General features: G+C 37.9%; 53 protein-coding genes, 3 rRNA genes and 4 pseudogenes (1 of these 60 cut by a window edge). 44 read left to right on the forward strand and 16 right to left on the reverse strand.

The genetic code is table 11. The annotated features are described in order from the left end of the window. The 22 genes and pseudogenes from AC3ANV_RS11010 to AC3ANV_RS11115 form a co-directional block, all read left to right on the forward strand. Positions 1 to 549, forward strand: a 16S ribosomal RNA gene (locus AC3ANV_RS11010) (it extends 1,001 nt beyond the left edge of the window). Positions 550 to 787: 238 nt separating this feature from the next. Then, positions 788 to 3,726 (forward strand): 23S ribosomal RNA (locus AC3ANV_RS11015). Between the two features lie 75 nt (positions 3,727 to 3,801). Further along, a 5S ribosomal RNA gene (rrf, locus tag AC3ANV_RS11020) occupies positions 3,802 to 3,917 on the forward strand. Together the 16S, 23S and 5S rRNA genes form the textbook arrangement of a ribosomal RNA operon. A gap of 742 nt (positions 3,918 to 4,659) precedes the next feature. Beyond that, entirely contained in the window at positions 4,660 to 5,517 is an 858-nt protein-coding gene (locus tag AC3ANV_RS11025; RefSeq protein ID WP_488313629.1) for a transporter substrate-binding domain-containing protein, read from the forward strand. A gap of 32 nt (positions 5,518 to 5,549) precedes the next feature. Further along, on the forward strand, positions 5,550 to 6,332 hold the full coding sequence (locus AC3ANV_RS11030) for an amino acid ABC transporter permease (RefSeq protein WP_488313630.1): 783 nt from the start codon (positions 5,550 to 5,552) through the stop codon (positions 6,330 to 6,332). After that, on the forward strand, positions 6,329 to 7,039 hold the full coding sequence (locus tag AC3ANV_RS11035) for an amino acid ABC transporter permease (RefSeq protein ID WP_488313631.1): 711 nt from the start codon (positions 6,329 to 6,331) through the stop codon (positions 7,037 to 7,039). The genes AC3ANV_RS11030 and AC3ANV_RS11035 overlap by 4 nt, the downstream gene beginning before the upstream one ends. After that, positions 7,036 to 7,767, forward strand: a complete 732-nt coding sequence (locus AC3ANV_RS11040) for an amino acid ABC transporter ATP-binding protein (RefSeq protein WP_488313632.1) — start codon at positions 7,036 to 7,038, stop codon at positions 7,765 to 7,767. Before AC3ANV_RS11035 ends, AC3ANV_RS11040 begins: the two co-directional genes overlap by 4 nt. Positions 7,768 to 7,852: 85 nt before the next feature. Then, positions 7,853 to 8,332: a DinB family protein gene (locus AC3ANV_RS11045; protein ID WP_488313633.1), complete on the forward strand. Its 480-nt coding sequence runs from the start codon at positions 7,853 to 7,855 to the stop codon at positions 8,330 to 8,332. A gap of 309 nt (positions 8,333 to 8,641) precedes the next feature. Continuing rightward, on the forward strand, positions 8,642 to 9,112 hold the full coding sequence (locus AC3ANV_RS11050; protein WP_488313634.1) for a GNAT family N-acetyltransferase: 471 nt from the start codon (positions 8,642 to 8,644) through the stop codon (positions 9,110 to 9,112). Positions 9,113 to 9,230: 118 nt separating this feature from the next. After that, positions 9,231 to 9,440: a hypothetical protein gene (locus tag AC3ANV_RS11055; protein ID WP_488313635.1), complete on the forward strand. Its 210-nt coding sequence runs from the start codon at positions 9,231 to 9,233 to the stop codon at positions 9,438 to 9,440. Positions 9,441 to 9,530: 90 nt separating this feature from the next. Continuing rightward, a pseudogene (locus tag AC3ANV_RS11060) lies at positions 9,531 to 9,797 on the forward strand (glutaredoxin family protein); the annotation flags it as partial. Between the two features lie 116 nt (positions 9,798 to 9,913). Beyond that, positions 9,914 to 11,068 (forward strand): amidohydrolase, encoded by a 1,155-nt coding sequence (locus tag AC3ANV_RS11065; RefSeq protein ID WP_488313636.1) that lies wholly within the window; start codon positions 9,914 to 9,916, stop codon positions 11,066 to 11,068. Between the two features lie 505 nt (positions 11,069 to 11,573). Then, positions 11,574 to 12,341 (forward strand): ABC transporter ATP-binding protein, encoded by a 768-nt coding sequence (locus tag AC3ANV_RS11070; protein WP_488313637.1) that lies wholly within the window; start codon positions 11,574 to 11,576, stop codon positions 12,339 to 12,341. 15 nt (positions 12,342 to 12,356) lie between these two features. Continuing rightward, positions 12,357 to 13,382, forward strand: a complete 1,026-nt coding sequence (locus tag AC3ANV_RS11075; protein ID WP_488313638.1) for an aliphatic sulfonate ABC transporter substrate-binding protein — start codon at positions 12,357 to 12,359, stop codon at positions 13,380 to 13,382. 11 nt (positions 13,383 to 13,393) lie between these two features. Next, positions 13,394 to 14,263 (forward strand): ABC transporter permease, encoded by an 870-nt coding sequence (locus AC3ANV_RS11080; protein ID WP_488313639.1) that lies wholly within the window; start codon positions 13,394 to 13,396, stop codon positions 14,261 to 14,263. Between the two features lie 182 nt (positions 14,264 to 14,445). Further along, a complete protein-coding gene (gene ssuD / locus AC3ANV_RS11085; RefSeq protein WP_488313640.1) occupies positions 14,446 to 15,585 on the forward strand; it encodes an FMNH2-dependent alkanesulfonate monooxygenase in 1,140 nt (379 codons plus the stop codon). A gap of 204 nt (positions 15,586 to 15,789) precedes the next feature. Next, complete coding sequence (locus AC3ANV_RS11090; RefSeq protein ID WP_488313641.1) at positions 15,790 to 16,611, forward strand: class I SAM-dependent methyltransferase; 822 nt, start codon at positions 15,790 to 15,792, stop codon at positions 16,609 to 16,611. A gap of 587 nt (positions 16,612 to 17,198) precedes the next feature. Beyond that, on the forward strand, positions 17,199 to 17,420 hold the full coding sequence (locus AC3ANV_RS11095; RefSeq protein WP_488313642.1) for a hypothetical protein: 222 nt from the start codon (positions 17,199 to 17,201) through the stop codon (positions 17,418 to 17,420). 144 nt (positions 17,421 to 17,564) lie between these two features. Continuing rightward, positions 17,565 to 18,005, forward strand: coding sequence for a hypothetical protein (locus tag AC3ANV_RS11100; protein WP_488313643.1), 441 nt, complete (start codon positions 17,565 to 17,567; stop codon positions 18,003 to 18,005). 134 nt (positions 18,006 to 18,139) lie between these two features. Further along, entirely contained in the window at positions 18,140 to 18,355 is a 216-nt protein-coding gene (locus tag AC3ANV_RS11105; RefSeq protein WP_488313644.1) for a hypothetical protein, read from the forward strand. Next, the gene (locus AC3ANV_RS11110; RefSeq protein WP_488313645.1) at positions 18,348 to 18,575 is read left to right on the forward strand and encodes a hypothetical protein; all 228 of its coding nucleotides are present in this window, start codon (positions 18,348 to 18,350) and stop codon (positions 18,573 to 18,575) included. Before AC3ANV_RS11105 ends, AC3ANV_RS11110 begins: the two co-directional genes overlap by 8 nt. Further along, positions 18,572 to 18,760 (forward strand): annotated as a pseudogene (locus AC3ANV_RS11115) (4Fe-4S binding protein); the annotation flags it as partial. The gene AC3ANV_RS11110 and the pseudogene AC3ANV_RS11115, both read left to right, overlap by 4 nt. Positions 18,761 to 18,942: 182 nt before the next feature. On the opposite strand, the gene AC3ANV_RS11120 reads toward AC3ANV_RS11115, so the two are convergent. The 6 genes from AC3ANV_RS11120 to AC3ANV_RS11145 all read right to left on the reverse strand — a co-directional run bounded on the left by AC3ANV_RS11120 (position 18,943) and on the right by AC3ANV_RS11145 (position 24,180). Beyond that, the gene (locus tag AC3ANV_RS11120) at positions 18,943 to 20,013 is read right to left on the reverse strand and encodes a sulfate ABC transporter substrate-binding protein (RefSeq protein ID WP_488313646.1); all 1,071 of its coding nucleotides are present in this window, start codon (positions 20,011 to 20,013) and stop codon (positions 18,943 to 18,945) included. A gap of 26 nt (positions 20,014 to 20,039) precedes the next feature. Continuing rightward, the gene (locus AC3ANV_RS11125) at positions 20,040 to 21,128 is read right to left on the reverse strand and encodes an ABC transporter ATP-binding protein (protein WP_488313647.1); all 1,089 of its coding nucleotides are present in this window, start codon (positions 21,126 to 21,128) and stop codon (positions 20,040 to 20,042) included. Beyond that, positions 21,118 to 21,927 carry a sulfate ABC transporter permease subunit gene (locus tag AC3ANV_RS11130; protein WP_488313648.1) on the reverse strand — a complete coding sequence of 270 codons (810 nt, stop codon included), beginning with the start codon at positions 21,925 to 21,927 and terminating at the stop codon, positions 21,118 to 21,120. Before AC3ANV_RS11130 ends, AC3ANV_RS11125 begins: the two co-directional genes overlap by 11 nt. Continuing rightward, positions 21,924 to 22,730: a sulfate ABC transporter permease subunit CysT gene (cysT, locus tag AC3ANV_RS11135; RefSeq protein WP_488313649.1), complete on the reverse strand. Its 807-nt coding sequence runs from the start codon at positions 22,728 to 22,730 to the stop codon at positions 21,924 to 21,926. The genes AC3ANV_RS11130 and cysT overlap by 4 nt, the downstream gene beginning before the upstream one ends. A 416-nt stretch (positions 22,731 to 23,146) precedes the next feature. Further along, the gene (locus tag AC3ANV_RS11140; RefSeq protein WP_488313650.1) at positions 23,147 to 23,305 is read right to left on the reverse strand and encodes a Fur-regulated basic protein FbpA; all 159 of its coding nucleotides are present in this window, start codon (positions 23,303 to 23,305) and stop codon (positions 23,147 to 23,149) included. A gap of 101 nt (positions 23,306 to 23,406) precedes the next feature. Further along, positions 23,407 to 24,180 carry an alpha/beta hydrolase gene (locus AC3ANV_RS11145; RefSeq protein ID WP_488313651.1) on the reverse strand — a complete coding sequence of 258 codons (774 nt, stop codon included), beginning with the start codon at positions 24,178 to 24,180 and terminating at the stop codon, positions 23,407 to 23,409. A gap of 1,019 nt (positions 24,181 to 25,199) precedes the next feature. Here AC3ANV_RS11145 and AC3ANV_RS11150 point away from each other — a divergent pair. After that, complete coding sequence (locus AC3ANV_RS11150; protein WP_488313652.1) at positions 25,200 to 25,583, forward strand: hypothetical protein; 384 nt, start codon at positions 25,200 to 25,202, stop codon at positions 25,581 to 25,583. Between the two features lie 220 nt (positions 25,584 to 25,803). Beyond that, complete coding sequence (locus tag AC3ANV_RS11155) at positions 25,804 to 26,718, forward strand: LysR substrate-binding domain-containing protein (RefSeq protein WP_488313653.1); 915 nt, start codon at positions 25,804 to 25,806, stop codon at positions 26,716 to 26,718. 53 nt (positions 26,719 to 26,771) lie between these two features. Here the strand turns inward: AC3ANV_RS11155 and AC3ANV_RS11160 are convergent, their stop codons facing one another. Further along, positions 26,772 to 27,947 carry an amidohydrolase gene (locus AC3ANV_RS11160; protein WP_488313654.1) on the reverse strand — a complete coding sequence of 392 codons (1,176 nt, stop codon included), beginning with the start codon at positions 27,945 to 27,947 and terminating at the stop codon, positions 26,772 to 26,774. 223 nt (positions 27,948 to 28,170) lie between these two features. Here AC3ANV_RS11160 and AC3ANV_RS11165 point away from each other — a divergent pair, with 223 nt between their 5' ends. The 4 genes from AC3ANV_RS11165 to AC3ANV_RS11180 all read left to right on the forward strand — a co-directional run bounded on the left by AC3ANV_RS11165 (position 28,171) and on the right by AC3ANV_RS11180 (position 31,957). After that, positions 28,171 to 28,725, forward strand: a complete 555-nt coding sequence (locus AC3ANV_RS11165; protein WP_488313655.1) for a GNAT family N-acetyltransferase — start codon at positions 28,171 to 28,173, stop codon at positions 28,723 to 28,725. Between the two features lie 236 nt (positions 28,726 to 28,961). After that, a complete protein-coding gene (gene ssuE, locus AC3ANV_RS11170; RefSeq protein ID WP_488313656.1) occupies positions 28,962 to 29,519 on the forward strand; it encodes an NADPH-dependent FMN reductase in 558 nt (185 codons plus the stop codon). Positions 29,520 to 29,575: 56 nt separating this feature from the next. Continuing rightward, positions 29,576 to 30,601 carry an LLM class flavin-dependent oxidoreductase gene (locus AC3ANV_RS11175; RefSeq protein WP_488313657.1) on the forward strand — a complete coding sequence of 342 codons (1,026 nt, stop codon included), beginning with the start codon at positions 29,576 to 29,578 and terminating at the stop codon, positions 30,599 to 30,601. 54 nt (positions 30,602 to 30,655) lie between these two features. Further along, on the forward strand, positions 30,656 to 31,957 hold the full coding sequence (locus AC3ANV_RS11180) for an LLM class flavin-dependent oxidoreductase (protein WP_488314189.1): 1,302 nt from the start codon (positions 30,656 to 30,658) through the stop codon (positions 31,955 to 31,957). 150 nt (positions 31,958 to 32,107) lie between these two features. On the opposite strand, the pseudogene AC3ANV_RS11185 reads toward AC3ANV_RS11180, so the two are convergent. Further along, positions 32,108 to 32,424, reverse strand: a pseudogene (locus AC3ANV_RS11185) (MocR-like pyridoxine biosynthesis transcription factor PdxR); the annotation flags it as partial. Between the two features lie 1,220 nt (positions 32,425 to 33,644). Between AC3ANV_RS11185 and AC3ANV_RS11190 the strand changes: the two are divergent. The 4 genes from AC3ANV_RS11190 (at position 33,645) to AC3ANV_RS11205 (ending at position 36,837) form a co-directional block, all read left to right on the forward strand. After that, positions 33,645 to 33,839 carry a DUF2187 family protein gene (locus tag AC3ANV_RS11190; protein ID WP_488313658.1) on the forward strand — a complete coding sequence of 65 codons (195 nt, stop codon included), beginning with the start codon at positions 33,645 to 33,647 and terminating at the stop codon, positions 33,837 to 33,839. Positions 33,840 to 34,199: 360 nt separating this feature from the next. Beyond that, positions 34,200 to 35,588, forward strand: coding sequence for a protoporphyrinogen oxidase (locus tag AC3ANV_RS11195; protein WP_488313659.1), 1,389 nt, complete (start codon positions 34,200 to 34,202; stop codon positions 35,586 to 35,588). A 239-nt stretch (positions 35,589 to 35,827) separates the two neighbouring features. Then, on the forward strand, positions 35,828 to 36,289 hold the full coding sequence (locus AC3ANV_RS11200; RefSeq protein WP_488313660.1) for a YsnF/AvaK domain-containing protein: 462 nt from the start codon (positions 35,828 to 35,830) through the stop codon (positions 36,287 to 36,289). 113 nt (positions 36,290 to 36,402) lie between these two features. Continuing rightward, entirely contained in the window at positions 36,403 to 36,837 is a 435-nt protein-coding gene (locus AC3ANV_RS11205; protein WP_488313661.1) for a YsnF/AvaK domain-containing protein, read from the forward strand. Between the two features lie 153 nt (positions 36,838 to 36,990). Here the strand turns inward: AC3ANV_RS11205 and AC3ANV_RS11210 are convergent, their stop codons facing one another. Continuing rightward, positions 36,991 to 37,299: a hypothetical protein gene (locus tag AC3ANV_RS11210; RefSeq protein WP_488313662.1), complete on the reverse strand. Its 309-nt coding sequence runs from the start codon at positions 37,297 to 37,299 to the stop codon at positions 36,991 to 36,993. A gap of 311 nt (positions 37,300 to 37,610) precedes the next feature. Here AC3ANV_RS11210 and AC3ANV_RS11215 point away from each other — a divergent pair, with 311 nt between their 5' ends. Further along, positions 37,611 to 38,570, forward strand: a complete 960-nt coding sequence (locus AC3ANV_RS11215) for a DUF1835 domain-containing protein (protein ID WP_488313663.1) — start codon at positions 37,611 to 37,613, stop codon at positions 38,568 to 38,570. Between the two features lie 210 nt (positions 38,571 to 38,780). On the opposite strand, the gene AC3ANV_RS11220 is transcribed toward AC3ANV_RS11215, so the two are convergent. After that, a complete protein-coding gene (locus AC3ANV_RS11220) occupies positions 38,781 to 39,140 on the reverse strand; it encodes a winged helix-turn-helix transcriptional regulator (RefSeq protein WP_488313664.1) in 360 nt (119 codons plus the stop codon). A gap of 136 nt (positions 39,141 to 39,276) precedes the next feature. Here AC3ANV_RS11220 and AC3ANV_RS11225 point away from each other — a divergent pair, with 136 nt between their 5' ends. Further along, the gene (locus AC3ANV_RS11225) at positions 39,277 to 39,909 is read left to right on the forward strand and encodes a nitroreductase family protein (protein WP_488313665.1); all 633 of its coding nucleotides are present in this window, start codon (positions 39,277 to 39,279) and stop codon (positions 39,907 to 39,909) included. A 252-nt stretch (positions 39,910 to 40,161) separates the two neighbouring features. Here AC3ANV_RS11225 and AC3ANV_RS11230 read toward each other — a convergent pair whose 3' ends face one another. Beyond that, the gene (locus AC3ANV_RS11230; RefSeq protein ID WP_488313666.1) at positions 40,162 to 40,362 is read right to left on the reverse strand and encodes a cold-shock protein; all 201 of its coding nucleotides are present in this window, start codon (positions 40,360 to 40,362) and stop codon (positions 40,162 to 40,164) included. A gap of 290 nt (positions 40,363 to 40,652) precedes the next feature. Between AC3ANV_RS11230 and AC3ANV_RS11235 the strand changes: the two genes are divergently transcribed. Continuing rightward, positions 40,653 to 40,835 (forward strand): DUF3934 family protein, encoded by a 183-nt coding sequence (locus tag AC3ANV_RS11235; protein WP_488313667.1) that lies wholly within the window; start codon positions 40,653 to 40,655, stop codon positions 40,833 to 40,835. 355 nt (positions 40,836 to 41,190) lie between these two features. On the opposite strand, the gene AC3ANV_RS11240 is transcribed toward AC3ANV_RS11235, so the two are convergent. After that, complete coding sequence (locus AC3ANV_RS11240; protein ID WP_488313668.1) at positions 41,191 to 41,328, reverse strand: hypothetical protein; 138 nt, start codon at positions 41,326 to 41,328, stop codon at positions 41,191 to 41,193. A 157-nt stretch (positions 41,329 to 41,485) separates the two neighbouring features. Here AC3ANV_RS11240 and AC3ANV_RS11245 point away from each other — a divergent pair, with 157 nt between their 5' ends. Continuing rightward, positions 41,486 to 42,094 carry an NAD(P)-dependent oxidoreductase gene (locus AC3ANV_RS11245; protein ID WP_488313669.1) on the forward strand — a complete coding sequence of 203 codons (609 nt, stop codon included), beginning with the start codon at positions 41,486 to 41,488 and terminating at the stop codon, positions 42,092 to 42,094. Positions 42,095 to 42,599: 505 nt separating this feature from the next. Here AC3ANV_RS11245 and AC3ANV_RS11250 read toward each other — a convergent pair. Beyond that, positions 42,600 to 43,427, reverse strand: coding sequence for an HAD family hydrolase (locus tag AC3ANV_RS11250; RefSeq protein WP_488313670.1), 828 nt, complete (start codon positions 43,425 to 43,427; stop codon positions 42,600 to 42,602). 575 nt (positions 43,428 to 44,002) lie between these two features. On the opposite strand from AC3ANV_RS11250, the gene AC3ANV_RS11255 reads away from it, so the two are divergent. Continuing rightward, positions 44,003 to 45,184, forward strand: coding sequence for a NupC/NupG family nucleoside CNT transporter (locus AC3ANV_RS11255; RefSeq protein WP_488313671.1), 1,182 nt, complete (start codon positions 44,003 to 44,005; stop codon positions 45,182 to 45,184). Positions 45,185 to 45,299: 115 nt separating this feature from the next. Here AC3ANV_RS11255 and AC3ANV_RS11260 read toward each other — a convergent pair whose 3' ends face one another. Next, positions 45,300 to 46,745 carry a DEAD/DEAH box helicase gene (locus AC3ANV_RS11260; RefSeq protein ID WP_488313672.1) on the reverse strand — a complete coding sequence of 482 codons (1,446 nt, stop codon included), beginning with the start codon at positions 46,743 to 46,745 and terminating at the stop codon, positions 45,300 to 45,302. Between the two features lie 350 nt (positions 46,746 to 47,095). Between AC3ANV_RS11260 and desA the strand changes: the two genes are divergently transcribed. The 4 genes and pseudogenes from desA (at position 47,096) to AC3ANV_RS11280 (ending at position 51,600) form a co-directional block, all read left to right on the forward strand. After that, on the forward strand, positions 47,096 to 48,127 hold the full coding sequence (desA, locus tag AC3ANV_RS11265) for a Delta(5) desaturase DesA (RefSeq protein ID WP_488313673.1): 1,032 nt from the start codon (positions 47,096 to 47,098) through the stop codon (positions 48,125 to 48,127). A 90-nt stretch (positions 48,128 to 48,217) separates the two neighbouring features. Continuing rightward, a pseudogene (locus tag AC3ANV_RS11270) lies at positions 48,218 to 48,756 on the forward strand (response regulator). 378 nt (positions 48,757 to 49,134) lie between these two features. Further along, positions 49,135 to 50,328, forward strand: coding sequence for a glucose-1-phosphate adenylyltransferase (locus AC3ANV_RS11275; protein WP_488313674.1), 1,194 nt, complete (start codon positions 49,135 to 49,137; stop codon positions 50,326 to 50,328). Between the two features lie 354 nt (positions 50,329 to 50,682). After that, positions 50,683 to 51,600 carry a DUF1002 domain-containing protein gene (locus AC3ANV_RS11280; protein ID WP_488313675.1) on the forward strand — a complete coding sequence of 306 codons (918 nt, stop codon included), beginning with the start codon at positions 50,683 to 50,685 and terminating at the stop codon, positions 51,598 to 51,600. A gap of 226 nt (positions 51,601 to 51,826) precedes the next feature. On the opposite strand, the gene AC3ANV_RS11285 is transcribed toward AC3ANV_RS11280, so the two are convergent. Then, entirely contained in the window at positions 51,827 to 52,663 is an 837-nt protein-coding gene (locus tag AC3ANV_RS11285) for an RMD1 family protein (RefSeq protein ID WP_488313676.1), read from the reverse strand. Positions 52,664 to 53,028: 365 nt separating this feature from the next. On the opposite strand from AC3ANV_RS11285, the gene AC3ANV_RS11290 reads away from it, so the two are divergent. Continuing rightward, on the forward strand, positions 53,029 to 54,258 hold the full coding sequence (locus AC3ANV_RS11290) for a sensor histidine kinase (protein ID WP_488313677.1): 1,230 nt from the start codon (positions 53,029 to 53,031) through the stop codon (positions 54,256 to 54,258). A gap of 166 nt (positions 54,259 to 54,424) precedes the next feature. On the opposite strand, the gene AC3ANV_RS11295 is transcribed toward AC3ANV_RS11290, so the two are convergent. Continuing rightward, positions 54,425 to 55,612 carry an MFS transporter gene (locus AC3ANV_RS11295; RefSeq protein WP_488313678.1) on the reverse strand — a complete coding sequence of 396 codons (1,188 nt, stop codon included), beginning with the start codon at positions 55,610 to 55,612 and terminating at the stop codon, positions 54,425 to 54,427. Between the two features lie 311 nt (positions 55,613 to 55,923). Between AC3ANV_RS11295 and AC3ANV_RS11300 the strand changes: the two genes are divergently transcribed. Further along, positions 55,924 to 56,214, forward strand: a complete 291-nt coding sequence (locus tag AC3ANV_RS11300) for a hypothetical protein (protein ID WP_488313679.1) — start codon at positions 55,924 to 55,926, stop codon at positions 56,212 to 56,214. 301 nt (positions 56,215 to 56,515) lie between these two features. Beyond that, positions 56,516 to 57,556 carry a DUF3231 family protein gene (locus AC3ANV_RS11305; protein WP_488313680.1) on the forward strand — a complete coding sequence of 347 codons (1,041 nt, stop codon included), beginning with the start codon at positions 56,516 to 56,518 and terminating at the stop codon, positions 57,554 to 57,556. The last annotated feature ends 115 nt before the right edge of the window (positions 57,557 to 57,671 follow it).

The raw sequence follows: 57,671 nt of genomic DNA on the forward strand, positions 1-57,671 counted from the left end.
CATCCTCTGACACCCCTAGAGATAGGGCTTTCCCCTTCGGGGGACAGAGTGACAGGTGGTGCATGGTTGTCGTCAGCTCGTGTCGTGAGATGTTGGGTTAAGTCCCGCAACGAGCGCAACCCTTGATCTTAGTTGCCAGCATTCAGTTGGGCACTCTAAGGTGACTGCCGGTGACAAACCGGAGGAAGGTGGGGATGACGTCAAATCATCATGCCCCTTATGACCTGGGCTACACACGTGCTACAATGGATGGTACAAAGGGCTGCAAAACCGCAAGGTCGAGCCAATCCCATAAAACCATTCTCAGTTCGGATTGTAGGCTGCAACTCGCCTACATGAAGCCGGAATCGCTAGTAATCGCGGATCAGCATGCCGCGGTGAATACGTTCCCGGGCCTTGTACACACCGCCCGTCACACCACGAGAGTTTGTAACACCCGAAGTCGGTGGGGTAACCGTAAGGAGCCAGCCGCCTAAGGTGGGACAGATGATTGGGGTGAAGTCGTAACAAGGTAGCCGTATCGGAAGGTGCGGCTGGATCACCTCCTTTCTAAGGATATATGCCGGACATATGAGCCGGACAAAACAGTTTGTTTGAAACACGTTCTTTGTTTGTTTAGTTTTGAGAGAACAATTCTCTCGAAGCTTTTTTTATTCGTTCTTTGAAAACTGGATAATCGTAAAGAAGAAGTCAAAGTAAGAACCGAGTAATAGGGAAAAATGCAGTTCAATTTTTCCTTGCCATTTTAGTTTTCTCTCTTAATTAAATAAGAGAAATAAACCTTTTAGGTTAAGTTAGAAAGGGCGCACGGTGAATGCCTTGGCACTAGGAGCCGATGAAGGACGGGACTAACACCGATATGCTTCGGGGAGCTGTAAGTAAGCTTTGATCCGGAGATTTCCGAATGGGGAAACCCGCTGTTCGTAATGGAACAGTATCTTTACCTGAATACATAGGGTATGGAAGGCATACCCGGGGAACTGAAACATCTAAGTACCCGGAGGAAGAGAAAGCAAACGCGATTCCCTGAGTAGCGGCGAGCGAAACGGGACATAGCCCAAACCAAGAGGCTTGCCTCTTGGGGTTGTAGGACACTCAACATGGAGTTACAAAGGAACGGGGTAGATGAAGCGATCTGGAAAGATCCGTCATAGAAGGTAAAAACCCTGTAGTTGAAACTTCGTTCCCTCCTGAGTGGATCCTGAGTACGGCCGGACACGTGAAATCCGGTCGGAAGCAGGGAGGACCATCTCCCAAGGCTAAATACTCCCTAGTGACCGATAGTGAACCAGTACCGTGAGGGAAAGGTGAAAAGCACCCCGGAAGGGGAGTGAAATAGTTCCTGAAACCGTGTGCCTACAAGTAGTCAGAGCCCGTTTATGGGTGATGGCGTGCCTTTTGTAGAATGAACCGGCGAGTTACGATTACATGCAAGGTTAAGTTGAAGAGACGGAGCCGCAGCGAAAGCGAGTCTGAATAGGGCGAATGAGTATGTGGTTGTAGACCCGAAACCAGGTGATCTACCCATGTCCAGGGTGAAGTCCAGGTAACACTGGATGGAGGCCCGAACCCACGCACGTTGAAAAGTGCGGGGATGAGGTGTGGGTAGCGGAGAAATTCCAATCGAACTTGGAGATAGCTGGTTCTCTCCGAAATAGCTTTAGGGCTAGCCTCACGTAGTAAGAGTCTTGGAGGTAGAGCACTGTTTGGACTAGGGGCCCTCATCGGGTTACCGAATTCAGACAAACTCCGAATGCCAAAGACTTATCCGTGGGAGTCAGACTGCGAGTGATAAGATCCGTAGTCAAAAGGGAAACAGCCCAGACCACCAGCTAAGGTCCCAAAGTATACGTTAAGTGGAAAAGGATGTGGAGTTGCTTAGACAACCAGGATGTTGGCTTAGAAGCAGCCACCATTTAAAGAGTGCGTAATAGCTCACTGGTCGAGTGACTCTGCGCCGAAAATGTACCGGGGCTAAACGTATCACCGAAGCTGTGGATTGACATCTTCGATGTCAGTGGTAGGAGAGCGTTCTAAGGGCGTTGAAGTCAGACCGTAAGGACTGGTGGAGCGCTTAGAAGTGAGAATGCCGGTATGAGTAGCGAAAGATGAGTGAGAATCTCATCCACCGAATGCCTAAGGTTTCCTGAGGAAGGCTCGTCCGCTCAGGGTTAGTCGGGACCTAAGCCGAGGCCGAAAGGCGTAGGCGATGGACAACAGGTTGATATTCCTGTACCACCTCTTTATCGTTTGAGCAACGGGGGGACGCAGGAGGATAGGGTAAGCGCGCTGTTGGATATGCGCGTCTAAGCAGTTAGGCTGCAAGCGAGGCAAATCCCGCTTGCGTTAGGCTCGAGCTGTGACAGCGAGGGAAATTTAGTACCGAAGTTCCTGATTCCACACTGCCAAGAAAAGCCTCTAGCGAGATAAAAGGTGCCCGTACCGCAAACCGACACAGGTAGGCGAGGAGAGAATCCTAAGGTGAGCGAGAGAACTCTCGTTAAGGAACTCGGCAAAATGACCCCGTAACTTCGGGAGAAGGGGTGCTCTTTGGGGTGAATAGCCTCGAAGAGCCGCAGTGAATAGGCCCAGGCGACTGTTTAGCAAAAACACAGGTCTCTGCGAAGCCGCAAGGCGAAGTATAGGGGCTGACGCCTGCCCGGTGCTGGAAGGTTAAGAGGAGGGGTTAGCCTTAAAAGCGAAGCTCTGAATCGAAGCCCCAGTAAACGGCGGCCGTAACTATAACGGTCCTAAGGTAGCGAAATTCCTTGTCGGGTAAGTTCCGACCCGCACGAAAGGCGTAACGATCTGGGCACTGTCTCAACGAGAGACTCGGTGAAATTATAGTACCTGTGAAGATGCAGGTTACCCGCGACAGGACGGAAAGACCCCGTGGAGCTTTACTGTAGCCTGATATTGAATTTTGGTACAGCTTGTACAGGATAGGTAGGAGCCGTAGAAGCCGGAGCGCTAGCTTCGGTGGAGGCGTCGGTGGGATACTACCCTGGCTGTATTGAAATTCTAACCTGCACCCCTGATCGGGGTGGGAGACAGTGTCAGGTGGGCAGTTTGACTGGGGCGGTCGCCTCCTAAAGAGTAACGGAGGCGCCCAAAGGTTCCCTCAGAATGGTTGGAAATCATTCGTAGAGTGTAAAGGCACAAGGGAGCTTGACTGCGAGACCTACAAGTCGAGCAGGGACGAAAGTCGGGCTTAGTGATCCGGTGGTTCCGCATGGAAGGGCCATCGCTCAACGGATAAAAGCTACCCCGGGGATAACAGGCTTATCTCCCCCAAGAGTCCACATCGACGGGGAGGTTTGGCACCTCGATGTCGGCTCATCGCATCCTGGGGCTGTAGTCGGTCCCAAGGGTTGGGCTGTTCGCCCATTAAAGCGGTACGCGAGCTGGGTTCAGAACGTCGTGAGACAGTTCGGTCCCTATCCGTCGTGGGCGCAGGAAATTTGAGAGGAGCTGTCCTTAGTACGAGAGGACCGGGATGGACGCACCGCTGGTGTACCAGTTGTCTTGCCAAAGGCATCGCTGGGTAGCTATGTGCGGACGGGATAAGTGCTGAAAGCATCTAAGCATGAAGCCCCCCTCAAGATGAGATTTCCCATAGCGTCAAGCTAGTAAGAACCCTGAAAGATGATCAGGTTGATAGGTCAGAGGTGGAAGCGCGGTGACGTGTGGAGCTGACTGATACTAATCGTTCGAGGACTTAACCAGTTTTAAAGCGAACTCGTTTTTACAAACTTCTTCTGCATTATCCAGTTTTGAGGGAATGAAACCTCAAATAAATAGTCTGGCAGCAATGGCGAGAAGGTCACACCCGTTCCCATACCGAACACGGAAGTTAAGCTTCTCAGCGCCGATGGTAGTTGGGACTTTGTCCCTGTGAGAGTAGGACGTTGCCAGGCGAAAGTGAAGGACAACCTATATATAGGTTGTCCTTTTTTGTATTTTGTCCGTTAGGACAAAATTAACTTCGGTTTGATTCAAGAAGGAGGTGGCATATAAAAAGGGGAAAGTTTCAGATAAATGCTTAAATGCGGCTCATAAAAAAAACTCGGTTTACATCAATATCAATAAGGTGGATAAGAATAAGATATGTATAATTGATTAGTCTCTAAACGGGATCTTTCAAAAGAGCTTCAAAACCATGAAATTTTAGTTAAATGTTTTCGCTATACTCTTTAAATTGATTCATTAAGCGTATCATTTTTTTATTAAAACCAAGTTGACAAATAAGATTAGTGTGGATATAATCAAAAACATAATAATCAATCAATTCAAAATATTGAATGTGCCGATTGGTCTACCAAAGGCTCCCGTTAAAAAACGGGAGCTTTTTTTATTCAATCCTATTAAACTATTTTATAGTATAACGTTACTTTAAAACCAAGGTTTTTAATAGGAATAATAAGTTTTAAAATAATCTATCGATGAAAGGGAGTATTAACGATGAGCAAAGTGAATTGTATAATTCGATCAATTGGTCAGTGGATATTTACTTATTCTAATTTTTAAGGAGGGTGAGCGATTACCACATTAGACTAAAATAAAAATCGGTTTAATAAGTCTGGTGTATATAACGTCTTTCAACAAATAAATAGAATCTGGGTATGCCAAAAAACAAAAGATTAGGGAGGAATTTTTAAAATGAAAAAAAAGTATGGTGTTAGCCTTCTTATTATTTTAGCTTTATTTATCTTTAGCGGTTGCGGTTTATCTACAACCGATAAAGCAAGCTCCAAATCGTCAGATACAAAAAAGACAAGTAATCCTAAGAATGATCAGCAGATTATTGTTGGAACAAGTCCATCTTTCCCTCAAGTTACCTTTTTAGATCAAAATGGTAAACTGACTGGTTTTGATATTGAATTGGTCAAAGCAATTGACGAGCGTCTTCCAGATTATAAATTTAAGTTCCAAACAATGGATTTTGCTAATTTACTTCTTAGTTTAAATACAGAAAAAATTGACTTTGTTTCCAATGAAATGGAGAAAAATAAAGACCGTGCACAAAAATATCTATTTAATAAAGTTCCCTATGCCTTTTGGAAGACCTACATTATTGTCGGAAAATCAAATAATCAACCTATTCATTCACTGGATGATCTAAAAGGAAAAAAAGTGTTAACTACAGCAACAACAGCTGAAGCGAATTTGCTAGAAAATTATAACAAAAACCATCATGATGCCATTCAAATCGTTTATACCAATGGGGCATCCAATGATACTGTAAGCCAAATCACTTCAGGACGTGTAGATGCTACACTAGGTGCTGATTTTTCACTTTCTCTAATAGACCCACAAGGTAAACTGAAAATTGCGGGGGAACCGCTCGCAAGTAATGGTGTCTATTTCGTCTTTCGTAAAAATGATAAAAAAGAACAGATCCTTGCAGATCAAATCGATCAAGCCTTAAATCAAATAAAGGCAGACGGTACTCTATCTAAACTAAGTGTGAAATGGTTAGGACAGGATTACACGAATACATTAGAAACAAAGAAGTAATCTAAAAATAGGCGAAAGGTGAGATCTGGAAATTGGGTAAAAAATTCGATATGACTTATGTTTTAATGCACATTCCCAAATTGATGACGTGTTTAAATATTACCCTGTCGATCGTTGTATTTTCAATGCTAATTGGATTCATTTTTGGCTTACTTACTGCTCTTCCCAGGCTATATAAAATACCGGTTTTGAAGAGAATTTCTGAGCTCTACATTTCATTTTTTCGAGGAACACCAATCTTAATTCAGCTGTTTTTAATTTATTATGGATTACCTGAACTCTTTTTAATGATTCATATTAATATCTCAAAAGCTCCTGTTTTAACGTTTGTTATCCTAACATATGCACTTAATAGTGGAGCATTTCTCTCAGAAGCGATCCGTACGGCAGTTCTTACAGTGGAAAGGGGGCAGGTGGAGGCAGCTTATTCCATTGGAATGACTGGTTATCAAGCTTTTAGAAGGATTGTAATGCCTCAATCATTAGCCATTGCTATACCTGTGTTTGCAAATCTGGTTATTGCCAATTTGAAGGACACATCTTTGGCCTTTTCTCTTGGTGTAATGGATTTAACGGGTAAAGCACAATCACTTGCACAATTAACTCAACACTTTATTGAAACCTATATTGCTCTCGCCTTAATTTATCTTGCTATTAGTCTATTATTGGAAAAATTATTTGCAATAGTGGAAAGGCGTCTTTTGAGACATGAAGTTCAGTTTGAAATTGGTAAGAGGGTGTTTGGAAGAAAAAGGGTGTCAGTGGATGTATTCCCAACGGGCATTAAACTGCTCAAAGGAGGTTCACGATTATGAAATTGGACCCCGATTTTATCATAACAGCTTTTACTAAACTTCTTTCCGCCCTGCCTGTAACCTTACAAATAACGGCTGTTTCCGTTATAGCGGGTTTTTTTATCGGTACAATCGTAGCTTTAGTCCGTTACTTTGAAATTCCATTTTTGCGGACTATCGCGCGTGTTTATGTAGTAATTATTCGTGGAACACCGATGCTCACTCATTTATTAGTAATCTATTTTGGAATTTCGTCTTTGGTAGATGAGTTTGCTTCTTACTTTGGTTGGAAATTTAGTTCATCGCTTATACCCATGATAGGTTTTGCCTATCTATCCTTTTCGATCACCGTAGGAGCCTATCTTTCTGAAGTCATTCGCTCCGGACTATTAGCGGTGAACAAAGGACAATTAGAAGCAGCCTATTCCATTGGAATGACTACCTCCCAAGCATTGCGGCGAATTGTTTTTCCGCAAGCATTGGCTGCGAGTTTTCCTAACTTTTCTAACCTATTAATAGGGATGCTGCATGGATCTACCTTAGTTTTTGCCTTATCAGTAGTTGATATCAATGCAAAAGCACAAATAGTGGCATCAAGTAATTGGAAGTTTTTCGAATCTTATATCGCAGCTGCGGTAATCTATTGGGGGTTAACGATTTTAATTGAACGACTGACTGGACTAATTGAAGTTCGAATTAATCGATTTAACAGAGGAGGTATCGCATGATCCAGTTGAGCAATATCTCAAAGTCATTTGGAGAGCAAGAGGTCTTGAAAAGTATAAGCTTAACAGTAAATAAAGGGGAAGTGGTTGTAATCTTAGGGCCTAGCGGTTCTGGAAAGACAACGTTGCTTCGCTGTCTAAATTATTTAGAAAAGCCAATGAACGGAAGCGTTCGTATAGGAGATTTTACAATGGACTATACACAACCCAGTAAAAAGAACATTTTCCAGCTTCGAAAAAAAACAGCTATGGTGTTTCAACATTACAATTTGTTTAAACATAAGAACGTGCTGGACAATGTGATGGAAGGACTGGTTATTGTTCAAAAACTGCCCAAATCAGAGGCACGGAAAAAAAGTGTGGAGGTTTTAAAAAAAGTTGGCTTGGGGGAAAAGATGGAGTTCTTTCCGAGCCAATTGTCAGGAGGACAACAGCAAAGGGTTGGTATCGCAAGGGCGCTTGCATTAAATCCAGAAGTGATCCTGTTTGACGAACCGACTTCTGCTCTTGACCCTGAACTCGTAGGTGAAGTGCTCGACGTGATTCGTAATATAGCGAAGGAAGGGGTCACGATGATTGTTGTAACTCATGAAATGGGCTTTGCGAGGGATGTTTCGAATCATGTGGTGTTTATGGATAACGGTCTCATTGTGGAGGAGGGTAGTCCTCAAACAATATTCGGGTCTCCAAAAGAAGAACGGACTAGGCAATTTTTAAAGCGAATTATGTAGACCTTCATTAATTTATTAGGAAATATAACAGATGGTAGCAAGAAGAAGACCTATTTTAACAAATTATTAATCGGAGGTTTTACAAATGAGTTCTAATGATGTCAATCTTCAAGAATATTCCAATACGACTGACAATTTGAAAACGGCGATTTGGGGGCTTAATGAAAATAATTTAACTTGGAAGGTAACGGCTGGACAATGGAGCGTTAAGGAGGTTCTATCCCATTTGCTTGATCATAATTTAATCACTTCTTTTCGAATAAGAGAAATCTTGTCTGAATCCAATACTACCCTCCCAGGATTTAATCAGGATAAATGGGTTGAAGGGACTAGAGCCAACGAGGGTTCAACAAGTGATATCCTTGATAGTTTCCAGTCTCTACTTAATTTAAACCTACATTTATTTAGAAGATTATCTAATGAGGATTGGCACAAAAAGGGTGTAAATATCAAAGGAGAGACTGTTTATCTATATGAAATTGTAAATTCCTTCATTAAACATGTTCATCACCATATTAGACAGATTGAACGCATAAAAAGTTCATATTATAGGTTGATTAATTGATTATTGGGAGGGAAACGGTTAGCTCCCACTACACATTATATAGTATTTCATAAGGTGAGTAACAGGAGTCGCTAACTGAGCCATTATCTTCCTCAAACGTTTTGGAGTGGGGAAATTCTGTCATAGGGGGATTGTCCACCTTAGGTAAATATGCAATGCAACCCAGACCTTATCAAATAGCAATTCAATTTTGGCACTGTATTGTTTCTAGCAATTTTCTACTTAATTAAAAAATGGTGTACGGTGTGGAAGGAGAACCCGCTAATTTTATAAATTATTAAATAACACTATATAAGGGAGAGATTCAAAATGGCTATTTTTACCGAAATAATAGCTACAACAGAAGACATACATAGTATTGATTCGCAACAGCTAATAACTCAACTAAGCAACGAACTTGCCGAGCTTTACCAAGTATCCGATGGAAGTGCTGACTTCAAACCTGAAGACGTAGAAGTTCCGAGAGCTGCTTTTGTGGTTGCTCGAATTGATGGTCATCCAGTTGGGTGTGGAGCAATTCGCCCGTTTTCAGAAAACACTGTAGAGGTAAAAAGAATGTATACTGCCCCTGATTATCGTCGAAAAGGTGTAGCTCAAGCCATTTTGGCAGAGATAGAACGATTGGCCCTTCAATTTGGCTACAGGAAGATAAGACTACAAACAGGGCCAAAACAACCCGAAGCAATTGCCCTATACGAACGGGTAGGTTACTATCGTATTCCAAGATTTAGTGGCGATTGGGAAGATATCAGCGCCTTTCAAAAGGATATTCAGATTTAAAATAGATTAAATTACAACTTAACTTTTCTCGAAATCCAACTTATATAAAAGCAGTGGATAACGTGTCTTTTACAATTGAAAAAGGTGAGACGTTTGGTTTAGTTGGAGAATCAGGTAGTTGAAAATCCACTTTGGGCGAGTTCTTTTGCAGTTAGAAAAACTAACGAGTGGAAAAGTATTTTTTCAGGGGCTTGATCTGTCAAAACTCTCTGCAAAAGAATTACGGGCAAAACGGAAACATATGCAAGTGATTTATCAAGACCCATATGGTTCTGTTAATCCACGTTGGAAGGTTGGCGACATTATCAGAGGGCCTCTTCCACATTAGTCGGAGCCACTATTTTTTTAAAAAGATTTTGTAGAGAGCCTTTTTAGTTAAAAGTAAATTGAAAGGGAGGACAAAAAGATGGGATAAGAATTATCAGTTGTAGTTTGGTCAAAAGAAGGTTGCCACTATTGTGGAGAGGTTAAACAATATTTACAAGAACAAGGAATTAAATATGAGACAATTGATGTTACTAATCATGATGAGCGTCGAGATATTTTAGAAGTTAAGTATGATGTCCGAAATGTACCTGTAGTTGAAATTGTCCAGGGTGAGGTATATGAGGGGGTAACAAAAGTAGGTATTGAACATCTTGAAAAAGTACTTGAGAAATTTAATAAAAGTAAAATTCCAGGATAATTCCGACTAAATTCTTGTTTTTAATAGGTTAAAACTTGGTGGATATAGTATTGATATATTGAATAATGGTATTTTAGTAAAATGCTATCGTTTAGATTTATAGGAAGGAGAATGCTATGAATCAGACAGAATTAGAGGCTCATTTGGTTTCTATTCGTCGTCATTTACATCAATATCCAGAATTATCAAAACAAGAATTCGAAACGACCAAGTCCATTCAAAAATGGTTGCGGGAACTAGACATTACGATTCGGAAAACAAATTTAGAAACAGGTGTCTTTGCTGACATAAAAGGAGGAAATAATGGTCCAATAGTTGCTATACGTGCAAATATTGATGCACTTCCAATCGAGGAAAAAACTGGACTTCCCTATGCTTCAAAAATAAAGGGGGTAATGCATGCTTGCGGTCATGATTTTCATACAGCGGCTCTTATTGGAGCAGCCTACCTTTTGAAAAAAAAACAGTCAGAACTGAATGGAACCGTGCGCCTGCTCTTTCAACCAGCAGAGGAATCAGGTGGAGGGGCAAAACAGGTAATAGTGGATGGGCAATTGGATGGAGTGAAGGCGATTATTGGGCTTCATAATAAACCAGAGCTACCTGTCGGGACAATTGGCTTAAAAGAAGGACCGTTAATGGCCGCAGTGGATCGTTTTCATATCGTTCTTTATGGTAAAGGGAGCCATGCAGCGATTCCTGAAAATGGAAAGGACCCGATTGTTACTGCCGGTCATCTTATCACTGCTCTTCAGACAGTTGTAAGTCGGAATGTGTCTCCGCTTCAAAGCGCTGTATTGAGTGTGACGAAAATAATAGGTGGCAGTACGTGGAACGTTATACCAGGTGATGTCATACTTGAAGGTACCATTCGAACCTTTGACACTGCTATTCGTGAAGACGTAAAAGCAAAATTCTATACAATTGTCGAAGCAATTGCCACAGCTTTTTCGCAGAAAGTTGAAATTGACTGGTTTTCAGGTCCACCACCACTTGTTAATCATAAGACTATAACAGAGATTGCTAGAAATTCTGCTAAGCAACAATCCTTGCAGGTTATTGAACCAGAACTATCAATGGCTGGTGAAGATTTCTCCTATTATCTTAACAATGTCCCAGGGACATTTGCTTTTTTTGGTACGAACGGGAACGAGGAGTGGCACCATCCTGCATTTACCCTTGATGAATCAGCTATAATAAAAGCTGCTTATTTTTTAAGTGACACTTCGAGAGAATTATTAGATCGACATTTTGCTATTCCTACATCATGAATGAAGTGTGAGTATTCCTTCAGGAGAATCTAATAGAAGATTAAAGATCTTCTTAATTCCAACTTGACAGATAGGGTTAATTAGTTTAATCTATTATTAAGATATGAATTTTCAAAAAATAAGCCGACTGGATTTCCAGTGGCTCTTGATTTCAAGGACAATGAATCGAGAACTTTGATGTTTATCTATTGGAATATTGCTAAAGAAAAAAAGAATGAGTATTATAACTTTTGTTATAATTAGAAATATTTACAGGGTCTATCAGACAACTGAAGGCTCCGACTCATAGATACTATGAGTCGGAGCTTTTTTTATTACATATGATTCAAAATATTTTTAGTTGTTTAATAGTTTGAAGCTTTTTTTGTCTATTAAACCAAGTTAACAGATAGGAAAAGTAGTATAAGGGGGTGGCATTTAAAATGTGTAACAACATACAAATGCTTTTTAATCGTTAAAGAAGTCAAATGATTGTTTATTCTATTTTATAAGGAGGAGAAGTATAGTGAGTGTTTCGGTGACGTCATTGAATAAAGCATTCATTAAGCTACACAAAAAAACACAAGTATTAAATGATATTAATTTCCAAATGAAACAAGGCGAATTCGTAACTGTTATCGGACCGAGCGGATGTGGTAAAAGTACACTGTTGAAGCTTATTGCCGGACTTGATAACGAATATGAAGGAACTATCAAAATCAATAACCAAGAAATTGCAGGACCAAGCATAAAACAAGGATTTATTTTTCAGGAACACCGTCTTTTTCCTTGGCTGACTGTGGAGAAAAACATTGCAGCTGATTTATCTCTTAAAGACTCTAAGATACGCAGCAGGGTTGATGAACTCATTGAAATTGTAAGATTGAAGGGGTTTGAAAAAGCATATCCAAAGGAGCTGTCAGGAGGGATGTCACAACGGGTGGCGATTGCCAGAGCGTTATTGCGGGATCCGGAGGTGCTGCTGCTTGATGAACCGTTCGGTGCACTTGATGCATTTACACGAACACATTTACAGGATGTGCTGTTAGAGATTTGGCAGCAAAAGAAAACGACTATGATTCTAGTTACGCATGACTTAGATGAATCTATTTATCTTGCTGATCGTGTCGTGATCATGAGTGCAAGACCAGGTCAAATCAGCAACATCATTCCGATCGATTTACCGCACCCTCGGAAAAGGGCGAGTCGGACATTCCAGGAATTTAGACAAAAGGTACTAAGTGAATTTGAAAAAGTAGAAGAACTTCAGTTGATTGAAGGCTCAGGAATTTAGAGGGGGATGGAAAAGATGATTAAGAAGTTGAAGGTTTCGGTTTTAATACTTACAGCAATTATGATAGTTATTTTATCAGGATGCTCATCAAAAACGACAAAAGCGAATGAAAAGAAAGGAAAGAAAGAAAATCTAACTGTCAACATAGGAATTCAACAAAGCCTGGGACCGTTATTAATCGCAAAGGAAAAAGGATGGTTTGAAGAAGAATTCGCAAAGGTTGGCGTAAAAGTAAACTGGACGGTATTTCAAAGCGGTCCGCCCCATTTTGAAGCAATGGCAGCCAATCGATTAGATTTTGGCGCAGTGGGTAATTCACCTGTAATTGCAGGGCAGGCAGCAAATATTCAGTTTAAAGAAATTGCAAATGTAAGCGATGGTCTTAAAGGAAATGCGATTCTTGTACGTAAAGACAGTCCGATTCAAACTTTAAAAGATTTAAAAGGGAAAAAAATTGCAGTGGCAAAAGGAAGCAGTGGGTTCAATGTATTGTACCGTGCTTTAGATAAGGCTGGATTGAAACCGGATGATGTCAAAATTATTCAATTACAACCGGATGAAGCACAGCCGGCGTTTGAAACAGGAGCAGTAGATGCTTGGTCTATCTGGGAGCCTTTCGTTTCACTTCAAACTCTAAAGAAAAATGCAAGAGTATTGGCGGATGGTAAATCATTGAATGTTTACTCACCGGGTTTTGTTATTGCACGTACAGAATTTACAAAAGAGCATCCTGATCTTGTTGTACGCTTTTTAAAAGTATTCGAAAAAGCGCGTCTTTTTGAAAAAGAAAACCGTAATGATGCAATCGGTTTGTATGCTAATGCGAAAAAAATTGATAGAGATGTAGTAAGTAGAGTACTCGAGAATAATCAATCTCTTAATCTGCCAATATCAGAAGACATTATTAAAGCACAGCAGGATACCGCAGATTTCCAATATTCCCTTAAAGCAATTACAAAGAAAATCGATACATCAAAGGTTGTCGATAATTCTTACATTAAGCAGGCATTAAAGGAACTGAAGAAAGAACAAATTAAGTGAGGTGATTTGGGATGAGCAAAGCAAAAGTAGCATTTCCATCCGATAATTCGGTTAGAGAATTTAGGAAACATCCAGTTGCTAAACAGTTGAAGGGCACTAAATTGCAAGGTCCTGGATTAATAATGGTACGCGGTATAGTGTTGCCTATCCTCATTATAGTTGTGTGGCAATTGGTAGGATCACTTTTACAGGTTTCTAATACGATATTGCCGACACCCTTAGATATTCTTCATTCATTTCAGGAATTAATACAATCGGGTGAATTATTTGGGCATTTAAAAATCAGTGTTACACGTGCTCTAATTGGATTTATATTAGGTGCAGGTTTAGGTCTTCTGTTTGGCATTTTGACCGGCCTTTCTAATAAAACAGAGCAATTTGTTGATCCTTCTTTGCAAATGTTACGAACAGTGCCCCATTTAGCATTATCACCCTTGTTTATACTTTGGTTTGGTTTAGGGGAATTATCAAAGGAATTATTAATTGCACTTGGAGCATTTTTTCCTTTATATGTAAATGCGTTATTAGGCATTCGCGGAGTTGATAAAAAATTATTTGATGTAGCGCGTATTTTGGAATTTAGTAGATGGAATCAAGTAACAAAATTGATTTTTCCGGCTGCTCTTCCAAATATTTTACTTGGGGTTCGTCTATCATTAGGCGCCGCTTGGCTAGGCTTGGTTGTTTCAGAATTGATGGGTGCAAGCGAAGGAATCGGCTATTTGATTATGGATGCAAGGCAATTTTCCCGCACTGATGTTGTTTTTGTCGGCATTATTATCTTTGCTCTTGGCGGTAAATTAGCCGATTCGATTGTTCGTATATTAGAATCTAGATTATTAAAATGGCGTGATAGTTATCAGGGAGAAAATGCTGCTTAATCATTAAAACCTATACGGGACAAGAGATTACTTTTGTAGATTCTGAAATTGAACAAAGGTTGAAACCTGCTATAGGCCAACTACTAGTACTATATAACAAAAAGAATTACAAGAAATTCGATAAACGTTAAATGACTAATGTATAGATAAAAAATAACTTTTAACAAACAGGGAGCGAAAAAATGGAAATTTTATGGTTTATTCCAACTCATGGAGACAGCCGTTATTTAGGAACAACTAATGGAGGACGCTTAGCTGATTTTTCTTACTTTCGTCAAGTCGCTCAAGCGGCTGATCGTCTTGGATATACAGGGGTATTAATTCCAACAGGAAGATCGTGCGAGGATCCATGGACGTTAGCTTCATCGCTGGCGGCAGTTACTGAACGATTGAAATTTTTGATTGCTGTTCGGCCTGGAATTATGTCTCCTTCTGTCGCAGCAAGAATGACTTCAACCGTGGATCGCATTTCAAATGGACGTCTTCTTATTAATGTCGTCACAGGTGGTGATCCAGTTGAATTAGCTGGTGATGGAATATTCCTTGCGCATGATGAACGTTATGAAGTAACAGATGAATTTTTAACCGTTTGGCGTAAACTTTTAGAAGGAAAAGAGGTTCATTATGATGGGAAACATGTGAAAATAGAAGGTGGGAAACTGATCTTTCCACCTGTTCAGCATCCCCATCCTCCTATTTATTTTGGCGGCTCATCGCCAGCTGGGCAAGCTGTTGCTGCAAAACATACAGATGTTTATTTAACATGGGGAGAGCCGCCTGCACAAGTGGAACAAAAAATAAAAGAAGTTCGCCTCTTAGCAGAGCAAGAAGGAAGAACAGTACGATTTGGCATTCGCTTACACGTAATTGTAAGAGAAACAGAAGAAGAAGCATGGGAAGCTGCTGATCGTTTAATTAAATATGTAGATAATGATACGATTGAGGCAGCACAACGTACCTTAGCCCGTCAAGATTCTGTAGGGCAGCAAAGAATGATGAAGCTTCATAAAGGAGGAAGAGAGACGTTAGAAATAAGCCCTAATCTTTGGGCAGGGGTTGGTCTCGTTCGCGGTGGAGCCGGAACAGCACTTGTTGGTAATCCAACGCAAGTGGCAGAGAGGATGAAAGAATATTTAGCGTTAGGTATCGATACATTTGTGCTATCCGGATATCCTCATTTAGAAGAAGCGTATCAATTCGCAGAGTTAGTATTTCCGCTTTTACCGCTGAAAAATAGAGACACGATCAACATCAGACAACAAAACAATCAGCCAATTGGAGAAATCATTGCGAATCAGTTTGTTCCGGAAAAAGTAAAATAAAATTTATTTTAGCAAAAAGGGAGGGATACATAGACCCCTTCCTTTTGTTTTGAATTAAAATATGAATTAACCGAAACTTTTGGTTAATCATCATTTTAATGGTTTGGCTAATGGTTGATCTTTTTCTTTACTTGTACATAAAGGTTATAGAGATTTCTGAAAATGTAATCATCAAGCAAGGACCTAGTGAATGGAGGTTATAAAATGATACCGGCAGGCAATATAAAAAGCAACATTGAGAGATTTTCAGGATTTGAAAATATTTATGACAAGTATCGCCCCGAAGCTCCGCAAAAAGTGGTTGAGGTGCTTACAAGTTATCTTAAAAGGAGACCCTCTCTCGTTGTGGATCTGGGCTGTGGTACAGGCTTATCCACTTTTATTTGGAAAAATCATGCCGATCAAATTATCGGTGTAGAGCCGAATAATGACATGATCAAAAAGGCTAGAGAAAAATTGAGTCATTTGAGCGACGCAAGCCATTTATCTTTTGTTTCGGGTTTTTCGAATCAATTAGAAATGGAATCTGGTACTGTAGACGTAATCACATGCTCTCAATCGTTCCATTGGATGGAACCTGTAAGTACTTTGGAGGAAGCATCTCGAGTTCTTAGGGAGGGCGGAATTTTTGCTGCCTATGATTGTGATTTGCCGCCGACCAGCAGTTGGATTATTGAAGATGAATATATCAGACTTATAAATAAAGCAGACACTCTTATCGCCAGGATCACGGAACAAGAAAACTTCGTAAGAAGATGGGATAAAGAGAAACATTTGCAAAATATCGCACACAGCCAAGCTTTCCGGTTTATGAAAGAGGTTGTGTTTCACAATTTGGAAACGTGTGACGCGAATCGTTATGTCGGTCTGGCGCTAAGTCTGGGTGGGCTGCAAACGGTTTTTAAACTAAGGTCATCTGACTTGAATGCAGATATCGAAACATTCAGAATGAAAGTAGAAGATCACTTCCAGGGGGAGACACTAGATATTATGTTCAGCTATAGGATGAGACTAGGAGTAAAGTAACTATTTACAATAAATAAACATTGATACAAGACGGCCTGGTTAGCTTGAAAACAATCATATCGAAATAAAGTCCCGGCATTAGAAATAAGGTAATTAATATGAAAGTCAGTTATGTGTCTAACCTGAACTGCCCGAAGTGTCATTCTGTCTATTGATATTGTTCATAATGTTTTTCGTAAAAACCCCCCGGATAGTTGATAATTAGTGAAAAAACAAGAAAATCTAATAGGTTCTTCCTCACTGGGGGAGTTTGTTGTTAATTAATCCGGATAAACAATTTTCACCTCTTTTTAAAGAGATTATTACCGAATATATTTCATTTTATAGACCTACTTTTCCCTCAAAAATTAAATCTTTTAATGGTTTTCTGCTGCTTGGATTCTCACGCGCTTGCAAATCCGCTTAGGGATTCTTTTTTGCCACGATAGCCAATGCTTATTACTGTATGAAGATCAAAATCATCCGGGACATTCAGCAAGCTACGGGCTTTATCCTTATCGAAACCCCCTATAGAGTGTATGGTATGTGAATTCTGATTTTAAAGAACGAGAGACGGCAAGAAAAGCCGAGAAGCGTTAGGCGGCTATTTGGAAGATCATAGTTGGATGAATCGTGTGTTGAATCGCACTTTCCAGAACGTGAATCAAATCGCTGCATGGGGCTATCCATTTCTGGTTGACGAAACAGGTGTTTCCCATCGAGGCACCCTACAAGGACCGGAATACATGAAGCTAATAAGAAAACAGATTCAAAAAGCCAAAGTCCGTATACTTGATCATAGCCCTGCTTTGGAATTGCTAGCTTATTAATATGGGGTAGCAGGTGCCACTGGAATTAACAATTAAACAAATGAAACATGGCGGGTTGATGCTGCAGCAGTTGTTATTGCGACAGGAGGGTGTGCTTTCCTTAGTAAAGCTCTCGGTACAAATGTGTTAACAGGAGACGGGTATTTGCTCGCTGCTGAAGCAGGAGCAAATTTTTCGGGAATGGAATTTTCTACGGCTTATTCGATTGCTCCTGCTTTTTCTCCCATAACGAAATCGGCTTTCTATACCTGGGCAACCTTTTATTATGAAGACGGTACGGTGATTGAAGAGGCTGGTTCGCAAAGAGGACGTTCCATTATTGCTCGAACGGTGCTGACGCAACCTGTGTATGCACGGCTTGATAAAGCGGATGAGAACATGAAAAAGCTATGCGTAACGCACAGCCTAATTTCTTTCTCTCGTTCGACCGACTGGGTATCGATCCATTTAAGCAAAAATTTCGGGTCACATTACGGTTCGAGGGAACGGTTCGGGGAACAGGGGGCATCCACATTGTGTATGAAACTTGTGCGACTCAAGTTCCAGGCCTTTATGCTGCGGGCGATGCGGCAACACGTGAGCTGATCAGCGGAGGATTTACTGGCGGGGGCAGTCACAACGCGGCTTGGGCTATGTCTTCCGGCTATTGGTCGGGAGAAGCTGCTGCAAAGTTTGCAATCAAGCAGGGTATCCACGCATCTGACAGAAATGCACAAGGCTTGTCGGTAGCTTCAGGTGTTCCCAAGGAGCCGTCTACACATTCAGGTGCACTGGATTCTCTAGAAATTGTGAAAGCAGTGCAAAACGAAGTGTTCCCGTATGACCGCAACTGGTTCCGAACCGGTGTTGGTATGAAAGAGTCTATTGATCGTTTGGACAGCATTTGGGCTGAGCTGAAGCGGGGGGATTCAAGCAAGAGATGGCAATATGGTTAGATTTCGTGAAGTTGCTCTTATGTCGGCAACTGCCAGATGGATGTATACAAGCGGACTGGAACGGAAAGAGACTCGAGGCATGCATCGCCGTGAAGATTTTCCAGCAATTGACCAAAGGCAGCGGTATCGTATCCTAAGTGGGGGATTAGATCACACATGGGCGAAACCGCTCGTGGATCAAAATTCCAAATCGTCCATAATGGAGGGAACCGTTACATGATTAAACTGTTAAGCAAAGAACGCTGTGTAAGTTGTAATCTATGTGTATCTGTTTGTCCTACCAATGTATTTGAAACTGTAGTGGGGGATGTTCCTACTATTGCTCGACAAACTGATTGTCAAAGTTGCTTTATGTGCGAATTGTATTGTCCGGTGGATGCTATATATGTAATACCACTAGCTGAACAATATCGGGTGGGGTAAAGGAAGAACGTCTACTACTTCATCTGACCAATCTTATATTGTTATGAAACGCATGCAGGATTCTCTTTAATGAATTCATAATTCAAAAAGGAACGATGCTGCTGAAGCTGCATCGTTCCTTTTTAAATATTATCTTTAACCTTGAGATGAATAGAAAGTTATCATTAGTTCCCTGCTACTACCTGATCCCATAAACCACCGTCACTATAAAGGTCATTTCCAACTTTGTTCCAGCCTCCTAAATAATTAGTGTCGAACAATCCTTCCGGTTGTTTAAATTTGTTGGCATAGTCTTTAGCTACGGCCGGATCGACTGAGCGGAAGCCGCTTTCAGCAAAAACCTTTTGTGCTTCCGGTGTCCATAGAAAGTTCAAAAATGCTTCTGCAACTTTTCGTGTACCGTGCTTATCTACATATTTGTCTACGATAGCAGCAGGATTTTCAATTGAAGTTGTGTATTTGGGAATAATCTCCTCATATTTCTTACCCGATTTGATACGGTCAAGCAGCTCATTTTCATAGGTAATAATGACGTCGCCAGTGCCTTTATCGAAGGTTGACATCGATTCCTCGCCACTTTTGTCCAATGATTTTACGTTTTTGTATATTTTACTGAGTAATTCCTTAGCTTGAGCTGGATCTTGTTTCGCCGTTTTTTCTTCCGATACTTTCAATCCTGCTCCATAAATAGCATTTACATCCCAGCGTGCCCCTCCAGAGGTTTTCGGATTGGGAAATAAGACTTGAACACCTGATTTGGTTAGATCAGACCAGTCTTTAATGCCCTTTGGATTACCATTACGTACTCCGAATACCGCTATTGATTTAGTAATTATGCCTCCATGTGGAACGCTTTTCCAGTCATGAGTAATCAATCCGGCCTTTACAATTTTGTTGATATCTCCTTCGAGAGATAAAGCGGCAATATCAGCCTCAAAGCCATTGGCAATGTTGAGTGCCTGCGCCCCTGAACCTTGATAGGACTCCTTGAATACCACTGTTTGCCCAGTCTTTTTCTTCCATTCTTTTTGGAACAAAGGGAATATTGCTTCAAATTCATCCTTGATTGTAGAATAACCGCCAATAGTAAGTGTAACAGTACCATTGTTTTTAGTAGCCGATTTTCCTGCATTTTCTGAATTACTTGGTTTACTAGAAGCAGAGCAACCAGAAAGTACTACTGATACAAGTAAAATAAGTATTGCGGAAAATGAAAAAATCTGGTTTTTTTTCATACTTTTTCTCCCCTTTAAATTAAATGTTATATAAAAACAGGCATTGGATCGATTTTAGATTGATTTTCCAACACTCGAGTTTCTGAAGGTGTGAACACGGATAGCTTATGGATTAATAGATTAACCTTGTCGCCCGGCTGTAAGGCTTTCTGATTAATTGCTTGATAGGCAAATAATTTGGTATTACTTGCAATCTCAATTTCCAGAAACCAGGAATCACCGCGAAAGTGCACCTGTTTGACCGTTCCTTCCTGCCCGGCACTTGCAAGATAGGATGTTTTTTCAGGACGAACCTCAATCCATTCGGGACGGATCAAAACTTGAACATCTGAAGTCGAATGTTTACTATTCTGATAGTCCGATAGTTCAGGAAAACCGGTGAGCGAAATTGGTACATCAAGTTTGTTTGATTCGCCGATAAAGGATGCAACGAATGCAGAAGCTGGATTGTTGTAGATCTCCCATGGTGTTCCCTGCTGCTCAATTGTTCCCTTTTGAACAATAATAATTTGATCAGCAACCTCTATTGCTTCATCTTGATCATGTGTCACAAAAATCGTTGTAATGCCAAATTCATTAATAAGGTTACGCAGCCACAGACGCAGTTCCTTACGAATTTTTGCGTCTATTGCGGCAAACGGTTCATCCAATAAAAGTAGTTGCGGTTCGGGTGCGAGTGCTCGGGCAAAGGCTACCCTCTGACGCTGTCCCCCTGAGAGTTGGTGCGGATATTTGTTTTCTTTACCTTCAAGCTCCATTAGTTTTAGAAGATAAAAAACCCTTTCCTTAATTGCAGTACGTTTCTGTTTTTTGACTTTCAAGCCATAAGCGATATTGTCAAAGACTGTCATGTGCTTAAACAAGGCATAGTTCTGAAAGACGAATCCAATGCCGCGTTCTTGTACAGATAACGAATTGGCCAGCTTGTCATTAAAATAAATTTCCCCGGAAGTTGGCTGCTCAAGGCCGGCCAGCATTCGCAAAATAGAAGTCTTCCCACCGCCGCTAGGACCCAGAAGTCCGACGAGATGTCCTCTTTCGATTTTAAAACTGGTTTTATTAATGGCTTGAAACGTCCCGAAATGTTTTTCCAACTCTTTGACTTCAATGTGCATGAAATTTATCTTCCTTTCTTTTTTTCATCCATTCCAAAATCAGCAGGACCGTTACGGAAAAGAGTCCGAGCAGCAGCGCGACACTGTTGGCGGCAACGATATTGTTGTCCACTGAATCTTGATAGACCAACGTGGTTGCGGTTTGCGTCTGATTGATGATATTACCAGATACGACTAATACAGCCCCAAATTCTCCGACTGATCTTGCAATTGTTAGAACCAGTCCGTAATATACCGCCCAGCGAATAGAAGGCCAGGTCACCTGAAAAAAGGTACGGAGTGGACCGGCACCCATGGTCGCTGAAGCTTCTTCGGAAGTGATACCAAGCTCTTCTATGACGGGAACAATCTCACGGATCATTAGTGGGAAGGTGACAAAAACTGTTGCCATCACCATTCCAGGAAGTGCAAAGACGATTTTTACTCCGGCATGTTCAAAAAACATCCCTAGTAGTGTATTTGGCCCAAAGAGCAGGATGATCATTAAGCCACCGATTACAGGAGAAACAGCAAATGGTAAATCGACAACGACATTGATCAAAGGACGAAGCCATTTTGAAATCCAGGTACCGCGTACGATTTCCAGTGAAAGCAGAATGCCAATTACAGTGTTCAGAAATACGACTATGATTACAACAATTAGACTTACTGTCAAAGCATGAATGGCTTCCGGTCGCTTTAAAGCTTCGAAAAATGGACCGGCTCCTTTTTGAAAAGCGCTAATGACAATACTGGAAAATGGCAAGATAAGAATTAAGACAAATATTAGTACAGTGATAGCAATGAAGAGCTTTCTCATATTTGTGTGCCCCTCCTTTTTTGAAAGACATTAACCAGTAATAAAACAATTAAAGAAATGGTTATCAGTACAATAGAAACAGCAGCCGCACCTTGGGTGTTATAGTTTTCAATCTCACCGTATATGTATACAGAAGCGACCTGTGTTTTTCCCGGAAGGTTCCCGGATATGAGCGAGATGGCTCCGAATTCTGATAGTGCCCTGGAAAAGGCCAACATGCTGCCAGCTATGATGCCAGGAACAACAGAAGGAAGAAGTACCTTGAAGAAAGTAAACACTTTACCTGCACCCAACGTATAACTGGCTTGTTCTTCAAACGGATCGAACTGCTCGATCATCGGCTGTACTGTACGAATGACAAAAGGAAACGTAATAAATACCATTCCGATAACAATTGCAACCTGATTGTAAAGTAGATTGATCCCTATTGATCCTAGCCATTTTCCAATTGGGCTTTGTGGGCCTAGGAGAGTCAGCAACATTAAACCCGAAACGGCAGTCGGCAGAGAAAAGGGAAGATCCACCATACTGCTAAACAGTCTGTTCCCCAAAAAACGGTAACGAACTAAAACGAAAGCAATAAAGGTGCCGATAACAGCCTGAATCAAGGTAGTTAAAATACTAAGTTTGAAGGTTAAAAGAATTGCTTTCCAGGCAATGACACCGGAAATTTCTTTCCAAAAGGGCTCCCAGCCCAGAGAAAAACCTTTCACATAAACTGCTGATAACGGCAAAACGACAAGGATGAGAAGATAACTAATAAGGATGGACCGCTTCGCCGCTCGATAACTAATTATTTTCATATTAACACTCCAATTTATAGTATTCATACCAGATTAGTATGAATTAAATTATATTGATAATAGCAACATCGCTATGAAGTTGTCAATAAAAAAAAAATATTCTAATAATTTTTGTGATTGGTATGTTGGCCAATAACCAGTCTGCTAAGGAAGCCTACAAAGTGGTAGTGTAGGGGTAGTTACAGAAGGAAAAGAATGGTGAGTACTCTTCTTTAACCATCAGTGTTGGCATAAAGGGGAATCCATAATTGTCAACACTATAGAAGTAGTCATTTAAAACGGAGAAAAATTTTAATTTGGTATTTCGAGGAAAGTCAAATTATCTGACCTGGTCAGTCCTACTTATAAAAGGTAACGACCTTCCGTATGTCGGATAGGTCTTATAAATTACATAATCTATCGAACTCGTAAATTCTTTATTTTATTTTTCTTAAGGACCTGTATTCCGCTTCAAGTTCATTTAAAGTAAGCTCAAAAAGATGTTTGTCATCTTTTTTATATGCACCCAAGGTAATCAATTTATTCATCAAGTAATGTTTTTTCATCTCAACTGCATCCCGAAGTAAATTCTTCATTCCAAATCACCTCCGATAATCCAATATTTTATTTTTTAATTATAGATATACTTTTAAATATATTATTCTTATAGATTAACTATGAATTAAATGCGACAAACTTATGATATCTCCATATTCCTTTGTTTACTAGCATATTTCTCAATAAAAAAGCAGCATTGTTCAGCAATGAATTCTTTTTCATTATCCATGGAAGCTACGTGATAGGAGTTATACAGTGGAATGATTTCTTTGAAGTCAGATTGAATACGAGCCATAATATGATCTGTATTTTCTGGGGGAACGACATGGTCATCCACTGATTGAAATGCCAACACCGGACTTGTGACATTTGATAGCTTTCCGGTTGTTTCATCCATTAATGACAGCAGCTGCTTGATGGCTTTGATAGGTGTTTTTTCATATACAATTTCATGTACGCCGGCTGCCTTAATATCCGGTGATCCTTCATCTATAAATCGAGGCTCCTGTTTCGTTTTAAACTCCTCCATTACAGGAATAGTCGTCATCGCAGCATTTATCAGTACTACACCTTGGATGTCGGGGTATTTACTAACAAGATCTATTGTTAAGGTTCCGCCCATGGATTGACCGATAATAAAGATATCACGGCACTGTTTTTGTAAAAAGAGATATCCTTCTTCAAGACTTTGAATCCAATCTTGGTAGTTGCATCTTTCCAAATCTTCATAATGTGTGCCATGACCTTTTAATCTTGGACCGTAGACTGTATAACCATGAGATGCAATATACTCTCCTAAAAAACGAATGCTTTGGGGAGTTCCAACAAATCCGTGGGAAATCAGAATTCCAATATGATTTCCTTTAAAAAAAAATGGTTCTGCTCCTGGTAAAATTGGATATTTTTCTAGCATATAAAATCTCCTTTCCTTTTTGAGTTTCCCTTTTTTGAAAAAATAAAGCACCTTTCTCAATAGAGTTAGGTGCTTTTGGTAGACCAATCAGCTATGCATTTGATAAATTAACATAATCCTATACCAATTATTCCGATGAGTCAAGTGGGATTACAAAATAATTCTTCGAAATATTTCAATAAATCCATTGACAACTGTTTCATGGGAATTTATAGTTTAACTCAAAATCCAGTAAATAAGTAGGTAAAGTTTGATATATTTTTCCCTATCTTTTTACACTAAAACAATATTCAGTTGTGATTATTAAGTTTTATATATAAAAGATAGACGGTGAATTTTGTGAAAACATGCCAACTGGATCTCGGAGGCCTTAAACTTTTAAGATTTCACCATGAACTTGGACTTAATTAATAATAAAAAAATTTTTTCTTACTTGACTGATTGGAAATGTAGGGATAAAATAAATCTGGATAAAATATTTAAATTTTCAATTAATTAAAATAAATTTAAATGTCTAAGAAGAGTATTAAACAATAATAAGTTTTATAAATTCTATTAAAAATTCCTCAAACTACATAAAAAAACGCTGGTCGGACTACCGAAGGCTCCTTTCTCTTATTTCATGAGATTAGGGGCCTTTTTTTACACTTTATTCCGACTAAATGAATAGGTTTAATGAGTTTGGTTGTTGTTTTTTATGGAAGGAGCTAATTACAAGTTGATTTAATCCCTCAGAAATTAAAACCAATACTACAATGGGTTATGTTAGTACCTTGTCAGATAACTGAAAGGAGTTGAATTATCATGTGTTGTGAAAGCGAAAGAATGAGCTGACACACATTGTATTGATTACACAAATCTTTGATAAGTAATGGCAGCTATCAAGTCAATTTGGGATCCTATCTTCACAGGAGTTACCGAATCCTTTAAATGTCTTCAAATCAGCTGTGGAATTAGCTCGATCCGGTCAACTTTTTGAATATATTAGTGAAAGTACTAAAGTAAGGAGTGCATTTTATATGTCAGAGATCAATTTAAGCTCACTCAATATTTATAGAAAGCAGTTAGGAAAGGACCCTTTGAAAAAGAACGGAAATCTAAACCTGCCTGATTTACAGTTTTTTAATTGGTGCAATCAACAATACAGATTAAACAGGGGGATATATAATACAATCGATCAATGGTTTTATGATAATGGGATCACGGAAGTTCTTTCTCGTCGAATTTATATATTATCATTTTTAAGATTCGTTATGGAAACAAAATCAGAGTCTCAACAGCATAAATTTATTCGATTTGGCAGTGGGGGACTTACAAAACAGCTTACTGATTTTCTAACCATAATAGATAAAGAAAGTAAAAAGCCGAGCCTATATTTGTTTACAAATCAGAAAAAGTTGTAGTTGGATTAACCGAAGCGGAGCAACGTGAACAATTGTATAGATTCGCTACGGATGTTGTACCGATACTAAGACATGAGATTCCCGGCACAGTATGGACAGTAGGAATGTGGTTATTACAACCTAATAGTGAGAATTTAAAAGCTGATTGGTTAACCAAAAGCTTCTGAATGCTTTGGCATTTAGAAGTTTTTTTGCATTCTAAGAAAGGGAGGGCATTTAAATGGAAGTAAGGTTGATTAAAACATATACTACCATAATTAAATTAGGAAACTTTCAAAAAGCAGCCAGAGCATTAAATTACTCGCAGCCAACGATTACCTTACATATAAAGAATTTAGAAAAAGAACTCGGCGTAAAGTTACTTGAGAGAGGGAAAACCATTGAGATGACTGAAGCTGGCCGCCTTTTTTATGAAAGGGCTAATGCTTTATTAAGGGAATATGATCACCTTGATAAAACCATTCAGGATTTGGAAAAGGGGGATGCAGGATTAGTGCGTTTAGGTATATCTGAACCTAATGCAAGTCTGGAGTTTCCGAATATTTTATCGGAGTTTTCAAATCTTTATCCAAATATAGAAATTACGATTAAAGTAGCAGAGGACAATATTCTCAGTGATATGCTTCACCGCGATGAACTTGATTTTGCTATTTGTGCTGAACCTGAAATTTCATTTGAAAATTACTTTAAGCCTTTATACATTGATGAATTGATTCTTTTAGTTGATGAAAACCATAAATTGGCATCAAAAATATCCGTCAAAATAAGTGAGTTAGAAAAAGAAACATTCATAGTTACTTCAAAAAATAGCCCTATGAGAATGAAAATGGAACAGGTAATTGTAGAATCCATAGGTACAAACTACAAAAAAATGGAAGTGAGCAGTAGTATGTCTCATAAATATTATGTAAAAGCAGGACTAGGGATCTCCTTTTTTACAAAAACAGCACTCGCTACTCCTTTTCCAGGAACAAAGATCGTAAAAATAAAAGATTTAGATGCTTCCATTGGCATTGGATTATTGAGTAAAAAAGTGAACTCTTGCTTTGGGAAAGCGACCAATCACCTACTTACAATGATTAGTGACTATTATGAAAAGAAAAATTTAAAGCATCAGCTCAAACAATTTATATAAAGGCGCTTGAAATTATTCAAACGCCTTTTTTAATAGAAAAGGGATGATTCACTTTAGCTTTGTTTATCATTAGCCAGAAATAATAGAGCCTGTTCTGCCAATTTAGCAAAATATTTAGCACTTGGTATAATGGCAGCTTCATCTAAAATGAATTTCGGATGATGCAATCCATGTGTACCCGATACCCCAATGTTTACAAAGGCACCTTTTATTTTTTGCTGGTAATAGGCAAAATCCTCACCTCCGGAAGAAGGTTCCACTTCCACTACTTTGTATCCATTTTTATCGGCGACTTCTTTAGCAAATTCTGTCCAATCGGCATCATTATTCACGGAAGGGGGACCTGGGTGCCATTCAAAAACTGCTTCGGCTCCAAAGCTATAAGCAATTCCCTTTATAAGTTTCTCCATTTTTAACGGAATAACATTTCTGACTTCTTCATTTAATGTACGTACAGTTCCTTCTATATAAGTTGTTTCGGGTATCACGTTCCAGGTATTTCCGGAGTGAATTTGCGTTACGCTGATCACAACATTTTCACTGGACTTAATTTCTCTACTAACAATTGTTTGCAGTCTAGAAATAATATTTACTGCCACAATGATGGGATCAATTCCTTCGTGTGGTTTGGCCGCGTGTGCACCTTTTCCTACTATTTTTATTTCAAATCGATCAACCCCTGCAGTTAGAACACCGGATTTTGTTCCCATTGTCCCAACCTTTGAATGCGGGTCATTATGCAATCCAAAAATAGCCTGAACATTCTTTAAGCCGTCTGTAGCTAGGACAGATTTTGCACCATGGCCTGTTTCCTCTGCAGGCTGAAATAAAATTCTAACGGTTCCTTTTAAACTTTTTTCCTGCTTTTTTAATAAATAGGCTGCCCCTAAAATAACGGTTGTGTGAAAATCATGACCGCATGCATGCATAACCCCGGGAATTTTTGATTGAAAAGGAAGGCCGGTTTCTTCTTGAATAGGGAGAGCGTCTATATCAGCTCTGATGGCAACAACAGGGCCGTCTAACTTGCCGGAAATCTCCGCTATAACTCCTGTTTTAAGAGGTAGATCCAAAACTTTTATTCCTGCTTCTTCTAACCAGGATCTGATTTTCCTTGACGTGTTTACTTCTGCATTGGATAATTCCGGTTCCTCATGAAGATTTCTGCGAATGTTAATTAAGTGTTCCTCAAGGGTATCGTGTATTTTTGATAGTATTTCTAATGTCATTTGATCACTCCTAATCTAAAGTCTATTTTCCTATAAGATTACTCTGAATTAACTGAATAAACAACAGCTAGTAACTTTAAAATTAATAAACTTATCTATCAGAATTCCTAATTTTACACAAAAAACCGGCAGATGTTATGCTATTTATATTCCGATTAAACGAACTGGCGTACTTGGATTAATTTATCTACCTATTAGTTAATTTTTTATGGGAGGTTAATAGATGCTTAAACAAATTGTGGTTCGGGAAGCACTGAAAGAGGATAAAGAGAGTGTTCAGCAATTGTTGTTTGCCAGTTACAAACAATATGAATCTGATTTTACTAATCCACAAATTTGGTCGGATTACCTGGAAAATATTAGAACATCTGTTTATAACGAACAGGTGGATAAGATACTTATTGCAGAAAGTGATGGTGAGATTCTCGGGTCCCTTCAGCTTTTTCAATCATCGGAAAAAGCCTACAATAGACTGGACCTTCAAATCCATTCACCCATTGTTCGGTTATTAGGGGTACATCCGAAAGCCAGGGGGCGTGGTGTTGCACAAGCCTTATTAAGGGCTAGCGCGGATTACGTAAAATCACAGGGTGCAACAACCTTATATTTTCATTCGAGCGACAGGATGTATCAAGCAATCAAGCTGTATAAATGGTTGGGCTTTAAACGGGATCTTTCAAAAGAGTTTTATAACCATGATATTTTGGTTAAATGCTTTCGATTAGATCTCCAAGCTAGTTCATTAAATAAAGAAAAATTTTTTTCAAAACCAAGTTGACAAATGGGATTAATGTGAATATAATCAAAAACAAATAGTCAATTAAATTAGAATATTAAAAACGCCGATTGGTCTTCCAAAGGCTCCTGTTAAAAAAACGGGAGCCTTTTTTATTTATTATTTTAGCTATAGTCCTATTAAATTATTTTTTTAGTAAAACGTTATTTTAAAACCGAGTTTTTTAATAGGAATAATGAGTTATAGAAAAAATACATTCAAGAAAGGGAGAATAACTGATGAGTAAAGTAACAATTATTTCAGGAAGTCCTGCTGAACAAACGAGATTAAATGGGGTATTTGATTTTGTTGTAAGCTATTTTGAGGGTGTTAATATAACGCCTGATTTAATCAATATCCGCAATCTTCCGGCACAAGATTTAATCCAATCGAAATTTGATGGCGAAGAAATTGTTGAGGCCAATAAGAAGGTTGAGGATTCAACTATTATTGTGATTTTGACTCCTGTTTATAAAGCATCCTTTACTGGAGTTTTAAAAACTTACTTGGATCTGCTTCCGCAAAATAGTCTTGAAAATAAAACGATTTTGCCCATTGCAATCGGAGGAACATTTGGCCATCTTTTAATGATTGATTATGCACTTAAGCCGGTGCTGGCAGCTCTTGGAGCAACCCACATATTAAAAGGATCTTTTATTTTAGATAGCCAAGTAAAAAAACTTGGTGGTAATCGTTATGATTTAGATTTAGAAGCTAAAAATCGATTAGAAACATCATTGAATTTCTTAAAGACATCTTTATCTTCTGAAAAGAATGTTACCCGCTCCATTGTGTAATGAAATAAACAGCTGCCGGTCTATATATAACTTATTTTTTCAAGGAGGGGAATCAGGTGGGATTACGACTAAGCATTTTGGATCAAAGCGTCATCGCTGAAAAGGAAACAGCAATTGATGCGTTTAACCATACGATTGAATTAGTCCAGAAGGCAGAAGCGTTGGGGTACCACCGCTTCTGGGTATCTGAGCATCATAATTCTGATAAACTGGCTGGATCAGCCCCAGAAGTCTTAATATCCCATCTTCTGGCAAAAACCAATCGAATTCGAATTGGTTCAGGAGGGGTTATGCTGCAGCATTACAGTCCATATAAAGTTGCCGAAATCTTTAATGTGTTAACTTCTTTAGCTCCAGGGAGAGTGGATCTTGGATTAGGGAAAGCTCCCGGTGGACTTCCGTTATCAACAAAAGCCCTTCAGGAGGGATTATCAGAAAAAACGAAAGAGATGTGGGAAAAACTAGTTGATTTAAAAAAGTTTGTGTTCAATAAGATTGAACCATATGACCCTTTTTATGGACTGAAAGCGGAGCCTGTTCCTTCCAATCCTCCGGACCTTTTTTTATTGGGTGCAAGTGCATCAAGTGCTAAACTCGCTGGAGAATTAGGATACTCCTTTGTATTTGCCCAATTCATTAATAGTAATGAGGCTATCCTCGAAGAAGCATTTGAGGTATTCAGCCGTCTGCAGGAAAGGAAAAAAAAATCAGAACCGATCTCTTTTATTCTTGCTCTTTCGGTGATTGTGGCTGACACAGATGAGGAAGCAAAGCAGCTGGTAACCAATTCGGAAATTTTTAAAGTCCATCTTGAAAGCGGTAAGACAGTTACAGTTGGGAGTATCGAGCAAGCAGAGATTTTTGCCCAACAGGCAGATGAAAACTATCGAATTGAAATACAAGAAGCCAGCATTATTCATGGTTCAAAGGAAACGGTGAGAGAAAAACTGCTTCATATTCAAGATATCTACGATTTGGATGAAGTTATTATTTTAACTCCCATTCAAAATTTTGAAGATAGACTTAAATCCTATGTACTCTTAAGTGAAGCATTTTCAGAAATTTCTGTTCCATCAAAATAGCTGTATAAAGGAGCGAGGAAATTGACAAAAAATAAAAAACTTAAACTCGGGGTTATGCTTCATGGCGCCGGGGGAAATATGGCGTCTTGGAGATCTAAAAATGCACCTGCTGACGCGAGTGTGAATTTCTCCTTCTATAAGCAATTAGCACAAAAAGCAGAAGCGGCAAAACTTGATTTGGTTTTTGTGGCCGATGGTTTATATATTAACGAAAAATCCATTCCACATTTTTTAAACCGCTTTGAACCGCTTACTATCTTATCTGCTCTTGCTTCGGTAACTTCTCATATCGGTTTAGTAGGGACTCTTTCTACATCTTATAGTGAACCTTTTACAGTGGCAAGGCAATTTGCATCACTTGATAGGGTAAGTGATGGCCGGGCTGGGTGGAATGTTGTAACCTCACCTCTTGAAGGGTCAGCCAAAAATTACAGTAAGAAGGAACATCCTTCTCATTCATTGCGTTATAAAATTGCAGATGAATTTTTGGAGGTAGCCAATGGTCTCTGGGATTCATGGGAGGATGATGCTTTTATCAGGGATAAAAAGACAGGTGTATTTTTTAACCGTGATAAAATGCACCGCTTGAATCATAAAGGAGAATTCTTTTCGGTTGAGGGTCCTTTGAATATCAGTCGTTCAAAACAGGGGCAGCCCGTAATTTTTCAAGCAGGGTCCTCTGAACCGGGAAAAGATTTGGCGGCAAAGTGGGCAGATGCTGTGTTTACGGGACATGACAATATTGAACAAGCGAAAGAATACTATCAGGATGTAAAAAAACGGGCAGTATCCTTTGGTCGGTCTCCAGATGAAATCCTTATCTTTCCCGGTATTAGCCCTATCATCGGTCGCACCAATGAAGAGGCAGAGAAAAAATATTTGGAAATCGCGAGTTTAGTTACTGTAGAAGATTCCTTAAATTATTTAGGTCGTTTTTTTGACCATTTTGATTTTTCGCAGTTTCCTCTTGATGATCAATTCCCGGAGATCGGAGAAATTGGTAAAAATAGCTTTAGGAGTACAACCGACAAAATCAAGAAAATGGCCAAGGAGGAACATTTAACTCTTCGTCAAGTAGCTATTCGAGTAACTACACCTAAGACCACTTTTTTCGGAACACCGGAAAAAGTTGCCGACCTCATACAGCAATGGTTTGAAGAAGGGGCTGCAGATGGGTTTATGCTTGGCAATGCTGTTTTACCTGATGGTCTCGATGATTTTATCAACTATGTGTTGCCGCTATTACAAGAACGCGAACTTTTTCGTACGAAGTATGAGCATGACACATTAAGAGGTAACCTTGGAATTACCGTTCCAGAGAATCGTTATAGTAAAGAATTTCATTTTAATAAGTAGGGAAAAAGATTCTCTGAATTCAAGTCAGTAGTTAACAAAGAAAGGATGATAAAGATGGCACAAAATAAAAGGATGATTATATAGAGAAAATGGGCCAAACTGCAGCCTATACTCTTACAAATAGAAATGCCCCGCAATTGTTAGACACAACTAACGACTACGGGGTGTTTTTTGTGACCAAGCCTCTTTTAAAAGCTTCACACCAAACTGGATTTCATCACAAGTAAGATTACTAAACCAAGTTTAAGAATTGGTTCATCAGAATGATTTTTAATGAAGTAAATTAAGGTAGGATACACTATAACACCAAAAAAGGAAGCACGCTCGATTAGCCATTCCTCTGAACGATTTAGATGTATCTTAACTAATAAGGACAGACCTGACTGCTCCCCAATAATGGATATATTTTGTTGGAAGTATTTTTTAAATTCTGAAACTATGCAGTGCATTTTTCGCTTATACAAAATGGTCATCCAAAAATAGCTGGTTGGCCATATAACACGAATAGGGAGTTTAGTAAAAAAGATTTAAAATGAAAATTGATTCCCATTCCTTTGTATAAATGAGATAGGTTCTTGGAAACAACTTTTTTGACTTTCCTCGAAGGTCCCGTAACACTAATTGAATTTTTTTGTAGTTATCATCAGGTCCTACAATTTTGTTCCTGATAACACCGAACCCCAAAATGGCCGACTGCCTCAATGCTGAAGTAAAGAGAAAGTATACTCTTTTTTATTTGCAGTCATTCTATCAAAACAAAGTCGAAGTAATTTAATTGTGGAAAAATATCATGTTATATTATCTTACATAAAAGTATTTAGGATGTAGAAAGGGTGGTATTCTAGTTGTAGATATTAATTAAGGAGTGTTTGCTTTGAATAAGTCAAAAAATATCAATATGTTTTCCTTTTTTATAGTAGTTTTAAAAGTCGCATTCTCTAAAAAATCCCCAGTTTTATATTAATAGTCATTATGTTTGCTTGAAATAATTACACGAAGTTTATTTATCAGAACGGGATCATTATTTTAATCAAAAGCAGTTTGCTGATTTCTTATCGGAACATGGCTGAATTATGGTAAACGTAAATTAAATGTGAATTACAGTCATCAAAAAATACTAAAAGCAGAATTTTGACTTGCTGGTACCCCCTATTGGAGCAAGGATACAGTCGAAGAGTTTAGCTAGCAGGAGGAAGAACGATTGAAAAAGGATTAAGGTAGGGTAATAAAAGGATAACTCTGGAATTATAGCTTGGGAGAGGTTTCCAAGCTATTTTTTAATCTTGTGAATAAACCAGTTATTTAATTTGCGGTTTCCTGTTTTTGTATCGAAAAAACTGAATATACAGGCAAAAAGAAAAAGATGATATTTTCACATTCCTAAAATTTCGCAATTTAAAATAAACCCTATATCAATATCCATAATTTTGGTAATATATTTATAGAAGCTAGTTTCAAAAGGAATAGCTAAATACCTCAAAAATGATTTAGCAGTATTTAGCGATATGGATCTAGGTAAGCGGGTACAAATTATTAAAAAGAGCTATTTCTTCTTAAGAGGATTCAAGTCTTTGAAAAAACATGGTGAGATAAGATGCATCTACATATATTTGAAAGGCCTTTCAAGGGCGAAGGCATTATAAAATAAACCATAACAAACCGCTTAGTGTAAATTGGAGGGAATAAAATGATATTTATGGCAAAAAGGATCGCAGAATTAGGGGATCATATCCTTTTTAAGAATGGAGTAAAAGGGATCGTTGAGAAGGTTAATGAAAATTCAGTCATTGTGAATATAACCGAAAATAAAACGGAAGTGGAGTTTGAAGGAAATAGAACTGTTGTAGCACATAAAAATTACAAGGTTATCCATGATGCATGAAGTGAAAGAAAAGTCAAATAGACACGATTTTATACGACTTTTTTGGACAAGCAATCTAGCAAAAAAATGAAAATGTAAGCGTTTTCCCTTTTGATAAACTTAACATCATTCGTTTAATAATGTGGAAACCAAGGATGAAATAGAATTAAAAGAAAAACTTCATATAAGTAAGAAATGCTGGGTAGTTTAAATCACTAGTCGGGTTTCTTATGGGGAATTCGATTAATACTTCTATAAAACGACATTTACGACACCGGTCATCCTCCAATATTAAAAATGGACTTTTCATTTTTAAACTACCACTAGAGGTATGGTACACTGTTAAGGACTATTAAAGTATATAGACAGAGGTGTCCTAAAGTGAAAACAGTCCTAGTGATCGGCGGAGGTATTACCGGATTATCTGCCATGTATGAATTGCAAAAATGGAAAAAAATGAATCAAGCCGGAGTTAGGCTTATTCTTATAGAAGCATCAAATATGCTTGGTGGAAAAATTCGGACTGTAAAAGACAGCGGGTTTGTGTTAGAAACAGGAGCTGATTCCATTGTAGCCCGTAAGGCGAATAATATGTCGTTCATTAAAGATCTCGGTTTGGAGAGTGAAGTTGTTTACAATGCTACGGGCCGTTCTTTTATTTATACTGATAGGGAATTAAAGCCAATCCCTTTTGATTCCGTTTTTGGAATACCCGCAAGTGTAGAATCATTAGCTAAAAGCACACTTATCTCTCCCGAAGGAAAAGTGGAGGCACTGAAAGATTTTTATACAAAAAATGAAACATTCACAAAAAACAATTCAATTGGCGAATTCCTTGAGTGCTTTCTTGGAAAAGAATTAGTTGATAAACAAATTGCTCCAGTTCTTTCCGGTGTCTATGCGGGTAACCTTAGCGATTTAACGATTGCTTCGACACTTCCGTATTTACTTGATTATAAAGAAGAATACGGCAGCATTATAAAAGGTTTTGAAGCAAATAAGAAAAAATTCCAAAGCAGTGGGGAAAAGAAGTTTCTTTCGTTTAAAAATGGCCTGAGCTCGTTGATTGATACGTTTGAGCGTAAGCTTGATGAGGTTGAAATTTTAAAGAATACAAAAGCCGACAAGATCGAAAAAAGTAACAATCGTTATCATGTATTGTTAGACGATAATGAAATCATTGAAGCGGATAATGTCGTGCTCAGTATTCCCCATACCGCTGCTGAAAAATTATTTAATGATGAAAAAATGGTTAAAGAATTTACGGTTTTTAAAAATAGTTCACTTATTAGTGTGTATGTAGGTTTTGATGTACCGGACAGTATCCTTCCCGTAGACGGAACCGGTTTTATTGCGGTAAACACCAATGAATTGTCGTGTAACGCTTGTACATGGACAAGCAGGAAATGGGAACATACCTCAAAAAGTGGAAACTTGCTTGTAAGGCTGTTTTATAAAAGCAGCCATCCGTCATTTATTGATTTAAAGGTAATGAATGAAGAACAACTGCTTCAGGTTGCCCTTCAGGATATTGATAAAAGCCTTGGGATTACCGCTGAGCCTGTTGTAAGCGAAGTAACAAACTGGACAGAACAGATGCCGAATTATTTGATTACCCATCCAAAAAGTGTGAAAGATATCGAAAAAAATCTCTCAGAAACTTATCCGGGAGTCATCCTTGCGGGGTGCTCGTATTATGGGGTTGGTATTCCGGACTGTATTGAAAACGGGATTAATACTGCACGGAAGATCATTCAATTTCTTAAATAGAAGGAAAAAGTTCCAAAGGCTGTTCCGATAATCCCAACTCTGTATTATTTCATATGTATATCATCCTCTATTTTATTGATAAAATTAATTTACTGCTTAAGAGATGATTACGAATTTTATGATTTTATTTAGATTCAACAATTTAAAAAAAAACAGTCACATTGCCAAATAATAGATGGGATAGTATACACTCCAATAGCACATTCTGAATATGAATTAAAAATTCAGGGAGGGATACGATGAGCGAATTATTTGGTTTTTTCGAGGATGAGAAGGAAGATAGAAATGAGAAAGTGGAAGCCGTTGACGATAAAAAGCTGCTTCTCCGACAAGAAGAGTTGGATATTGACAAAGATCGTTTTGAAACCGGCGAGGTAATCCTGTCCAAGGAAATTGTAGAAGAAACAAAGGCTGTTGATGTACCGGTTATGCATGAGGAAGTTGTAATTGAGAGAAGGGCTATCAACCATGAAATGAGTGATTCCCCAATTGGTGAAGAAGAAACCATTCACATTCCTGTCAGCGAGGAAAGAGTAGAAGTTGGAAAACACACAGTTGTAACAGGGGAGGTTTCCGCTTATAAGCGTGAAGTGGAAGAAACACGTCATGTGGAAGAAACTCTTAGAAGAGAAGAAGCGCGTGTGGACACTACTGGTGACCCTAATATCGTGAATGATGAGGAAATTTCCCGTTACGAGTAAAAATATAAAGAAAAAACACCTCGTAAATCACGATTTGAGAGGTGTTTTTTCAAACGTGATTGAAAAATGGTTATAGATGCCTTAATTCAATTACCGAGTATGGAGGATGCAATATGGCAGTGAATATGGGCAAAGAATCAGACCGTTTTTTTTCTGAACGGAATCAAGAGGGGAAGTTTAAACTTCGTAAAGAACAATTGGATATTTTAAAAAAATGGGTAAAAACAGGAGAAGTAACCGTTCGGAAAGAGATAATCACAGAGGAAAAAACAATTGTCGTGCCGGTAACCCGAGAAATCCTTGTAATTGAAAATAATGCTACTGATATAAAAAATCCGGATTTTATAAGTGGACAAACAGAGACTATCCGAATACCAATTAGTGAAGAACGTATTGAAGTGATTAAACATCCAACTGTTTTAGAAGATATCGAAATTTACAAACGGAAATTCCAAAAGATTGAGCATATTGAAAAGACCTTGAAAAGTGAAAAAGTGCATGTGGAAATCGTGGGGAAGGCTAAAGTTTGTGACAAAGAAGGTCCGTAAGAGCACTTCTAACTAAGTAACGGTTGAGATCGCAATGCCAAATAGAATTATTTCATAGGAAAGATCTTTTTAACAAGGAATTACCAATGAAAATACAAAAAAAGTCCCAAGCGAAAAACTACTCTTGGGACGTAAGAAGCAATTTTTTTAAAATTAACGCTTTAACCGGTTAAGGACACGTTCTTCGAAGTTTGCTTGATCTATATCCAATCCCAATATTTCATTTCTAAATGGCTTGAACCGTCCATTTTTCACTTCTAACGTAAAATATCCCCTTTGACTTAAAAGGTTAATATCTCCAATAATATTTTTCCCGCGTACAGGGTCGAACAAATTAACTAAATTAGGATTGCTTGGATGGGCTCTGAACCTGCAGCCTTGTTCCACACAAACTCTAACAATGTTTCTTACCTTTGGATGAGCAATACTCTCAATTTTCTTGTTTAAATCGTCATTGGCCATAATTATTAACCTCCTTTCCAGTTTAAACGATATGCGGCTATGGAGGATAATATGCATTTTTTTCAAAGCAAACTATTAGTCTATGTTAACTACACAAAAATATGAATCGATTAGGAATTAAATACAATTTATTAACTAATTTTCAGAAGTATGTTGGAATGGATGATTTCTTTTTTTATTTCTTCATTATTAAAAACATTATTTTTATCGTTGGAGCATTATGCTAAACTGGACGGAAATGACTCATAAAAGTAAAACCAATTGATAAAAAAGATTACTATAGAACTAAAACTAAAAAAGAAGGTGTTACTATGATTCACATTGTAAATGGGAATGTAGTGGGGAGTAAGATAGGAAATCTCACGGGAGACGTTCTCGTATGGAGAGACATGTACGATTTTGGTCCACTTGCGGCAAACATATCACAGGAAGAATTGATATGTTTGCGTGCTCAATTTTTCGATGAAAAGGTAGGCATACCTGCTTCGTTATTTATCAATAATTGTGTAGAACAAAATCGGTACCTTGACGAGATACATAGAGACACAGAGATTGTCCTCTGGTTTGAACATGATCGATATGATCAAACAATGCTGATGTATTTGTTAAATGAGCTTTCAAACAAAGAGTTTAACAACATTTCAATGGTGACAATTAATGAGTATCCTGGGATTGAAACCTTTTATGGGCTTGGTCAATTGTCTTCACAACAATTAGAAGATCTTTTTTACCAAAAGAAACAATCTATTTCAGAAATACATATAAATGAAGCCATCTTGGCATGGACGGCCTATACATCAAAGGATCCTACTGACATTGAAAAATGGATCTCCACATCTGAAGAGAACCTGCCTTTCCTTAAAAAAACCTTAAAATCTCACTTGACCTACTTTCCTTCTATAAAAACTGGTTTAAATGCGGTGGAAACGAGTACCTTGGCCTATCTGAATGAAAATACATGCCCGTTTACGGAATTATTTCATTTTATCAGTAAGCAAAGAATCATTGATGGGTTGAGTGATCTCCACTTTGCTGCCATTCTAAACGAATTAACGAATGGGTCATATCCTCTTTTAGAAAACGATAGACCGTTACCAAATTATAAAAATCCCGCACCATTATCACAACTCAAGTTAACGTCCATTGGTTTAGAGGTTCTTAAAGAACAAAGAACATATTTTGAATTAGGGGTGCGTGATTGGTGGCTAGGTGGGGCTTATTTAAAAAATAATGAATGGTATCGGGATGATAAAGGGCTTATTCACCGTTAATTTTGTGGAAATCAACCCCCAAAATATAAATCCGATCCAAGCTATTGAGGGGAAAAACGGATATTATCGTAGGGATTTAGAATTTTATACCGGGAATAAATAAAATCCTCATAATCCATAAGAACTGGAGGTGCAACCGCTGCACCTCTTTTGTATGAAACTAACCAATTACGCTTCTAAATTGAAAGGTATTCTTCAGGATGTAATTACTTAAATCGATTTTTCTCGGTTTTTAACCCATTTCATTAGTACACGGATAACCTCTTCAAGTTCTTTGCCTACATGTGTTAATTCATATTCAACTTTTTTAGGTGAAGTGGCAATAACTTTTTTGACAATTAACCCTTCATTTTCTAAATCCCGCAATCTCTCCGTTAACAGGCGATCAGAAATTCCAGGAATAGAAGAAACAATTTCATGGTATCGTTTTGGACCCTGTAGCAGGGTATAGATTACAGCTCCCATCCAACGTTTACCGATAAATTCAACAGCACTATGAAAGTTAATGCATATACGCTGCATTTCTTTTTCAGACGGAGGCAGGCAATTCTGTTTAATTGGTTCACTCATAATAAACTACCTCTTTTTTACTTTTCTAACTTTATAATATCACATTTGTTATGCTTGACGAAAGGTACTTACTAATAGTAAGATACTTTCATGCTTACTATTAGTAAGTTGGAAAACACCTTAGGAGGAATATGTTATGCAGAATGTTTTAACGAAAGGTTTATCTGAAGTGATTAAAGAACGTCGCTCAGTAAGAAAATATGATCCTACTTTTAAAATTTCACAACAAGAAATAAAAGATATGCTAACAGAAGCAATACAAGCACCATCTTCCAGTAATCTACAGCCATGGCGCTTTATGGTTATTCAAGACCAAGAGACAAAAAAAGAACTTAGAGCGATTGCTAACAATCAAGAGCAGGTAGAAACAGCATCTGCAGTTATCGCAGTATTGGGTGACAAAGAAATGTATAAAAGCGCAGAAAAAGTTTACAAAAGTGCATTTGAAGCAGGGTTTATGGATGAAGCGAATATGAACAGGATGATCGAAGGCACCAACAATATGTACCCGAAAGTTTCAGATGAAGTACGATCAAATATCGCTTCATATGATGCAGGACTTGCTTCCATGCAATTGATGCTGATTGCAAAAGATAGGGGCTATGATACCGTACCGATGGGCGGCTTTAACAAAGAACAATTTATTCAAAAATTCGGTATCACTGATCGATATTTCCCAATTGTCTTGATTGCAGTTGGAAAGGCAGCAATTCCTGCTCACAAAACAACACGTCTGCCATTAGATGATGTTCTGATTGATTATATATAATGGTGACAGGCACCATAAAAAGACATTTTTTGCATTCTGTCCGCATCGAGTGTACACTTAATTCTTAATTTTTTGTGTCCTCCCTATATGGACAAGGAAATTAGGAAATCAGCAAATTATATGGTACACTGTGTTTACCATTTGATTTACCGTTTTCATATTCCCTCCTCATTCGTGAGTGGGGTTTTTGTTTTTTTTGTAAAGAAAAAAACAGACTCTATGATAAGAGTCTGTAAATATTTGTTCTTATAATTAAGCTTTACGAACGTTAGCTGCTTGTGCACCACGTTGACCTTGCTCAACGTCAAAAGTCACTGCTTGACCTTCATCTAATGTTTTGAAACCATCGCCTTGGATCGCTGAGAAATGAACGAAAACATCTTCTCCGCCTTCACGTTCGATGAATCCGAAACCTTTTTCGCTGTTAAACCATTTTACTTTACCGTTTTCCATTTTTATTGCCTCCTAGCGTGTAAACACACAATGTATTACTATCCTTGCTCACAGTGATCATCAAGACGAAAAGTTGGAACTTTTATCCTTTACACCGAACAAAAATAATTCCTCTTAAGAATAGCATTTATTTGAAAGTGTTTTCAAGTGTTGATATGATAAGTTAACGTTTCAGCCTCTCACATATTACTATATAGGTATATTTTATCGTGCTTGGTTAATAACGAATTAAAATGGATACTACTACAAACCACAGAAGCGTAGTGTCTAATAAAATGGAGTGATTAATTATGAATAAAGCTAAGAGTAAAGGCGGAACAGGTAGAGGAACAGGCAAGAAGGGCTGGAATCGTTGGCAAGCTAGTGCCAACAAAGCCAAGAGTGCCAAACCTTATATAAGCAAAAGTGCAAAAAAAGCGGAGGGGTCAAAGGATACCAGTAATAATAAAGGTGAAACAACCAAACCAAACTAATCTGATTTTTTAAAAACAAGATTTACCCGTTAGAAAATGAGCAGGGACATTTCTTCAGAAATCCTGATGTTGGCAGTACATGATGCAAAGAAAATAGTGACCAATGTTCATTTAAGGGCAGATGATCCTTTAATATTCCAGACAAATTAACAGGTGAATTTAATTATATTAAATTAGATGATTTAACTGGGTCTGAAGTGGCTAGATTAGTGGGTGAATGCCAGTTTCGGGTTACACTATTGTAAGCCATTTTCATAATACATTGAGGACCCAAATAGTGTATTTATGACAAAGGAATTATGAGTTCATATTAATAACAGAAAAAATACGCTCTACAAAAGAACGTAAAAAAATTTCACTTTCCAACTAATAAATTAATTCCTAATATAATAATGGAAAAAATGAAAAACACAAAATTTAGAGCTAATCCATTACGTTCTATTTCTATTTTTATTTCTATGTTTGGGTCATAATCTTGTTCTTGATCTTCCATTCACGGACCTCCAATTTATAAAATGAAATATTATATTATATGTATTAGAAATACTTCCGTTTGGGACAACCTCTACAGTTAGGAATAAATTAATCAAAATTTTGACTCAAGCACGTTTTTTTTTGGATATAAAGTAATTTAAAGGAGGCAAGTAACTTTGAATAATGAAATTGGTTTTATCGGTCTAGGAAACATGGGTCAACCGATGGTAATAAATTTGTTGAAAGCGGGTTATAACGTGAAGGTGTACAATCGTACGCCCGATAAAGCAATGGATGTTGTGGCCGCTGGTGCAGTGCAGGTGAATCGTCCGTCAGATGTGGTATCTCCAGGCGGCATTGTTATTACAATGGTTGCAAATGATCAGGCGCTAGAAGATACAGTATTGGGCCAATCTGGATTTGGGAACAAACTGGGGTTAGGAGGCATTCATCTTTCGATGAGTACTGTCTCACCGGAGACCTCACGTAAACTTGCAGCTTATCATCAACAGCAAGGTAGTTACTATGTGGCATCGCCTGTATTTGGTCGTCCGGATGCTGCGGCAGCACAAAAACTGAATATTCTTTCATCAGGTCCGAGCCACGCTAAGGAGCGAGTAAAGCCGGTGCAGGAGGCAATCGGTCAGCGGATCTTTGATCTCGGTGAGGAGCCCGGTAATGCCAATGTCATTAAGCTAGGCGGTAATTTTATGATTATGGCGGCGATGGAAGCCATGGCGAGGCTTTTAATTTGGCAGAGAAAAATGACATCGATCGGAATTTAGCTGCAGAAGTATATGCGTCCACACTATTTAACTGTGCTGTATATCAGGGGTATGGCCCAATGATTGCCGAGAAGAGAAGAAGTTTGAACCTGCGGGTTTTCAGCTAAAGCTAGGCCTTAAAGACTGCAATCTCGTCTTAGACGAGGCTAACGCTACAAAAACACCTATGCCATTGGCTAGCTTACTACATAATCGTTTGCTTGCCTCTATCGCAAAAGATCGCGGAAACCAAGATTGGGCTGCTTTAACAAGAATCGCATTGGAAGAAGTGGGATTAGAATAGAATTATACTGGAAGTTCAATGTCTCCAACAAGTTTTACTTTTTTCATAAATTTTAGAAAAATAAACCGTAATAATATTATGTTAACTAAAAATTAAACTATTAGAAAATACCACAATAAACAAGGGGTCTTTTTCCGTTTAATGGAAAAAGACCTCTTGTTTATCCTGGCAGTATAGCAGAACATTGATGATAGAAAAAAGAAACAAAGTCAACATTTACGTCTATTTAACCGATATTTCTTCTTCGATGTTTAGTAATTGTAATAGCTGACGAACAGCATAGGCAAAACCATCTTCATCATTTGACTTTGTTATTAAATCAGCTTTTTGCTGAATATGGAGAGGGGCATTTCCCATCGCAACTGAAGTGGTGGCTACCTCAAATTGGGCGAGATCGTTGCCGCCATCACCAAAAGCAATAATGTCCTCAAAAGATAGATTCATCATTTGCTGGTAACGTAATAAAGCCTTTCCTTTATGTGCTTCATTTGAAGTAATTTCTACATTATTAGGAAAGGAAGAAGCCATTGTAATAGGAAATTTTTCAGCTAATGCCTCTTTTACCTCTTCTACTTTTTCAAGCTGATCCTGGTGTACCAAAGCTATAAGTTTATAGATTTTAAGATTGTTTTTTTCAAGAATTTCATCATAATCGTATTCTTGAAAAAGGATATCAAGCTCTTCTTTACTTTTCACATGTAATGGCGGCAAAGTGGATGGAAAGCCGCCATAATTTGTATATACGAGAATTCCTACACCTAATCCCTTTAAAATCGTGAATATTTCTTTATAAATTGAAACAGATAAAGTAGCCTCATACAGCAGCTCCCGTGATTTTGAGTATAAAACAGAACCATTAATACAAAAAATGGGAACCTCCAAATTTTGCACCGCTTTTAATTTAATTACATCTGCATAAGCCCGGCCGGTATTTAAAATAATACAGTGTCCTAATTCATGCAATTCATTTAATACTTTCACGCTTTCTTCAGTTATTTCATGCTCTGAGTTTAATAACGTGCCGTCTAAATCTATTGATATACATTTCATGGCTGATCTTAATTCCTTTCCATTTTTTCTTAAAGACTACTATATCAGATTTATAGGCTATAATGTTCATGGACTTATTATAAAAATATAGCCATTGCAAACGCGCAATGGTTTTTTTCTTTAAAAATTACGTAACAGCTGTAATTCTTGTTTACGTTTTTTCGATAAAAGGATTACAAAATTTCGTAATTTCTAAAAATTAGATAAAATTCCGCCAATATTGAAGTTGATAATGAGGGCTTCGACAAAAAAACCAAAAATAACTTAACGTTTGTTCAAAAATATTTTTACAATTGTTCAACATGTGTGCTATAGTAACTTAATAAACAAAACAATATTAAAACATAAAAATGTAAGCGGTCACCTTGTAAATACTTTCATGCATAATGAGGAGGAATCCATATAGAATAACCTGTCCTGATATCATCCGGTAGTGTTTGCTGCCAAATAGTGGGTAAGTTAATTGCTGAAAAATACAAACAATAAAAAAAGCGATAAAACTTTTATTGATCAACTTTAAAATCGATTCTGAGCTTCTAACTTCCGGGAATTATTACATCATTGTGGAGGACAACATGAAATACATCATTGCTATCATTGGATTACTAGTTGTTTTTGGACTTGCTTACGTGGCAAGTAATAATCGAAAAAATATTAAAATTAAACCTATTATTCTTATGGTCATTGTTCAAATATTATTAGCAAGTTTATTATTAAATACAAAATTCGGTTTAGTTTTAATCAAAGGGTTTGCTGACATTTTTAGTAAGCTATTAGAATACGCAGGCAGCGGAGTATCATTTGTGTTCGGAGGTCTTGCGAATAAAGGTGAAATGTCATTCTTTTTAAACGTCTTACTTCCAATCGTGTTCATTTCAGTATTAATTGGTATTTTCCAGCATTTTAAAATACTTCCTTTCATTATGAAAGCGATTGGTTTGTTGTTAAGTAAGGTAAATGGTATGGGTAAATTAGAGTCTTATAACGCAGTTGCCTCGGCAATGGTAGGGCAATCAGAAGTATTTATCACGGTTAAAAAGCAACTTGGCCTCCTGCCTGCCCATCGATTATATACATTATGTGCTTCAGCCATGTCAACGGTTTCGATGTCAATTGTCGGTGCTTATATGACAATGATCGAACCAAGATATGTCGTTACAGCACTTGTGATTAACCTTTTTGGCGGATTTATTATTTCATCTATTATTAACCCGTATACGGTTCCGGCAGATGAGGATATACTCATTATTCAAGACCTGGAAAAACAAAGCTTCTTTGAAATGCTAGGGGAATATATACTTGATGGATTTAAAGTAGCGATCATTGTAGGTGCCATGTTGATTGGTTTTGTTGCATTAATGGCATGTATCAATAACGTTTTTCAACTGATTTTCGGAATTTCATTCCAAGGAATTTTAGGGTATATTTTTGCGCCGGTTGCTTTTATTATGGGTATTCCATTTGCCGAAGCTGTCCATGCGGGTGGAATTATGGCAACAAAGCTTGTGACAAATGAGTTTGTAGCTATGATGGATTTAGCAAAAATTCATAAAAGCTTTAGTCCCAGAACTTTAGGCATTATTTCTGTCTTCCTTGTCTCTTTTGCCAACTTCTCATCAATTGGTATTATTGCAGGAGCAGTAAAGAGCTTAAATGAAAAAAAGGGAAACACAGTAGCGAAATTTGGTTTAAAACTTTTATATGGGGCAACATTAGTCAGTGTTTTATCATCTGTGATTGTAAGCATTGTTTTATAAATCATAAGGTAAAAGCAATTTCTTTTCTAAAAACGTTTAGGGATTAGTAAATTTTACCTAATATAGATAAAAGGACGATTATGACTGTCATAATCGTCCTTTTTTCCGGATTTAATTACTTTATAGCCTTACTAACTTTCAGCTTTTTACCTTTAATAGGTGTATTCTCCATAGCCTGTAAGACCAGCGAACCCTTTCCGTTAAGGATATCAACATATGACAAATTATCCTGGATGGTGATAATTCCAATATCATCTGCGGTTACTCCGGGAATTTTTGCGATCGTTCCAACAAAATCAACAGCTCGAAGCTTCTTCTTTTTTCCGCCGGTAAAATGGAGTTTTGTGATATCTTTGTTTATTCGAGCAGTTTTATTATTTTTAACAACACGGCGGCCTTGTAATTTTTCTTCGAAAGCGGCTTTTCCTGCAGCAACTTCCTGATGTCCGGGAGCTTCTATTAAAGGTAATTTAAAGCCAATGTATCCCTCAATGGCTCTAATGAATTTCCCTTCAAAAGGTGTTGCAAACGTAATCGCTTTTCCTTTATTGCCGGCACGCCCCGTTCTTCCAGTTCGGTGTACATAGCTCTCTTTTTCCATTGGAACATCATAGTTGATGATAAGTGTTACATTATCAATATCAATTCCTCGTGCTGCAACATCGGTGGCGACAAGATAACGGAAATTCCCCATTTTGAACCCATCCATAACAGCAAACCGATCGTCTTGTTCTAATCCTCCATGGAGTCTTTCACAAGAATAATTGGCTTGTTCCAATTCGGTAAACACTGTATCTACACGCTCTTTCGTTCTGCAAAAAATGATACAGCTGTCCGGGTTTTCAACGACCGTAACGTTTTTAAGAAGGGGATTCTTTTCTTCTTCTTTCACTTCGATTAAAAAATGTTCAATTGTATCCGTCGTAATCCCGGAAGTGGCAATTTCAATATTTATCGGTTTTTTCATATATTTATGGCAGAGATTTTCTACATCCTTTGGCAATGTAGCAGAAAATACCATTGTTACTCTATTTATAGGGAGATCTTGGATAATCGCTTCCACTTGGTCGATAAAACCCATATTAAGCATTTCATCCGCTTCATCTATAATCAGATACTTTATTTTGTCTAAAACCAGGGTTCCTCTTTCAATATGGTCTATAACACGACCGGGGGTACCGACGACGACATGCGTTTTTTGTTTCAATTCTTCTTTTTGTTTGGCAAAAGGTTCTTTTCCATAAACGGCTATTGCTTTAATCCGTTTAAACCTTCCAATATTCGTGATATCTTCTCGAACTTGAGCAGCAAGCTCCCTTGTCGGTGTAAGAATTAATGCCTGTGGTTTTTTTTCATCCCATTCCATCATTTCACAAACAGGTACAGCAAAGGATGCGGTCTTGCCGCTGCCTGTTTGTGATTTTACGATAAGATCTTGATTTTCCATTGCTAATGGTATGACATTACTCTGAACTTCTGTTGGAGTTTCGTATTTTAATACGGCAAGAGCTTTTTTTATTTCATCGCTTAAATGATAATCCCCAAAACTTCTTTTACTCATGTATTAACCTCGTTTTTTTATAGTATCCCGACCTATACATAGGATTCTCTCAAAGAATTATCATATGCAAAATCAGAGTATGGTTCATTATACTTGAAATCAAACGTAATTGGGCGCTTATATGGAAATAATAAAAAGAACATACATAACTTGTTGGCATTTTGCAAAAAATTTGCAAAGAAATATCGAGTCATTTTGACCAAATGTGGAAACGCTTTACAAAAATGTAAATTGTGATCAACTTGTACATGACATTTATCATGTTTTGGACATGACACCTGCTACTTACAGGAACATTTTTATTCCTTCATAATAGGGATTAACAACACAAGGGAAGTGAATTCAAATAAATGACCTCACAAAATACGAAAAATTTAAAAAAACAAGTAGCTCCTTTTGAAAAATCAACGACTAAGGAAAGTGTTTGGCAGCTTATCAATACAATCGTGCCATTTATTATTTTATGGTATCTTGCCTATAAAAGCCTGTCCGTTTCATATTGGTTATCATTAGTTCCATCTGTGCTTGCTGCAGGATTTTTGACAAGAATTTTCATTATTTTTCATGATTGCACCCATCATTCCTTTTTTAAAAGCCGCCGAGCCAATAGAATAATTGGGACAGCCATGGGTGTTTTAACGATCTTCCCGTTTGATCAATGGGGACATGAGCATTCCGTCCATCACGCGACAAGCGGTAACTTAGATAAGCGAGGCACAGGAGATATTTGGACCCTTACTGTGGATGAATATTTGGCAGCACCACTAAGACTTCGTTTAGCCTATCGGTTTTATCGCAATCCATTTGTTATGTTAGGATTAGGGCCGATTTATGTTTTCCTTCTTAAAAATCGATTTAACAGAAAAGGTGCCAAAAAGAAGGAACGAATGAATACGTATTTGACGAATGTATTAATTGTTGCTTTAGTTGGCTTGCTTTGCTTGGCAGTTGGATGGCAGTCATTTCTTTTAGTGCAAGGTTCTATTTTCATGATTTCAGGCGCAGCAGGCATTTGGCTGTTTTACGTACAGCACACGTTTGAGGATTCTTATTTTGAAGAGGATAAAGAATGGGAATATGTGAAAGCAGCAGTAGAAGGAAGTTCATTTTATAAGCTTCCGAAACTTATGCAATTTCTTACTGGAAATATTGGTTATCACCATGTACACCATTTAAGTCCAAGGGTGCCAAATTATAAACTTGAAGAGGCACACAAAAATACGCTTCCATTACAAAACGTACCAACGATTACACTTGCTACGAGCTTACGTTCACTCCGATTCCGCTTATGGGATGAGGAAAAAAGGAATTTTGTTAGCTTTAAAGACGTTAGAGCTTTAGCTAAAAATAGTATTTCTGTTCGAGTTAAACCGGAACTATAACTTCACATATTAATGCTGACTCCCCTTAATAATCGTTAATTTAAGGGGAGTCTCTGTTTAATAGCAGCAGCCGGATAAGGAGAGAACTAAATGATTCGAATTGTCATTGCAGAGGATCAGGAAATGCTTTTAGAGGCAATTGGTTCACTGCTTAATTTGGAAGAGGATATGGAAGTGGTAGGGCAGGCAGGCAATGGGGAGGAGGCACTTACCCTTGTACACCGATTACAGCCGGATGTTTGTATCATGGATATAGAGATGCCTGAAAAGAGCGGACTTGAGGCAGCAGAAGCATTAAAACCTTATGGATGCAAAGTAATTATGTTAACAACATTTGCAAGGATTGGAAATTTTCGACGAGCATTAAAAGCGGATGTAAGAGGTTATTTATTGAAAGACAGCCCAAGCGAAGAGTTAGTTTTCTCGATTCGCAGTATTATGGATGGGAAGCGAATTTATTCTCCTGAACTAATGGACGATGCTTCCGGCATGAACAAGCGTGAATTGGAATTGTTGGAAAGGGTGACGAATAGTCAAAACACAAAAAAACCACTTACCGGCAAAGTATAGGAGCAGTCAGAAAATACTTTTCAACTATTATGGATAAAATGAAATTACCAACCGGATGAACAAATGGGGTCCTTTACTTTAATAAAGTAGGACCTTTTTTAATTTTACGGAATTATATTTTATTTCAGATTTAATAGACTGTATTATAAAGTTTTAAATGAGTAAAATCGTCAAATTATCCGATAATGCTGTTTTTCTTGACATTTAAGGATTGTCGAAATATTGCGGCTTGGATAGAAACGGAAGGGTTACGACAAAAATAGCCATTTAAAGAAGTGTAGAGATCAATTAAGTGTCGATAAAAAAGCAATTGATATTCACAATGCTGTAACAAGTAAATCGAAAATCTGGAAAAAACAGGTGATAATAGAAGTATAAACAAAATTAAAAAGCAAGGCTTAACGAATTTTAAAATTCCTATTTCGAGGAGGAGGACAATGAAAAAAAGAAAATGGGTTGCTATGCTGTTGGCTGGTGGCAAAGGGACTAGATTAAATCAGCTAACAAACACCATTGTTAAACCAGCGATGCCGTTTGGGGGGAAATACCGGATCATTGACTTTGCTTTAAGCAACTGTAAAAATTCAGGAATTGAGACAGTCGGGATTTTAACACAATATAGGCCACTTACTTTGCATTCACATTTAAACCATTTAAGTCATTGGAACTTGTTTGATAGATATGGTGGAATAACAATCCTGCCGCCCTATCAACGGAATGAGACAGGCGTGGAGTGGTATGAAGGCACTTCACATGCGGTGTTTCAAAATATTGAATTTATCGAGCAATATAGCCCGGATGATGTTCTTATTCTAGCTGCCGATCAAGTCTATAAAATGGATTATACTCTAATGCTACAGCAGCATATCGAAACAAATGCGGATTGTACCATTGCCGTTAAGGAAGTCCCTTGGGAAGATGCAAATCGTTTTGGTCTTTTAAAGACAGAAAATACTACCACTAGGATTAAGTATTTTGAAGAAAAACCAGTAAAACCGACATCGAATTTAGCTTCGATGGGTATTTACATTTTCAAATGGCCAATTTTAAAAGACTACTTGATCCAGGAGGAGCAAAAGGAATTTACCCATAGGGATTTTGGAAAGGATATCATTCCCTCCATGCTGAGCGTTGGATTACAGCTAAATGCATACCGGTTCAATGATTATTGGAAGGATGTAGGTACCGTCCACAGTTATTGGGAAGCTAATCTTGATCTTTTAAATAGAGAAACAAACATTTTTCTTCAAAAGCCTGAATGGAGGATCCATACTGTGCAAAATCACGAACCTCCTTCCTATTTAGATGTGAGTGCCAAAGTGCAGCAAAGTTTAGTTAGTGAAGGCTGTGAAATAAACGGGACAATAGAAAATTCTGTTTTGTATAGCGGTGTAAAGATTGGAAAAGGTGCGCACCTTAAAAATGCAGTCATATTACCGCATACAATTGTTGAAGAAAACGTTTGGATAGAAAATGCCGTGATTGGTAGCCATTCATGGATAAAGAATGGTGTCATTATTTTCTCTAAGAATCCGGATATGCATTTAATGGTGGTTGGCAATCATGAAACCGTCAATCCAACTATTGAGGATTCTGAATCTAAAAATAATGTAAAAATTGTACAGTCATAAGTTGAACCAAATAGGTAGTGAAAACCATATAAAAAAATATTAATTTTTTAACGGGTTCACTTCAGAGGTGCATACAGAAAATCATTGGGAGAAACACACGGCATTTCACATATCGTGTGTTTTTTGTTGTTATAGCAAGGTTTCAATACACTTTTATGCCTTTTCGCGTATGAATTCACAGTAGCCTTAGAACCTTTTCACATTACAACTTAGAATTGTTAGAGTAAAATAAGTTTTTAGAGATGGAATTAGGTATTCCTAATTGTATCTTATGACCACTAAAAGGATTCATATCCTGTGGTAACTATTTTTGTTGGGTTATGCCCGGGTAATTTTCAAAAAGGAGAGTCTTCGATGAGATGGAATCGTTTTTTTAAAAAGGCAGCAATAGCTGCTGTACTTTTAACAGCATTATTCGTAAGAAATTCTGGAATCGCCTTGGCCTCTGGTAATGATGACAGCATTAATGAAAAGTATGGGCTGCCGGTTGTCGTATACGGGGCAGCACTATCTCCTGCCCAAAAGGACGAAGTAAGAAAGCTTTTAAATGTAACAGACACAAGCAAGGTAAAAGAGATTACGGTAACGGGAAAGGATCTCGTGACCTACATTAAAGGGGATCCGAACTCCAATATGTATTCGTCCGCTAAAATTACCAGGAATGATTCGGGTCAGGGGATTGTCATTAATTTGGTCTCACCTGAAAATATTACAGAGGTTACGAAGGAAATGTACGCGAATGCCTTGTTGACAGCGGGAGTAAAGGATGCAGTCGTTGATGTCGCCTCACCAATAAAAGTCAGCGGACATTCCGCACTGGTCGGAATATATAAGGCATATGATGCTGGAAATGGCACGGCGCTAAATAAGGATCGTACAGAAGTTGCAAATGAAGAATTGAACCTGGCTACAAATTTAGCTAAAAAAGAAGGAATGGACTCTGATAAAGTTAGTCAGCTGCTAACAGAGATTAAACAAGAGATTGCCGCGCAAAATCCGGCAACAAAAGAAGACATATCCAACATCATTGATGATAAGCTAAAATCACTAAACATCAGCTTAAGTCCCCAAGACCGCCAGCTCTTAATTGACTTATTTGACAAAATGCGTCACCTGAATATCAATTTTGATAACGTTAAATCGCAGCTCAATAACCTTTCACAGGACATCAAGCAGCGAATTGAAAATGCCGTTGGAGACAAAGGATTTCTCCAAAAAGTTGCGGATTTCTTTAAAAAATTGATTGAAAGTATTAAAAGTCTGTTTTCTTAACTTTTGGTTCAATATGCTATTTCATTTATACTAAATAAGAATTATGACTTTACACATCAAAGCATCAGGCATTCCAATTAATTTGGGGTTTGCTTGATGCTTTTTTATTCAAATGGGAGATCAAGACATGTGAAGGTTGCGGATGAATAGAAGAGACTTAGAACGGCTCCCGGATAGTTCAGATTGGGGGCCGTTTTAATATAGAATATATATATTTAAAGTTATTTCACGAAAACCATCCTAAAATTTGTGAAATTGTTAGGGCAATCTCAACAACAATGAGAATCACAACTATCCATTCAACGAATAGCCCCCTGATCGAATGGCTAATGGTGGAAAAACCATTCATTATGTTGTATAAAATTTCCGTTTTGCTTTTTAAGATTTTATACCGATCGTTTAATTCAAAAAAATCGATCAACCTGTCGTAAAATTCACCGGCAGTGCTGCTTGTCCATGTAATATCCGGTTTATCTAAAATCATGATATACGCTAGGGTGTTATACTCGTGACGGACGATTTTTGCAGTCGTCCTTGCCAGTTCCTTATTTCCGATTCTCAGTTTGCCTTTTTCCAGCCGGTCGATCATGTTTTCGAGCTTGTCGTGGATTTTTCCGAGTTGTTCTTCCGTTTTCTCGAGCGCCACCGATTTGGCGATCACAGTGGAAATTAATTCAGGGTAGAAAATTTCATATTCAGGTACCACCACATATTCATCCGTCAATTCAATGTTTTCGGTTTCTTTGATGTGAAGACGATAATCGTCTGAATATCTGTCTGCATTCTCGATATCAATGTCCGGCTCAAAGGAATGGATATAGTTTAAAAAGCCCGATATTTCATCGGTGTGTGTGTGATTAATAAAGACAACGCTGCCAAAGGAGAAAACCAGAACCATTTGCGAATCGTCCACCTCTTGATTGAGGATGGATTTTAAAATACCCCCTTTTAGTATTAAAGGTTCTTCCCAGGTGAATTTTTTGGGAATGCCGCAATGAATGGCGATGTTATTTAAATTAATTTCATTGGTGACTGCAAATGCTTTAAAGGTAATAGCCTCCATTATTATCACTCTTTTCAGTGAATTGGTCATTCTTTAATATAATTCTATTCTTTCCAAAATCCTTTTTGAACCATTCTTTCGATTATTAAAACGTAGAGTTTTTGTGGATTTCAGCTGTATTTTAAAAGTGAAAAAATGCCATACTGTCTCTTTTTATGAAAAAGTATTTTTAACACATACATTGCTTTTGCCCTCTTTGAAGTGCATTTCTTAAGGGAATTTTAAGCTATTAACATAATAATAGGCTTATCAAATTATGAAAATCACTGGTTGTAAAATCCTGAATTCTACCAGGAAGCTATCGGGGAATACGACCGCTTTTTTTTTCAAGGATTGCCGGCTGAATGGGAAAGGAGAAACTTAGGATGTTCCGCAAAACGCATTTACGACTTACTTTTTTAAATTCCTTAGTTTTTATCGTTTTGATGGGGATCCTTGGCAGTATTGTCTATTTTTATACCGAAAATAGTCTATATAAGGATGTTAATCAATCCCTCCTCGAAACAGCCCGTCATTTTCATCAGGATCAGCCTGGATCTGATCGTAATGGCGGCCCTGGGAGAATGAAAGGAGACCCAAGGATTGTTACATTAGTATGGGATGAAAAAAATAATTTACTAGACGAACAGAACCATGATTCAGGAATTTTTCAAGATAATAAAAAGCTTATTGAACCGAAAAATTTCAATGCATTAAAGGATGTCACTATTGAAGGTTTTTCATTTCGATATATTTCAGTAGAAATGAACGCTGGCGATTCGGGGAGAATAAAAGTCCAATTTATTCGGAATGTAAATTCGGAAAAAGAATTACTGGACCGGCTGTTGTTGATTTTATTTTTTGGATGTGGTCTAGGGGTGATTTGTGCAGTTTTTTCCGGGTATCTACTGGCAGGAAGATCCTTGATACCCATTAAAAATGCCTGGCAAAAACAACAGCAATTTGTCTCCGATGCTTCGCATGAGTTAAGAACCCCATTAGCAGTGATTCAGGCAAAAACAGACTTATTATTTCGATCGCCTGCTGCAAGTATACGGGATAAAATTATCGATATCTCAGCGATTTCAAATGAATCTAGAAGGCTCTCGAAACTGGTAGCCAATTTACTGACATTAGCCAGATCGGACTCCAATCAAATTGAAATAAAGAAACAGTTTTTTCGATTGGATGAGCTTTTAAAAACGATTACTCAGCAATTTGAAGATATTGCATCGTATCAAGGGAAAACGATACATTTAGATGTTTCAGAGCCTGTCTTATTTCATGCCGATCAGGAAAGAATTCATCAATTAATCGTCATCTTGCTGGACAATGCAATGAAGTATATGAATGAAGGCGGGGAGATCCTCTTTTCCTGTCATCAAAGCGGCTCTGCCGTTACCCTAAAGGTAAAAGATACAGGAATTGGCATCCCGGAAGAGGACATTCCAAAAATCTTTGACCGCTTTTATCAAAGTGATAAAGTACGAACAGCAGGAGAGGGAACCGGTCTTGGTCTATCAATCGCCAAATGGATTATTGAACAACATCAAGGAAAGACAAAGGTGCAAAGCAGCCCCGGAAAAGGGACATCAATTGAAATGATTTTCAGGTAATATAGGGTTCGGCACTGTTACTGCCAAAATATAACGGATAGAACAAGAAAACTATTAGTTCTATCCGTTTTTTCGTGAATAATGTCCTTTAGTTGGGCTTTCAAGGACAAAATCCTCCAAGTGGCAAAGATAATGTCCTTCATCATGTCACGGTAATTTAAATTCTTTACCCAAGCTTACTTTGTAACACACGTCTGTTCCGTTGAATGATAAAAGCCCCACCAAGCATGAAAACGGTCAAGGTGATATATAAGGCATTCTCTCCGCCAATTCCAAAAAAGAATGAGCCAAGGAGCGGTCCAATTGCAGCTCCGCTAAAGCGGATAAAGTTGTAAATCCCCATTACGGTTCCTTTCTCTTTGGTAAATAAATTAACAAGAGAAGTAATTTGCGATGGCAGGCTTATACCTTGCAAAACACCGTAGACGAGCAAAAATACAATCAATACCGTCATTGTGATGAGGTGTAAGGATAGCAATACCCAGAAAACGGCAACCGCCAATCCGAGTCCATATGCTGAATACACAAGAATGGACGTATGCCGCATAAATGTTTGAATTTTGCCTCCTAGAAAGGACCCTAAGACAATCCCGGCTGTCAAAGGAACAAAAAACAAACCTTTCACAACCAGAGGCACAGTAAAAAGTTCGTCCAGTAAACCGGGAATAAAAACTAAATAAATATAATAGCCGTAAAACTGAACAAAGCCAAGCAGCATAATGGAAAACGCGGCACGGTTCTTCACAATTCCTGTGAAGGTTTTAAAGGTTATTCGGCTTGGTGCAGCATCCTTCTTTAGTGTTTCTTCCAACGTAAAGCGGTTATAAATATAAGCAAACAGAGCGCCGGCAGCCAAAACGGCAAATGCCCAATGCCATTGGGCGTATGAGGCAATCAAGCTTCCGATCACAGGGCCGAGAACAGGACCTAGAAAAACCATAGTTTGATATACACTCATCGCTTTGCCGCGCTCGGCCGGGGCATAAATGTCTCCAATAACAGCAGCCGCCACGACAGATCCGGTCGTAATCCCAAACGCTTGCATCGCCCTCCCGAAAAGAAACAAATAATAGTTTGGCGAGAGAAAACAAATAAGGGAGCCAACCATAAAAATGAGAAGGCCTGGGAGTAAAGTGGCTTTTCGCCCGCGGGTATCCGTTAGTGGGCCAATAAAGAATTGATTAGCCGCCAAAACAAACGTATATAAAGATATGGTTAGATTTACCAAAAATTGATTTACAGCAAAATAATGTCCAACCTCCACCAGACTAGGTGTATAAATAGTTTGGGTAAATGGACCCAAAAAGGCCGCAATCGATAACCCGAGTAAGATCTTCCCGTTTCTGGATTTCATTTATCTCACTTCCTTTATTCTTAATGCTTTAAAGTGAAACAGAAAGTTCATCATTGATTGTAACATACAAGTTTTGCAGAGGTGTATTCAATTAACTGTAAGCATATATAAAATGATGTTATAAATTTTTCTTAAAGAAATTTACTATTATAAACTAATAAGGAAGTTGTTTTAAAGGCAGATTTAAAAGGACTCATTTTTATTAATTTGGGCACCGCTTTTTTAAACGGGAGATTCTGGGCATTCGTCTATTCATGTCGAAAATCCCTGCATATTCTATAGGATATTAACCCAAAAGGAGAAATGCCCAAATGTATCCGTATGGAAATTATCCAATTCAACAAGGTCAGTTCGACTACAATCCATATGTACAGCATGCACAGCAGGAGCTTTATGATCCGAACAGACAAATATCTCAGCTACTGCAACTTCCTCAATGGCAGCAGCTTGAGCGCAGAGTTAATCAGCTGGAAAGGCAAAATGAGCGGCAAGAAAGAGAAATTGACCAGCTTCAACGCCGTCTCCAACGAGTAAATCAGCGGCTTCGTGTAGTGGAAAACAGACTCCACATTCAAATTACCCCTTTCGAAGGGGAATCTTAAAGAAAAACAGAGGAGGTTGACTCAAAAAGGTTGTTAATTTGATCTTTTCGGGCCAGCCTTATTTTTTTAAAAACTTTTTCTTAGACAATGTCCATTTTCGTATCTTTTCGAACTATCGAAGTTTAGCTAAATTAAAACTAGGTTAGTCTACAAAACAACTCAATAACTAAGTTGAACAAAAAATCGTTTTTTTTTTAAGTAAAAGACAATTTGCGATGTTTTTATGGTCAAAAGTTGAGTTTAGAATATATTTCGAATGGAGGAAAATACTAAGCAAAAATGTAATTAGGGAGATTTTATCATGGAAACGATTAACCCCCTCAAAATTAGTTCAACTAAATTGAATACCTGTGAAAAACTAACATCCGCAGAAATGGGTAAACTTTGGGCAACATATATGGGAAACAGCATGTCAAAATGTATATTACTCTATTACCTTCAACACGTTGAGGATGGGGATATTAAAACTTTGTTAGAGAATGCATTAAAATTAAGCTTAGAGTTCATTAAAATAATTGAAGATATTTTCATGAAAGAAAATTTCCCGATTCCTAAAGGTTTTTCAGAAGAGGAAGACGTTAACCTTGATGCTCCTCGTTTGTTTGAAGATGAATACTATGTTCATTACTTGAAATATGCCGGAAAAGCAGGAATGAGTATTTATAACGTAGCTGTGCCGCTTGTTTATCGGAAGGATGTAGAAGAGTTTTTTATTTATTGTATGGGTTCAACTATGGCTTTGATGAAACAAATCAAGGAGGTATTAATGAATAAAGGATTAATCATTAAACCACCTATTATTCCAGTTCCAGATAAAGTGGAATTTATTCATAAAGATTTTTTAAATGGTTTTTTTGGACATGTACGACCTTTACACGCATTAGAAATTGCCCATTTTTATGATAATATCGAAAACAATGTAACAAGCAAAGCATTAATCATGGCATTTAGCCAAGTAGTAAAATCGGAAAAGATTCGAGAGTTGTTTATGAAAGGTAAGGATTTGACTCATAAACACATCGAACTCTATATGGAAAAACTACATTATGAAAATTTACCTTCACCAACTTTTCTTGACCATTTGGTTACAACATCAACATTTTCTCCATTTTCGGATAAATTAATGTTGTATCATAAGACGGATATGTTTTCCTTGAGAATTAGATCGTTTGGAAATTCTGCGGCTGTAAACGGAAGACATGATATCGAACTCCTCTATACAAGGTCATTAATGCAAATCTCCTCATTTGTTGAAGATGCAGCAAAAATTATGATTGAAAACGGTTGGATGGAGCAACCACCATATGCGGTTAATAGAGATAAGATAGCATCTGAAAAATAATCATTCAATGTTCCTGAAAATCTAAACATTTTGGTTTCTTAAAATAAGGTTATTTTCGCATCGATTGTTGTTTTTTGTATAAGTTTATCAACCCGTATAATTAGAAGCTTCGTGG

It is taken from the genome of Neobacillus sp. DFD-2R (genome assembly GCF_057747865.1).

Coding starts and splice junctions, on each gene's coding strand:
- AC3ANV_RS11035 (WP_488313631.1), top strand. CDS start 6,329: ATGAAATTGGACCCCGATTTTATCATAACAGCTTTTACTAAACTTCTT.
- desA (WP_488313673.1), top strand. CDS start 47,096: ATGACCTCACAAAATACGAAAAATTTAAAAAAACAAGTAGCTCCTTTT.
- AC3ANV_RS11120 (WP_488313646.1), bottom strand. CDS start 20,013: ATGAAAAAAAACCAGATTTTTTCATTTTCCGCAATACTTATTTTACTT.
- AC3ANV_RS11250 (WP_488313670.1), bottom strand. CDS start 43,427: ATGAAATGTATATCAATAGATTTAGACGGCACGTTATTAAACTCAGAG.
- AC3ANV_RS11150 (WP_488313652.1), top strand. CDS start 25,200: ATGTCAGAGATCAATTTAAGCTCACTCAATATTTATAGAAAGCAGTTA.
- AC3ANV_RS11300 (WP_488313679.1), top strand. CDS start 55,924: ATGTATCCGTATGGAAATTATCCAATTCAACAAGGTCAGTTCGACTAC.
- AC3ANV_RS11145 (WP_488313651.1), bottom strand. CDS start 24,180: ATGCTAGAAAAATATCCAATTTTACCAGGAGCAGAACCATTTTTTTTT.
- AC3ANV_RS11235 (WP_488313667.1), top strand. CDS start 40,653: ATGAATAAAGCTAAGAGTAAAGGCGGAACAGGTAGAGGAACAGGCAAG.
- cysT (WP_488313649.1), bottom strand. CDS start 22,730: ATGAAAATAATTAGTTATCGAGCGGCGAAGCGGTCCATCCTTATTAGT.
- AC3ANV_RS11305 (WP_488313680.1), top strand. CDS start 56,516: ATGGAAACGATTAACCCCCTCAAAATTAGTTCAACTAAATTGAATACC.
- AC3ANV_RS11050 (WP_488313634.1), top strand. CDS start 8,642: ATGGCTATTTTTACCGAAATAATAGCTACAACAGAAGACATACATAGT.
- AC3ANV_RS11255 (WP_488313671.1), top strand. CDS start 44,003: ATGAAATACATCATTGCTATCATTGGATTACTAGTTGTTTTTGGACTT.
- AC3ANV_RS11045 (WP_488313633.1), top strand. CDS start 7,853: ATGAGTTCTAATGATGTCAATCTTCAAGAATATTCCAATACGACTGAC.
- AC3ANV_RS11295 (WP_488313678.1), bottom strand. CDS start 55,612: ATGAAATCCAGAAACGGGAAGATCTTACTCGGGTTATCGATTGCGGCC.
- AC3ANV_RS11165 (WP_488313655.1), top strand. CDS start 28,171: ATGCTTAAACAAATTGTGGTTCGGGAAGCACTGAAAGAGGATAAAGAG.
- AC3ANV_RS11130 (WP_488313648.1), bottom strand. CDS start 21,927: ATGAGAAAGCTCTTCATTGCTATCACTGTACTAATATTTGTCTTAATT.
- AC3ANV_RS11160 (WP_488313654.1), bottom strand. CDS start 27,947: ATGACATTAGAAATACTATCAAAAATACACGATACCCTTGAGGAACAC.
- AC3ANV_RS11090 (WP_488313641.1), top strand. CDS start 15,790: ATGATACCGGCAGGCAATATAAAAAGCAACATTGAGAGATTTTCAGGA.
- AC3ANV_RS11220 (WP_488313664.1), bottom strand. CDS start 39,140: ATGAGTGAACCAATTAAACAGAATTGCCTGCCTCCGTCTGAAAAAGAA.
- AC3ANV_RS11110 (WP_488313645.1), top strand. CDS start 18,348: ATGGTTAGATTTCGTGAAGTTGCTCTTATGTCGGCAACTGCCAGATGG.
- AC3ANV_RS11290 (WP_488313677.1), top strand. CDS start 53,029: ATGTTCCGCAAAACGCATTTACGACTTACTTTTTTAAATTCCTTAGTT.
- AC3ANV_RS11025 (WP_488313629.1), top strand. CDS start 4,660: ATGAAAAAAAAGTATGGTGTTAGCCTTCTTATTATTTTAGCTTTATTT.
- AC3ANV_RS11285 (WP_488313676.1), bottom strand. CDS start 52,663: ATGGAGGCTATTACCTTTAAAGCATTTGCAGTCACCAATGAAATTAAT.
- AC3ANV_RS11230 (WP_488313666.1), bottom strand. CDS start 40,362: ATGGAAAACGGTAAAGTAAAATGGTTTAACAGCGAAAAAGGTTTCGGA.
- AC3ANV_RS11040 (WP_488313632.1), top strand. CDS start 7,036: ATGATCCAGTTGAGCAATATCTCAAAGTCATTTGGAGAGCAAGAGGTC.
- AC3ANV_RS11075 (WP_488313638.1), top strand. CDS start 12,357: ATGATTAAGAAGTTGAAGGTTTCGGTTTTAATACTTACAGCAATTATG.
- AC3ANV_RS11275 (WP_488313674.1), top strand. CDS start 49,135: ATGAAAAAAAGAAAATGGGTTGCTATGCTGTTGGCTGGTGGCAAAGGG.
- AC3ANV_RS11200 (WP_488313660.1), top strand. CDS start 35,828: ATGAGCGAATTATTTGGTTTTTTCGAGGATGAGAAGGAAGATAGAAAT.
- ssuD (WP_488313640.1), top strand. CDS start 14,446: ATGGAAATTTTATGGTTTATTCCAACTCATGGAGACAGCCGTTATTTA.
- AC3ANV_RS11205 (WP_488313661.1), top strand. CDS start 36,403: ATGGCAGTGAATATGGGCAAAGAATCAGACCGTTTTTTTTCTGAACGG.
- AC3ANV_RS11065 (WP_488313636.1), top strand. CDS start 9,914: ATGAATCAGACAGAATTAGAGGCTCATTTGGTTTCTATTCGTCGTCAT.
- AC3ANV_RS11225 (WP_488313665.1), top strand. CDS start 39,277: ATGCAGAATGTTTTAACGAAAGGTTTATCTGAAGTGATTAAAGAACGT.
- AC3ANV_RS11280 (WP_488313675.1), top strand. CDS start 50,683: ATGAGATGGAATCGTTTTTTTAAAAAGGCAGCAATAGCTGCTGTACTT.
- ssuE (WP_488313656.1), top strand. CDS start 28,962: ATGAGTAAAGTAACAATTATTTCAGGAAGTCCTGCTGAACAAACGAGA.
- AC3ANV_RS11190 (WP_488313658.1), top strand. CDS start 33,645: ATGATATTTATGGCAAAAAGGATCGCAGAATTAGGGGATCATATCCTT.
- AC3ANV_RS11215 (WP_488313663.1), top strand. CDS start 37,611: ATGATTCACATTGTAAATGGGAATGTAGTGGGGAGTAAGATAGGAAAT.
- AC3ANV_RS11155 (WP_488313653.1), top strand. CDS start 25,804: ATGGAAGTAAGGTTGATTAAAACATATACTACCATAATTAAATTAGGA.
- AC3ANV_RS11180 (WP_488314189.1), top strand. CDS start 30,656: ATGCTTCATGGCGCCGGGGGAAATATGGCGTCTTGGAGATCTAAAAAT.
- AC3ANV_RS11210 (WP_488313662.1), bottom strand. CDS start 37,299: ATGGCCAATGACGATTTAAACAAGAAAATTGAGAGTATTGCTCATCCA.
- AC3ANV_RS11240 (WP_488313668.1), bottom strand. CDS start 41,328: ATGGAAGATCAAGAACAAGATTATGACCCAAACATAGAAATAAAAATA.
- AC3ANV_RS11140 (WP_488313650.1), bottom strand. CDS start 23,305: ATGAAGAATTTACTTCGGGATGCAGTTGAGATGAAAAAACATTACTTG.
- AC3ANV_RS11080 (WP_488313639.1), top strand. CDS start 13,394: ATGAGCAAAGCAAAAGTAGCATTTCCATCCGATAATTCGGTTAGAGAA.
- AC3ANV_RS11125 (WP_488313647.1), bottom strand. CDS start 21,128: ATGCACATTGAAGTCAAAGAGTTGGAAAAACATTTCGGGACGTTTCAA.
- AC3ANV_RS11260 (WP_488313672.1), bottom strand. CDS start 46,745: ATGAGTAAAAGAAGTTTTGGGGATTATCATTTAAGCGATGAAATAAAA.